This is a genomic window from Crossiella sp. NPDC003009, assembly GCF_053591555.1.
Genome location: NZ_JBSFUA010000053.1, coordinates 1 through 52335, shown reverse-complemented (window position 1 = coordinate 52335; position 52335 = coordinate 1). Strand labels below are relative to the sequence as shown.

General features: G+C 71.5%; 51 protein-coding genes and 1 tRNA gene. 35 read left to right on the top strand and 17 right to left on the bottom strand.

The features are described 5' to 3' along the window. A partial coding sequence (locus ACWDY5_RS35530) for a tetratricopeptide repeat protein (protein ID WP_449726511.1) occupies positions 1-1900 on the top strand: 1900 nt, incomplete at its 5' end. On the opposite strand, the gene ACWDY5_RS35525 is transcribed toward ACWDY5_RS35530, so the two are convergent. Further along, positions 1860-2423: an RNA polymerase sigma factor gene (locus tag ACWDY5_RS35525; RefSeq protein ID WP_449726510.1), complete on the bottom strand. Its 564-nt coding sequence runs from the start codon at positions 2421-2423 to the stop codon at positions 1860-1862. The two genes, ACWDY5_RS35530 and ACWDY5_RS35525, sit on opposite strands and share 41 nt — an antisense overlap. A 253-nt stretch (positions 2424-2676) precedes the next feature. Here ACWDY5_RS35525 and ACWDY5_RS35520 point away from each other — a divergent pair, with 253 nt between their 5' ends. The 3 genes from ACWDY5_RS35520 (at position 2677) to ACWDY5_RS35510 (ending at position 4682) form a co-directional block, all read left to right on the top strand. Then, positions 2677-2847 (top strand): hypothetical protein, encoded by a 171-nt coding sequence (locus ACWDY5_RS35520; RefSeq protein WP_449726509.1) that lies wholly within the window; start codon positions 2677-2679, stop codon positions 2845-2847. A 48-nt stretch (positions 2848-2895) separates the two neighbouring features. Next, positions 2896-3027, top strand: a complete 132-nt coding sequence (locus ACWDY5_RS35515; protein ID WP_449726508.1) for a hypothetical protein — start codon at positions 2896-2898, stop codon at positions 3025-3027. A 101-nt stretch (positions 3028-3128) separates the two neighbouring features. Then, positions 3129-4682 carry a tannase/feruloyl esterase family alpha/beta hydrolase gene (locus ACWDY5_RS35510; RefSeq protein ID WP_449726507.1) on the top strand — a complete coding sequence of 518 codons (1554 nt, stop codon included), beginning with the start codon at positions 3129-3131 and terminating at the stop codon, positions 4680-4682. Here the strand turns inward: ACWDY5_RS35510 and ACWDY5_RS35505 are convergent. From ACWDY5_RS35505 to ACWDY5_RS35485, 5 genes are all read right to left on the bottom strand, one after another. Further along, positions 4661-5749, bottom strand: a complete 1089-nt coding sequence (locus ACWDY5_RS35505; RefSeq protein WP_449726506.1) for a methyltransferase — start codon at positions 5747-5749, stop codon at positions 4661-4663. The two genes, ACWDY5_RS35510 and ACWDY5_RS35505, sit on opposite strands and share 22 nt — an antisense overlap. Before the next feature lie 139 nt (positions 5750-5888). Continuing rightward, entirely contained in the window at positions 5889-6107 is a 219-nt protein-coding gene (locus ACWDY5_RS35500) for a formate dehydrogenase subunit delta (RefSeq protein ID WP_449726505.1), read from the bottom strand. A gap of 3 nt (positions 6108-6110) precedes the next feature. Next, positions 6111-8915 (bottom strand): formate dehydrogenase subunit alpha, encoded by a 2805-nt coding sequence (gene fdhF / locus ACWDY5_RS35495; protein WP_449726504.1) that lies wholly within the window; start codon positions 8913-8915, stop codon positions 6111-6113. Then, on the bottom strand, positions 8912-10465 hold the full coding sequence (locus tag ACWDY5_RS35490; RefSeq protein WP_449726503.1) for a formate dehydrogenase beta subunit: 1554 nt from the start codon (positions 10463-10465) through the stop codon (positions 8912-8914). Before ACWDY5_RS35490 ends, fdhF begins: the two co-directional genes overlap by 4 nt. Continuing rightward, a complete protein-coding gene (locus ACWDY5_RS35485; RefSeq protein WP_449726502.1) occupies positions 10462-10947 on the bottom strand; it encodes a formate dehydrogenase subunit gamma in 486 nt (161 codons plus the stop codon). The genes ACWDY5_RS35490 and ACWDY5_RS35485 overlap by 4 nt, the downstream gene beginning before the upstream one ends. Positions 10948-11109: 162 nt before the next feature. Between ACWDY5_RS35485 and ACWDY5_RS35480 the strand changes: the two genes are divergently transcribed. Beyond that, on the top strand, positions 11110-11484 hold the full coding sequence (locus ACWDY5_RS35480; RefSeq protein WP_449726501.1) for a YciI family protein: 375 nt from the start codon (positions 11110-11112) through the stop codon (positions 11482-11484). Further along, on the top strand, positions 11481-12695 hold the full coding sequence (locus tag ACWDY5_RS35475) for an RNA polymerase sigma factor (protein ID WP_449726500.1): 1215 nt from the start codon (positions 11481-11483) through the stop codon (positions 12693-12695). Before ACWDY5_RS35480 ends, ACWDY5_RS35475 begins: the two co-directional genes overlap by 4 nt. Before the next feature lie 7 nt (positions 12696-12702). Here ACWDY5_RS35475 and ACWDY5_RS35470 read toward each other — a convergent pair whose 3' ends face one another. Beyond that, positions 12703-13077 (bottom strand): PH domain-containing protein, encoded by a 375-nt coding sequence (locus ACWDY5_RS35470; RefSeq protein WP_449726499.1) that lies wholly within the window; start codon positions 13075-13077, stop codon positions 12703-12705. Between the two features lie 228 nt (positions 13078-13305). Here ACWDY5_RS35470 and ACWDY5_RS35465 point away from each other — a divergent pair, with 228 nt between their 5' ends. The 13 genes from ACWDY5_RS35465 (at position 13306) to ACWDY5_RS35405 (ending at position 26270) form a co-directional block, all read left to right on the top strand. Beyond that, the gene (locus ACWDY5_RS35465) at positions 13306-15114 is read left to right on the top strand and encodes a DEAD/DEAH box helicase (protein WP_449726498.1); all 1809 of its coding nucleotides are present in this window, start codon (positions 13306-13308) and stop codon (positions 15112-15114) included. Next, a complete protein-coding gene (locus tag ACWDY5_RS35460) occupies positions 15111-15641 on the top strand; it encodes a hypothetical protein (RefSeq protein WP_449726497.1) in 531 nt (176 codons plus the stop codon). The genes ACWDY5_RS35465 and ACWDY5_RS35460 overlap by 4 nt, the downstream gene beginning before the upstream one ends. Positions 15642-15717: 76 nt before the next feature. Beyond that, positions 15718-17163: a carboxylesterase/lipase family protein gene (locus ACWDY5_RS35455; protein ID WP_449726496.1), complete on the top strand. Its 1446-nt coding sequence runs from the start codon at positions 15718-15720 to the stop codon at positions 17161-17163. A gap of 59 nt (positions 17164-17222) precedes the next feature. Next, the gene (locus tag ACWDY5_RS35450) at positions 17223-19376 is read left to right on the top strand and encodes an MMPL family transporter (protein ID WP_449726495.1); all 2154 of its coding nucleotides are present in this window, start codon (positions 17223-17225) and stop codon (positions 19374-19376) included. 28 nt (positions 19377-19404) lie between these two features. Then, complete coding sequence (locus ACWDY5_RS35445; protein ID WP_449726494.1) at positions 19405-19734, top strand: ArsR/SmtB family transcription factor; 330 nt, start codon at positions 19405-19407, stop codon at positions 19732-19734. A gap of 3 nt (positions 19735-19737) precedes the next feature. Beyond that, positions 19738-20007 carry a hypothetical protein gene (locus ACWDY5_RS35440; RefSeq protein WP_449726493.1) on the top strand — a complete coding sequence of 90 codons (270 nt, stop codon included), beginning with the start codon at positions 19738-19740 and terminating at the stop codon, positions 20005-20007. A 64-nt stretch (positions 20008-20071) separates the two neighbouring features. Further along, on the top strand, positions 20072-21079 hold the full coding sequence (locus ACWDY5_RS35435; protein WP_449726492.1) for an ADP-ribosylglycohydrolase family protein: 1008 nt from the start codon (positions 20072-20074) through the stop codon (positions 21077-21079). Next, positions 21076-22008, top strand: coding sequence for a PfkB family carbohydrate kinase (locus tag ACWDY5_RS35430; RefSeq protein ID WP_449726491.1), 933 nt, complete (start codon positions 21076-21078; stop codon positions 22006-22008). Before ACWDY5_RS35435 ends, ACWDY5_RS35430 begins: the two co-directional genes overlap by 4 nt. Then, on the top strand, positions 22005-23426 hold the full coding sequence (locus ACWDY5_RS35425; protein WP_449726490.1) for a purine-cytosine permease family protein: 1422 nt from the start codon (positions 22005-22007) through the stop codon (positions 23424-23426). The genes ACWDY5_RS35430 and ACWDY5_RS35425 overlap by 4 nt, the downstream gene beginning before the upstream one ends. Before the next feature lie 118 nt (positions 23427-23544). Next, positions 23545-23955 carry an FAD-dependent monooxygenase gene (locus ACWDY5_RS35420; protein ID WP_449726489.1) on the top strand — a complete coding sequence of 137 codons (411 nt, stop codon included), beginning with the start codon at positions 23545-23547 and terminating at the stop codon, positions 23953-23955. A gap of 46 nt (positions 23956-24001) precedes the next feature. Next, on the top strand, positions 24002-24280 hold the full coding sequence (locus ACWDY5_RS35415; protein WP_449726488.1) for a hypothetical protein: 279 nt from the start codon (positions 24002-24004) through the stop codon (positions 24278-24280). Beyond that, entirely contained in the window at positions 24277-25242 is a 966-nt protein-coding gene (locus ACWDY5_RS35410) for an alpha/beta fold hydrolase (RefSeq protein WP_449726487.1), read from the top strand. Before ACWDY5_RS35415 ends, ACWDY5_RS35410 begins: the two co-directional genes overlap by 4 nt. Before the next feature lie 95 nt (positions 25243-25337). Then, complete coding sequence (locus ACWDY5_RS35405; RefSeq protein WP_449726486.1) at positions 25338-26270, top strand: DMT family transporter; 933 nt, start codon at positions 25338-25340, stop codon at positions 26268-26270. Here ACWDY5_RS35405 and ACWDY5_RS35400 read toward each other — a convergent pair. Continuing rightward, the gene (locus ACWDY5_RS35400; protein ID WP_449726485.1) at positions 26218-27027 is read right to left on the bottom strand and encodes a maleylpyruvate isomerase family mycothiol-dependent enzyme; all 810 of its coding nucleotides are present in this window, start codon (positions 27025-27027) and stop codon (positions 26218-26220) included. The two genes, ACWDY5_RS35405 and ACWDY5_RS35400, sit on opposite strands and share 53 nt — an antisense overlap. A 44-nt stretch (positions 27028-27071) precedes the next feature. Between ACWDY5_RS35400 and ACWDY5_RS35395 the strand changes: the two genes are divergently transcribed. The 10 genes from ACWDY5_RS35395 (at position 27072) to ACWDY5_RS35350 (ending at position 35818) form a co-directional block, all read left to right on the top strand. Further along, positions 27072-28013: a helix-turn-helix domain-containing protein gene (locus tag ACWDY5_RS35395; protein WP_449726484.1), complete on the top strand. Its 942-nt coding sequence runs from the start codon at positions 27072-27074 to the stop codon at positions 28011-28013. Positions 28014-28037: 24 nt separating this feature from the next. Continuing rightward, positions 28038-28111 (top strand) — tRNA-Leu (locus tag ACWDY5_RS35390). A 314-nt stretch (positions 28112-28425) separates the two neighbouring features. Further along, on the top strand, positions 28426-28758 hold the full coding sequence (locus tag ACWDY5_RS35385) for a hypothetical protein (RefSeq protein WP_252485336.1): 333 nt from the start codon (positions 28426-28428) through the stop codon (positions 28756-28758). 78 nt (positions 28759-28836) lie between these two features. Next, entirely contained in the window at positions 28837-29682 is an 846-nt protein-coding gene (locus ACWDY5_RS35380) for a bile acid:sodium symporter family protein (RefSeq protein ID WP_449726483.1), read from the top strand. Between the two features lie 178 nt (positions 29683-29860). After that, positions 29861-30472, top strand: a complete 612-nt coding sequence (locus tag ACWDY5_RS35375) for an ANTAR domain-containing response regulator (RefSeq protein ID WP_252485338.1) — start codon at positions 29861-29863, stop codon at positions 30470-30472. A 269-nt stretch (positions 30473-30741) separates the two neighbouring features. Then, on the top strand, positions 30742-31950 hold the full coding sequence (locus ACWDY5_RS35370) for a branched-chain amino acid ABC transporter substrate-binding protein (protein ID WP_449726482.1): 1209 nt from the start codon (positions 30742-30744) through the stop codon (positions 31948-31950). Positions 31951-32048: 98 nt separating this feature from the next. After that, positions 32049-33059, top strand: a complete 1011-nt coding sequence (locus ACWDY5_RS35365; RefSeq protein ID WP_449726481.1) for a branched-chain amino acid ABC transporter permease — start codon at positions 32049-32051, stop codon at positions 33057-33059. Beyond that, the gene (locus ACWDY5_RS35360; RefSeq protein WP_449726480.1) at positions 33056-34198 is read left to right on the top strand and encodes a branched-chain amino acid ABC transporter permease; all 1143 of its coding nucleotides are present in this window, start codon (positions 33056-33058) and stop codon (positions 34196-34198) included. The genes ACWDY5_RS35365 and ACWDY5_RS35360 overlap by 4 nt, the downstream gene beginning before the upstream one ends. Positions 34199-34260: 62 nt before the next feature. Continuing rightward, positions 34261-35118 (top strand): ABC transporter ATP-binding protein, encoded by an 858-nt coding sequence (locus tag ACWDY5_RS35355; protein ID WP_449726513.1) that lies wholly within the window; start codon positions 34261-34263, stop codon positions 35116-35118. Next, positions 35105-35818 carry an ABC transporter ATP-binding protein gene (locus tag ACWDY5_RS35350; RefSeq protein WP_449726479.1) on the top strand — a complete coding sequence of 238 codons (714 nt, stop codon included), beginning with the start codon at positions 35105-35107 and terminating at the stop codon, positions 35816-35818. Before ACWDY5_RS35355 ends, ACWDY5_RS35350 begins: the two co-directional genes overlap by 14 nt. 669 nt (positions 35819-36487) lie before the next feature. On the opposite strand, the gene ACWDY5_RS35345 is transcribed toward ACWDY5_RS35350, so the two are convergent. Further along, positions 36488-36853 (bottom strand): PaaI family thioesterase, encoded by a 366-nt coding sequence (locus ACWDY5_RS35345; protein WP_252485357.1) that lies wholly within the window; start codon positions 36851-36853, stop codon positions 36488-36490. 188 nt (positions 36854-37041) lie between these two features. On the opposite strand from ACWDY5_RS35345, the gene polA reads away from it, so the two are divergent. Beyond that, positions 37042-39684: a DNA polymerase I gene (gene polA / locus ACWDY5_RS35340; protein WP_449726512.1), complete on the top strand. Its 2643-nt coding sequence runs from the start codon at positions 37042-37044 to the stop codon at positions 39682-39684. 21 nt (positions 39685-39705) lie between these two features. Here the strand turns inward: polA and ACWDY5_RS35335 are convergent, their stop codons facing one another. Next, a complete protein-coding gene (locus ACWDY5_RS35335; RefSeq protein WP_449726478.1) occupies positions 39706-39990 on the bottom strand; it encodes a hypothetical protein in 285 nt (94 codons plus the stop codon). Between the two features lie 60 nt (positions 39991-40050). Here ACWDY5_RS35335 and ACWDY5_RS35330 point away from each other — a divergent pair, with 60 nt between their 5' ends. From ACWDY5_RS35330 to ACWDY5_RS35320, 3 genes are all read left to right on the top strand, one after another. Then, positions 40051-40608: an AAA family ATPase gene (locus ACWDY5_RS35330; RefSeq protein WP_449726477.1), complete on the top strand. Its 558-nt coding sequence runs from the start codon at positions 40051-40053 to the stop codon at positions 40606-40608. A gap of 65 nt (positions 40609-40673) precedes the next feature. Beyond that, positions 40674-40916 carry a hypothetical protein gene (locus ACWDY5_RS35325; protein ID WP_449726476.1) on the top strand — a complete coding sequence of 81 codons (243 nt, stop codon included), beginning with the start codon at positions 40674-40676 and terminating at the stop codon, positions 40914-40916. A gap of 6 nt (positions 40917-40922) precedes the next feature. Beyond that, a complete protein-coding gene (locus ACWDY5_RS35320) occupies positions 40923-41525 on the top strand; it encodes a hypothetical protein (RefSeq protein ID WP_449726475.1) in 603 nt (200 codons plus the stop codon). Between the two features lie 7 nt (positions 41526-41532). On the opposite strand, the gene ACWDY5_RS35315 is transcribed toward ACWDY5_RS35320, so the two are convergent. The 5 genes from ACWDY5_RS35315 to ACWDY5_RS35295 all read right to left on the bottom strand — a co-directional run bounded on the left by ACWDY5_RS35315 (position 41533) and on the right by ACWDY5_RS35295 (position 47734). Next, positions 41533-42654 carry a hypothetical protein gene (locus tag ACWDY5_RS35315; RefSeq protein WP_449726474.1) on the bottom strand — a complete coding sequence of 374 codons (1122 nt, stop codon included), beginning with the start codon at positions 42652-42654 and terminating at the stop codon, positions 41533-41535. 110 nt (positions 42655-42764) lie between these two features. Then, positions 42765-44417, bottom strand: a complete 1653-nt coding sequence (locus ACWDY5_RS35310) for a serine/threonine-protein kinase (RefSeq protein ID WP_449726473.1) — start codon at positions 44415-44417, stop codon at positions 42765-42767. Between the two features lie 97 nt (positions 44418-44514). Further along, on the bottom strand, positions 44515-45114 hold the full coding sequence (locus ACWDY5_RS35305) for a TetR/AcrR family transcriptional regulator (RefSeq protein ID WP_283660407.1): 600 nt from the start codon (positions 45112-45114) through the stop codon (positions 44515-44517). After that, positions 45111-47075: a YhgE/Pip family protein gene (locus ACWDY5_RS35300; RefSeq protein WP_449726472.1), complete on the bottom strand. Its 1965-nt coding sequence runs from the start codon at positions 47073-47075 to the stop codon at positions 45111-45113. Before ACWDY5_RS35300 ends, ACWDY5_RS35305 begins: the two co-directional genes overlap by 4 nt. Beyond that, positions 47072-47734, bottom strand: a complete 663-nt coding sequence (locus ACWDY5_RS35295) for an ATP-binding cassette domain-containing protein (RefSeq protein WP_449726471.1) — start codon at positions 47732-47734, stop codon at positions 47072-47074. Before ACWDY5_RS35295 ends, ACWDY5_RS35300 begins: the two co-directional genes overlap by 4 nt. A gap of 173 nt (positions 47735-47907) precedes the next feature. On the opposite strand from ACWDY5_RS35295, the gene ACWDY5_RS35290 reads away from it, so the two are divergent. Next, positions 47908-48687: a hypothetical protein gene (locus ACWDY5_RS35290; RefSeq protein ID WP_449726470.1), complete on the top strand. Its 780-nt coding sequence runs from the start codon at positions 47908-47910 to the stop codon at positions 48685-48687. On the opposite strand, the gene ACWDY5_RS35285 is transcribed toward ACWDY5_RS35290, so the two are convergent. Together ACWDY5_RS35285 and ACWDY5_RS35280 are read right to left on the bottom strand one after the other, a co-directional pair. Further along, entirely contained in the window at positions 48587-49516 is a 930-nt protein-coding gene (locus tag ACWDY5_RS35285) for an N-acetyltransferase family protein (RefSeq protein ID WP_449726469.1), read from the bottom strand. The two genes, ACWDY5_RS35290 and ACWDY5_RS35285, sit on opposite strands and share 101 nt — an antisense overlap. Beyond that, complete coding sequence (locus ACWDY5_RS35280) at positions 49513-50361, bottom strand: class I SAM-dependent methyltransferase (protein WP_449726468.1); 849 nt, start codon at positions 50359-50361, stop codon at positions 49513-49515. Before ACWDY5_RS35280 ends, ACWDY5_RS35285 begins: the two co-directional genes overlap by 4 nt. A 216-nt stretch (positions 50362-50577) precedes the next feature. On the opposite strand from ACWDY5_RS35280, the gene rpsA reads away from it, so the two are divergent. Then, positions 50578-52065, top strand: coding sequence for a 30S ribosomal protein S1 (rpsA, locus tag ACWDY5_RS35275; protein WP_283660402.1), 1488 nt, complete (start codon positions 50578-50580; stop codon positions 52063-52065). Positions 52066-52335 lie beyond the last annotated feature (270 nt).

The window sequence follows — 52335 nt, the reverse complement described above, 5'->3', positions numbered from 1 at the left end:
CGGCTTCGGCGGTGGCCCGCGGGTGGTCCACGGTGCGGGTGAACAGGTCGGCGGCGGCCTCGCGCGGCAGCACGTCCAGGGACAGGGTCTGCGCGCCCGGCCCGCCTGGACCGCCGCGCACCTGGCCACCCGGCTGCGCGACGAACGCAGGCGGCTCACCGAGCTGGCCGCCGGGGACCGCTGTGTCGGCACCGCGTTCAGCCTGTCCTACCGGCAGCTCACGCACACCAAAGCCCGGCTGTTCCGGTTCCTCGGCCTGGTGCCCGGCCCCGACTTCGACGTCCGGGTGGCCGCCGCGCTGGCCGACCTGCCGGTGGCCGAGACCGAGGACCTCCTGGAGGATCTCGTCGACGTGCACCTGGTGCAGCAGCCCACCCCCGGCCGCTACCAGTTCCACGACCTGCTCCGGCACTACGCCCGCCGCGCCGCCCTGGAGGAGGAGTCCGAGCCGGCCCGCGCGGCCGCGCTGGCGCGGATGTACGAGCACTACGTGCGCACCAGCGGCGCGGCCGCGATCATGTTGGACCCCAACCTGGTCTGGCTGCCCAGCGCACCCGAACCGCGGCCCTGGCTGCGCACCCCGGAGCAGGCGCTGAACTGGCAGGACGCCGAGTACCCCAACCTGGCCGCGGCCATCACCCAGGCCCAGGAGGAGGGCAGGCACCAGGTCGCCTGGCAGCTGCCGCACACCCTGGAGACCTACTTCGACACCAGGGGCCGGGCGCCGCTGCGCGCCCTGCACGGCGCGGTGGAGGCCAGCCGCGAGCTCGGCGACCGGCACGCGCAGGCCTGCAGCAGGCTCGGCCTGGCCTCCGCCTGCGCCCGCCTTGGCCGCTACCGGGAAGCCGTGGACAACCTCAAACAGGCCCTGGAGTTGTTCCGGGCAGCCGGTTTCCGCCGCGGCGAGGCCACCGCGCTGCGCCGCTTCGGCGGCATCTACGAGCCCACCGGCCGCTACCCCGAAGCCGTCGCCAGCCTCACCGAGGCGCTGGCCATCTACCGCGAGATCGGCGACCTGATCGGCCAGGGCGAAGCGGAGAACGACCTGGCCAACGTCTTCCTGCACACCAGCCGCTACGCCGACGCCCAGCGGCGGCTGGAGTCCGCGCTGCGCCTGTACCGGCGCGGCGGGTTCCGCGCGGGCGAGGGCATCTCGCTGATCAACCTGGGCTACCTCTACCTGCGCACCAGCCGCTACCCCGAAGCCATCGAGCACTTCCGCTCCGCACTGGAGGTCAACCGTGCCACCGGATCCCGCCTGGGCATCGGCGGCGCGCTGAACAACCTCGGCCACACCTACCTGCGGGTCGGCCGCTACGCCGAAGCCCTCGACCACCTGCGCGGCGCGCTGGCCGTGCACCGGGAAAGCGGCTACCGGCGGCACCAGGCCAACGCGCTGAGCAACCTGGGCCAGGCCCTGCTGCGGGTCGGCAGGCCCGGCGAGGCCACCGAACTGCTGGAGCAGGCGCTGAGCGTGTACCGGGAGATCGGCTGCCCGTCCGGGGAAGGGGCCGCGCTGGGCTACCTCGGCGAAGTGCTGATGTGGACGGGAAAACTGCCCGAGGCGGCGCAGAACCTGTTGCAGGGACTGGAGTTGCAGCGCGAGACCGGGAACCTGTTCAGCGAGTGCATGACCCTCAACCACCTCGGCGACCTGCACCGGTTGCTGGAGGACGCGCCCAACGCGCGGATCTGGTTCGAGCAGGCCCTGCACCGCAGCGACCTCGCGCACAACCGGCACGAACAGGCGCACGCCCACCACGGGCTCGGCGCGGTGCACGAGGTGCCGGACACCGCGGCCGAGCACCGCCGGCGGGCCGAGCAGACCTACCGCGAGCTGGGCCTGCCCGAGCCCGAGCTCATGACCGCCAGCCGTCGAGGGCGAACTGGAGCTGCCTGAGCAGCCGGGCCCTGGTCGGGCCGATCGAGCCGCGCGGGATGCCCAGCCGCGCGCTGATCTCGTCGTAGCTGACCGACTGCGCGCCGAAGAGCAGCACCAGCAGCCGCCGCTGCGCCTCCGGCAGCCTGGCCACCACCGCCAGCGCCGCGTCCAGCTCCGCCTCCAGCACCACGTGCTCCGCCGGACAGGCCTGCTCGTCGGGCATGTCGAAGTAGTCCTGGTCGCCGATGGGCAGCTCGCCGCTGGTCCGCCGGTTCAAGTGCCGCAACGCCTCCCGCCTGGCCACGGTGACGATCCAGGCCCGCACCCGCTCCGGCTCGCGGACCGAGCGGATGCCCTCGTAGACCCGGATCCAGGTCTGCTGGGCGACGTCCTCCACATCGGCCCGGCGCAGGCCGAGCGAGGCGGCGATCGCGCGCACCAGCCGGCCGTAGCGGTGCACCAGCTCGGTCCAGGCGTCCTCCTCCCGGTTCTGACAGCGGTTGACCAGTGAGCCGGACTCGGCGTGCAGGGTGTGCGACATGTTCCGCCCGATCGGTTCGCTCGGCGTGGGGAGCAGCCCGGTGATCGTGCGCGCCCGGGATTGGCGAAACCTGGATGGAAACCTGACGCCAATAAAGGTTCATCATTCAACTTGCTCTGACTTTCCGGTCAATAGGGACATGATTTGCCCAGCCCTTTTCTTTCGCGGTTCGGTGGTTTAGGTTCAGCCTCCGTCAGGTCAGCGCGGAACGTGTGCGAGGGCGGACGTTCCCTTATTGATCAGGGGCTGATTCATGAAACGTGTGCTGGTGATCGTCATGGCTCTTGCCGGTCTCGCCGGTCTGGGCTCCGGACTCGCCGCGGCCTTCAGTGCGCAGGTCAGCACGAGTGTGGACAGTGGCAAGCCGGGCCGTGGCTGCGTCGGCGGCTGCGGCATCGTGCTCGCCGAGTGCGGTGCTTGCTGAATTGGCCGACCGTGGGTAAACAACTGGTTCCCGTTGTGGAGTGATTACATGAAGCGCGTGCTTCTCGTTTCGCTGGCGTTGTCCGGCGTCCTGGCGGCTGGTGTGCTGACCACCGCCCAGGCCGCGCCGGTCCCGCCGCTGACCGTGCTGGCCGGCACCTGCGGCCACTGCGGTTGGTGAAAATGGTCTGGACCGCCGGACGGCGCCCTGCGGGCCGTCCGGCGGTTCACCCGCAGCGGAACTCGGGTGTGCGGACCCGGCCACCCGGCTAGGTTCGGCGCATGTCTGCCAGACCGGTCCACCATCGACTCCGGCGCGCGCTCGCGCCGCTGACCGCAGCGGCCCTGCTGCTGCCCCTCTTCCCGGCGCTCGCCACGGCCGCCCCCTCTTCCACCGCGGCCGAGTGCGTGCCGCCCGCCGCTCCGGTTGTGCCCGGCGCCCGCGTCCTGTCGGTGACCGCCGAGGCCAAGCCCGCCGGGGTGATCGAGGAACCCTGGTTCCCGCCGCTGGCCTACCCGGCGGCCTGCGAGATCAAGGTGACGCTCACCCACCCTGGCGTGAACGACAAGGTCCTGGTGCAGGCCTGGCTGCCGAAGGCGGGCTGGAACGGCCGCTTCCAGGGCGTCGGCGGTGGCGGCTACGCCATGGGCAACTTCACCTTCGGCCTGGCCTCCGCGCTGGCCCAGGGCTATGCCGCGGCGACCACCGACGGCGGGGTCGGCGATGACGGCCTCAACCCGTCCTCCTGGGCGCTGGGCCCGGACGGCCGGGTGAACAAGGAGCTGCTGACCAACTTCGCCTCCCGCTCGCTGCACGACCTGGCGGTGGCGGGCAAGGCGGTCACCGCCGCGCACTTCGGCCGCCCCGCTGACTTCAGCTACTGGAACGGCTGCTCCACCGGCGGCCGCCAGGGCCTGATGAACGCCCAGCGCTACCCGGCCGACTACGACGGCATCCTGGCCGCCGCCCCGGCGATCAGCATGCCGCGGTTCCTGGTCGCCGACCTGTGGGGCCAGGTGGTGATGAACCAGGAGAAGACCCGGCCCAGCCTCTGTGAGCTCGAGGCGTTCCAGCGGGCCGCGGTGCAGGCCTGCGACACCCAGGACGGTGTCGCCGACGGAGTCCTGGAGCAGCCGCTGCGCTGTGGCTTCGACCCGGCGAAGCTGATCGGGACGAAGATCCAGTGTGACGGCAAGGAGATCACCATCAGCCGGGCTGCCGCCGAGGTGGTGCGCAAGATCTGGACCGGGCACCCCGCCTGGTTCGGGCTGCCCAAGGGCGCGCCGTTCTCCGTGGTCGGCGATGCCGAGCCGAACCCGATCGCGGACAACTGGGTGCGCTACTTCGTCGAGCAGGACCCGAAGTTCACCATCGACTCGGTGGACTACCGCGAGTTCAACCGGATCGCGGCCAAGTCCCCGGCGCTGATGGACCGGTTCATCGCCACCGACAACCCCGACCTGTCCGGCTTCCGCCGCGCGGGCGGCAAGATGATCACCTGGCACGGCTGGTCGGACGCGATCATCTTCGCCCAGGGCACCACCGACTACCGCGACCGGGTGGAGCGCCGGATGGGCGGCGCGGCTCGCGTGGACGAGTTCTACCGCGTGTTCATGGCCCCCGGCGTGGACCACTGCGGCGGCGGCACCGGCCCGGCTCCGGTGGACCCGCTGGGCGCGCTGGTGAGCTGGGTGGAACAGGGCAAGGCCCCGGACACCCTGCCCGCCGCGCTCGACGACACCACCCGGAACCTGTGCCGGTACCCGCTGGTGTCGCAGTACGACGGGAAGGGTGACCCGAAGCAGGCGAGCAGCTACCGCTGTGCCCGCGCCTGAGCAACGCCCAACCGCCACAGGGTGACCACCTCGGCGGCCCGCGCCGCGTGCAGCGGCCCGGCCGCCGAGGTGGCCCTGGGGTGCCGGGGCCGGACCGAGCTGGTGCCCAGCACCCGGAGCCCGCTGGCCGTGATCGCGGCGGGCAGCGCGCCGGGTTCGCGCAGGCCCAGTAGTTCGGCCAGGTCGGAGAGCACCAGCCAGCCCTCACCGCCGGGCCGCAGGTGCCGGGGCAGGCGGTCCAGGAACGCGGTCAGCATCCGGCCGCCGGGGTCGAACACGCCGCGGTCCAGGCCGCCGCGCACCCGGCCCGGCAGCCAGGGTGGGTTGCACACCACCAGGTCCGCGCGTTCCGGCGGGAAGAGGTCGGTCTGGCGGATCTCCGCCCGCAGTCCCAGGCGGTGCAGGTTGTCCCTGGCGCAGTCCACCGCCCTGGGGTCGAGATCCGTTGCCACCACCTGGAAACCGCGCTGGGCGAGCACCGCGGCGAGCACTCCGGTGCCGGTGCCGAGGTCGAAGGCCAGCGTGCCCTTCGGCAGTGGCGCTTCGGCCACCAGGTCGACGTACTCGTGGCGGGTCGGCGGGAAGACGCCGTAGTGCGGGTGGATCCGCGCGCCCAGCCCCGGCACCAGAATTCCCTTCCGCCGCCACTCGTACGCACTGAGCACACCCAGCAACTCGCGCGCCGACACCACTGCCGGACCGTTGACCTCGCCGTAGACCTGGGCGCAGGCCGCCGCGAACCGGCCGTGCTCCAGCCCGCGCATCGCCGGGCGCGGGCCAGGTTCCAGCGGCACCAGCACCCGCCCGAGCACCGCCGCCCGCGCCGCCCGGTGCTGCCGCCACCGCCCGAAGTCCCCGCCGCGCCACGGCATCCGGCGGTCCATCACCCGCAGCAACCGCCGCGCGCCAGTCCAATCCCCTTGCCAGAGCAGGGAAGTCCCGCCCCGGCACCACCGCAACGCCTCGGCCGCGGCGATCCGGTCGTCTACCTCAACAATGTTCTCTGGGCGCGGTGCGTCCCGCGCGGACAGCCAGATCCGGCCGTCGTCGAAGAAACCCGTGTTCATGGTCCTGTTCCGCTGGTTCGGCTGAGGGCTCCGGAAACGGAGCGGGCTCAGCGAACGACCGCGGCGAACACAGGACAGGTCATGCCGCCAGCCTAACCCCTCGCGCCCGTCCCGATGGACTGGGACGGGCGCGAGGGGTTCAGCCGCGCAACAGGGTGGCCGCCGCCAGCGCCAGCGGGGTCAGCGCCCCGGGGTTGTCAGCGAGCTGGCGGTTGAGGTCCGCGCGCATGCGCGGGTCCCAGAAGGCGCGGACGTGCTCGGCGATGGCCGCCGAGGCCCGCTCCACCGGCTGGCCCTCGAACTGGGCCGCGATCTCGTTGATCAGCCGCACCTGGGGTGACTGGGACGTGGTCGACATGCGTTACTCCACCAGCGCTTCGGCCGCTTCGGCCTGGGACGGGGCAACCGGGCTGCGCAGTCCGACCTGGACCGCGGTGACCTTGTACTCGGGGCAGTTGGTGGCCCAGTCGGAGTTCTCCGTGGTGACCACGTTCGCCCCGGTGACCGGGTGGTGGAAGGTGGTGTAGACGACGCCGACCGGCATCCGGTCCGAGAGCACCGCGCGCAGCGTGGTCTCGCCGACCCGGCTGGCCAGTGAGACCTCGTCGCCGTCGTTGATGCCGCGCACCTCCGCGTCGTGCGGGTGGATCTCCAGCAGGTCCTCCGGGTGCCAGGCCACGTTCTTGGTGCGCCTGGTCTGCGCGCCCACGTTGTACTGGCTGAGGATCCGGCCGGTGGTCAGGATCAGCGGGAACTTGCGGGTGCTGCGTTCCTGGGTGGGCACGTAGGTGGTCGGCACGAAGTGGCCCTTGCCGCGGACGAACCCGTCCACGTGCATGATCGGCGTGCCCTCCGGCGCATTGGCGTTGCACGGCCACTGGATGCTGCCCAGCTTGTCCAGCCGCTCGAAGCTGACCCCGGCGAAGGTGGGGGTGGTCGCGGCGATCTCGTCCATGATCTCGCTGGTGTCGTGCCAGGACATCGGGTAGTCCATGGCCTGGGCGATCTCGGCCACGATCTGCCACTCGTGCTTGCCGGTCTTGGGCGCCATCACCGGGCGGACCCGGTTGATCCGGCGCTCGGCGTTGGTGAAGGTGCCGTCCTTCTCCAGGAACGAGGTGCCCGGCAGGAAGACGTGCGCGAACTTCGCGGTCTCGTTGAGGAACAGGTCCTGCACCACCACCAGGTCCATCGCGCGCAGCGCGCTGAAGACGTGGTTGGTGTTGGGGTCGGACTGGGCGATGTCCTCACCATGCACGAACAGCGCCCGGAAGCTGCCGTCGATGGCGGCGTCGAACATGTTGGGGATGCGCAGGCCCGGCTCGGCCATGATCGGCCGCTGCCACAGGGTCTCGAAGACCTCCCGGACCGCCTCGTCGGAGACGTGCCGGTAGCCGGGCAGCTCGTGCGGGAAGGAGCCCATGTCGCAGGAGCCCTGCACGTTGTTCTGCCCGCGCAACGGGTTCACGCCCACACCGTCGCGGCCGATGTTGCCGGTGGCCATGGCCAGGTTCGCCATGCCCATCACCATGGTGGAGCCCTGACTGTGCTCGGTGACGCCGAGGCCGTAGTAGATGGCCGCGTTGCCGCCGGTGGCGTAGAGCCGGGCCGCCGCGCGCAGCTCGGCCGCCGGGACCCCGCTGAGCTCCTCGGTGGCCTCCGGGCTGTTCTCCGGCCTGGCGATGAACTCCGCCCACTCCTCGAAGCCCTCACAGCGTTCGTCCACAAAGGACTGGTCCACCAGGCCCTCGGTGACGATCACGTGCGCCATCGCGTTCACCACGGCCACGTTCGCGCCCGGCTTGAGCTGGAGGTGGTGCTGGGCCTCGATGTGCGGGGAGCGGACCAGGTCGATCCGGCGCGGGTCGATCACCACCAGCTTGGCGCCCTCGCGCAGCCGCTTCTTCATCCTGGAGGCGAACACCGGGTGGCCGTCGGTCGGGTTGGCCCCGATCACCACGATCACATCGGCCTGCGCCACCGACTTGAAGTCCTGGGTGCCCGCGCTGGTGCCGAAGGTCTGCTTGAGGCCGTAGCCGGTGGGGGAGTGGCAGACCCGCGCGCAGGTGTCCACGTTGTTGTTGCCGAAGGCCGCGCGGACCATCTTCTGCACCGCGTAGACCTCCTCGTTGGTGCACCGGGAGGAGGTGATGCCGCCGATGGAGGCCGGACCGTAGCGGGCCTGGATCTCGCGCATCCTGGTGGCCACGGTGGTGATCGCGGTCGCCCAGTCCACCACCCGCCACGGCTCGTCGATGCTGTCCCGCACCATCGGTTCGAGCTGGCGGTCCGGGTGGGTGGCGTAGCCGAAGGCGAAGCGGCCCTTGACGCAGGAGTGGCCCTCGTTCGCGCCGCCGTCCTTGTACGGCACCATCCGCACCAGCTCGGTGCCGCGCAGCTCGGCCTTGAACGAGCAGCCGACCCCGCAGTACGCGCAGGTGGTGATCACGCTGCGGGTGGGCATGCCCAGCTCGATGACCGACTTCTCCTGCAGCGTCGCGGTCGGGCAGGCCTGCACGCAGGCGCCGCAGGAGACGCACTCGGAGTCCATGAACAGCTCGCCCGCGCCGGCGGAGACCTTGGAGTCGAAGCCCCGGCCCTCGATGGTCAGCGCGAAGGTGCCCTGCACCTCGCCGCAGGCCCGCACGCAGCGGGAGCAGGCGATGCACTTGGACGGGGTGAAGTCGAAGTAGGGGTTGCTGCTGTCGGTCTCCAGGTCGAGGTGGTTCTCGCCCTCGTAGCCATAGCGCACCTGCCGCAGCCCGACCACGCCGGACATGTCCTGCAGCTCGCAGTCCCCGTTGGCCGAACAGGTCAGGCAGTCCAGCGGGTGGTCGGAGATGTAGAGCTCCATCACGCCCTGCCGCAGCTTCTCCAGCTTCGGCGACTGCGTGCTGACCCGCATGCCCTCGGCCACCGGTGTGGTGCAGGAGGCCGGGGTGCCGCGGCGGCCGTCGATCTCGACCAGGCACAGCCGGCAGGAACCGAAGGCCTCCAACGAGTCGGTGGCGCACAGCTTGGGGATGTCGATGCCGGTCTCGGCCGCGGCGCGCATCACCGAGGTGCCCTCGGGCACCCGCACCGGCATGCCGTCGACCTCGATGCTGACGGTGGCCTCGCCCGGTTTGGCCGGGGTGCCGAGGTCGTGTTCCTTGAACAGAGTCATGATGCCGTCCCCTCGTGACGGGCGGTGAAGTCATCCGGGAAGTGCCGCAACGCGGACAGGACCGGGTTCGGCGTCAACCCGCCCATCGCGCACAGCGAACCTTCGGTCATCAGCTCGCACAGATCGCCCAGCAGCGCGAGGTTGGTGTCCGGGTCGACGCCCGCGACGATCCGGTCGATGGTCTCCACCCCGCGCACCGAGCCCACCCGGCACGGGGTGCACTTGCCGCAGGACTCCTCGGCGCAGAACTCCATGGCGAAGCGGGCCATGGCCGCCATGTCCACGGTGTCGTCGAAGACCACGATGCCGCCGTGCCCGAGCATCGCCTGTGCCGCGGTGAACGCCTCGTAGTCCAAAGGAATGTCCATTGTGGACGCCGGGAGGTACGCGCCCAGTGGCCCGCCGACCTGCACCGCGCGCACCGGCCGACCGGACCGGGTGCCGCCGCCGTAGTCGTTGACCAGCTCGGCCAGCGACATGCCGAAGGCGGTCTCGAACACCCCGCCGTGCTTGATGTTGCCGGCCAGCTGGAAGACCTGGGTGCCCAGCGAGCGGCCGACACCCAGCGCGGCGTAGGCCGCCGCACCGTGGGCCAGGATGCTGGGCACCGAGGCCAGGGTGAGCACGTTGTTCACCACGGTCGGCTTGCCGAACAGGCCGGTGATCGCCGGGATGGGCGGTTTCGCCCGCACCATCCCGCGTTTTCCCTCCAGGCTCTCCAGCATCGAGGTCTCTTCACCGCAGATGTAGGCGCCCGCGCCTACCCGCACGAACAGGTCGAAGCGCTGCCCCGAGCCGAGGTAGTCCTGGCCGAGCCAGCCGCGCGCGTAGGCCACCTCGATGGCCTGGCGCAGGGTGGCCACCGCGTCCGGGTACTCCGAGCGCAGGTACACGTACCCCTCGGTGGCCCCGGTGGCATACGCCGCGATGGCCATGCCCTCGATCAGGCAGAACGGGTCGCCCTCGATCAGCATCCGGTCGGCGAAGGTGCCCGAGTCGCCCTCGTCGGCGTTGCAGCACACGAACTTCAGCTCGCCGTCGGCCTTGAGCACGGTGTTCCACTTGATCCCGGCCGGGAAGCCCGCGCCGCCGCGGCCGCGCAGCCCGGAGTCGGTGACCTCCTTGACCACCTCGGCCGGGTCCATGGCCAGCGCCCGCCGCAGGCCGGCCATGCCGCCGTTGGCCAGGTAGTCCTCGGCGGAGACCGGGTCGGTGACGCCGACCCTGGCGAAGCACAGCCGCTGCTGCGCGACCATCCAGGGCAGCTGCTCGACCAGGCCGAGGCGCTTGTCGTGCGCCCCGCCGGTGAACAGCCCGGCCTTGACCAGCTCGGGCACCTCGCCCGCGGAGACCGGCCCGTAGCCGATCCGGCCCGCGTCGGTGGCCACCTCCACCAGCGGCTCCAGCCACAGCATGCCGCGGGATCCGTTGCGCACCAGGCGCACCTGGATCCCGGCGGCCGCGGCCTCCCGGCTGATCGCGCTCGCCACCGCGTCCGCGCCCACCGAACAGGCGGCGGAGTCGCGGGGCACGTAAACCGTGATCGTCATGCGCGTTCCGCCTCCGCGTCGAGGATGCCATCGAGTTTCGCCGGGTCCAGTCGTCCGTACAAGCGCCCGTTCACCTGACCCGCCGGTCCCAGCGCGCAGTTGCCCAGGCAGAACACCTGCTCCAGGGTCACCCGGCCGTCCGGGGTGGTCGAGCCGAGCTTGCTGCCCAGCCTGGCCTCGGCGTGCGCGATGAGGTCCTCCGCGCCCACGGACTGGCAGGCCTCGGCGCGGCACAGCTTGACCACGGTCCGGCCCGCGGGTTCGGCGCGGAAGTCGTGGTAGAAGGTCACCACGCCGTGCACCTCGGCCCTGGACAGGTTCAGCTCGGCGGCCAGCACCGGGACCATCGCCTGATCGATGTAGCCGAACTCGGCCTGCAGGCTGTGCAGGATCGGCAGCAGCGCGCCCCGATCACCGCGATGCCGGTCGACCACCGAGCGCACCCGGTCCATCATCGAAGGCTCGCCCGTGTTTGTCGGCATGCCCGTGTCTCCCATCGTGCATACGGTATACACAACGTTAGTCCGATCCTGCGCCGAAAAAAAGAGCGACTTGTGCCGGGGGCGTGTCGAGATCGGCGAACCGGCTCCGATCAGGGTGTGTACGGTGCCCAACGGGGGCGTCGTGGACACGAGGAGCACGTCGTGAAGTTCTTGCTGATCATGCAGGTCAACCCGGCCATCCTGGACGCGCTGACCGAAGAGGAGCGCGCCGCGATCGGGGAGGGCCACGGCGAGTTCATCCGCACCATCCAGGCCTCCGGCGAGCTGATCCTGACCCAGGCCCTGGCCGACCCGGCCGCCAGCGCGGTGGTGCGCGCGGCCGAGGGCCAGCCGGTGGTCACCGATGGCCCCTTCCTGGAGGCCAAGGAGTTCATGGGCGGCTTCTACCTGGTCGAATGCGAGAACAAGGAACGGGCGCTGGAGCTGGCCAAGCTGATCCCGGACACCAAGATCCCGGGACTCGCGGTTGAGGTCCGGCCGGTGATGTTCTCCGGCGGCATGGAGCTGGAGATGTGAGCACCTCAGACGTCGAGGACCTGATCCGCGAGCTCGCGCCCCAGGTCCTCGGCGTCCTCGTCCGGCGGCACGGCCAGTTCGACGCCTGCGAGGACGCCGTGCAGGAAGCCCTCCTGGACGCCAGCACCCAGTGGGCGGCCGGGCCGCCGGAGAACCCGCGCGGCTGGCTGCTGACCGTGGCCACCCGGCGGCTCACCGACGCCTGGCGCAGCGACTCGGCCCGCCGCCGCCGCGAACAGGCCTTCGCGCTCGACCCGGAGGCCCCGGCCCCGGACGGACCGCCGGCCGAGGACGACTCGCTCACCCTGCTGTTCCTGTGCTGCCACCCCGAGCTGAGCGCGCCGTCCCAGCTCGCGCTGACCCTGCGCGCGGTCGGCGGCCTGAGCACCGCGCAGATCGCCAGCGCCTTCCTGGTGCCCGAGGCGACCATGGCGCAGCGGATCAGCCGGGCCAAGGCGCGGATCAAGGCCACCGGGTCCGCCTTCGGCCCGCCGCCCGCCCGGGAGCGGGACGAGCGGCTCCGGGTGGTGCTGCACGTGCTGTACCTGATCTTCAACGAGGGCTACACCGCCTCCAGCGGCGAAGAGCTGCAACGCCTCGAGCTGGCCGCGGAGGCGATCCGGCTGGCCCGCCTGGTGCACCGGCTGGCCCCGGCCGACAGCGAGACCGGCGCGCTGCTGGCGCTGATGCTGCTCACCCACGCCCGCCGCGCCGCCCGCACCGGCCCCGGCGGCGCGCTCATCCCGCTCAACGAACAGGACCGCACCCGCTGGGACCAGGCCGCCATCACCGAGGGCCTGACCCTGCTCCGGCACACCCTGTCCACCGGCGCGCTCGGCCCCTACCTGGTGCAGGCCGCGATCGCGGGCACGCACGCCGAGGCCGCCCGCCCCGAGGACACCGACTGGCCGCAGATCCTGGTGCTCTACGGCATCCTGGAGCGGATCGCGCCCAACCCGGTGGTCACCCTCAACCGCGCCATCGCCCTGGCCATGGTCAACGGCGCCAAGGCAGGCCTCGACCTGCTCGACGAGCTCGCCGCCGACGACCGCCTGCGCGCCAGCCACCGCCTGGACGCCGTCCGCGCCCACCTGCTGGAGCTCGACGACCAGCCCGAGGCCGCCGCCGAGGCCTACCACCGCGCCGCCCGCCGCACCGCCAGCCAGCCGGAACAGCGCTACCTGCTGGCCAAGGCGGCGAAGCTGAGCTGACCCGGCGTCAGAGGGTGTGCTGGGCGATGAGCTGGCCGATGGCGCGCACGTCGGAGTCGCCGCGGAACTCCAGCCGGACCTTGCCCAGACCGCTGAACCACAGCTCCAGCTCAGCGTCCAGGTCGAAGGTGCCCGCGGTCTCGATGGAGAACGCCTGCACCTTGTTGTAGGGCAGCGAGGTGAAGTCCTTCTTCTTGCCGAGCATGCCCTGCACGTTCACCGCGATCAGCCGCTTGTTGGTGAACACCACGTAGTCCCGCACGGACTTGAACGCGGCGATCAGCTGTTCCCCGGGGATGATGATCGGCGCGATGGATCCGGCGATGTCCTCGGGACGGCACGGCGAGAGCTTGAATACGGAAGCCTTCTCGAAGTCGATCACGTTTTCCACTGTACCGACGCGGCGAGGTCCGTGCCGTCAGCTTCCAGGACCCCGTGCAGGTCAGCCGTGGGTATGACAACCCTGATTTGTCAAGGACGGATTTCCGGGGATACACGGATTCGGATTTGTCAAATGCCGGATTCATTAGCGCGAGCGCAATCCGCGAGGTAGTCTCGATTGCCCATCGAGATTCCGTCCCGGCCACCGCCATGCCCCGAAAGGGAGGTCATGCCGACCTCGCACGTCCAGCTCCAGGCCACGTTCCTGCCAGCCGAGGGCGCGTTCGCCTGGTGGGGCCCGCCCGACCCGGCCGCCGCGCTGGCCGCGGCCGGGCTGCCGGTGGGCCGGGCCGCCGAATGCCGGCTGGCCCGCCCGGTGGGCGGCCGGATCACCGTGCTGCCCACCCCGGTGCGCCTGGTGGACCTGGACCTCGCGCTGCCCGCGCTGCTGAGCACCACCGCCGAGCTCAGCCCCGCCGCCCGCGCCTGGCGGCAGGCGGCCCAGCACCCGGACGCCGACCTCCCGCTGCCCCCGGCCGCGCACGCGGTGCCCAACGCCGAGGGCACCGCGATCAGCTCGCCCGCCGCGCTGCTGCGCCAGTTCCGGCAGGCCGCCCGCACCCGCGACGAGCTGCGCGCGGCCGAGGTGCGTGCGGAGCTGCGGCCATACCAGGTCACCGGGGTGGCCTGGCTGCGCTCGGTGCCTGGCGGCGGCATCCTGGCCGACGAGATGGGCCTGGGCAAGACGCTCCAGGCGATCAGCCTGCTGGCCACCCGCCCCGGGCCGCACCTGGTGGTCTGCCCGACCTCGCTGGTCGGCAACTGGCGGCGCGAGCTGGACCGCTTCGCCCCCAGCCTGCCGGTGCGCGCCCACCACGGCCCCCGGCGCACCCTGGCCGGCCTGGCCGCCGAGGTCGTGGTGACCAGCTACGGCGCGCTGCGCGCCGACGCCGACCAGCTGGCCGGGACCAGCTGGGACACGGTGATCTTCGACGAGGCGCAGCAGATCAAGAACCCGGACTCGCTGGCCGCCAAGGCCGCCACCCGGCTGACCGCGCGGCTACGGATCGCGCTCACCGGCACCCCGGTGGAGAACCGCCTCGACGACCTGTGGGCCATCCTCAACGTCACCCGCCCCGGCCTGCTCGGCACCAGGGGCCGGTTCCGGCAGCGGTTCGCCGCGCCCATCCAGCAGCGCCGCTCGGTCACCGCGGCCCAGCGCCTGCACGCGCTGATCGACCCGCACCTGTTGCGCCGCACCAAGTCCGAGGTGGCCACCGACCTGCCGCCCAAGCTGTACACGACCGTGGCCTGCACGCTCACCGATGAGCAGATCCGGCTGTACCGGGACGCGGTGGACCGCGCCTTCACCGACGGCCTCGGCTCCGGCATCGAGCGCCGCGGCCGGGTGCTGGCCCTGCTGACCGCGCTGAAGCAGGTCTGCAACCACCCGGCCCAGCTGCTCGGCCAGGACGGCCCGCTGCCCGGCCGCTCCGGCAAGTTCGACCGGGCCAGCGAGATGCTCGCCGAGATCGTCGAGGACGGCGACCGCGCGCTGGTGTTCACCCAGTACCGCGCCATGGGCGAGCTGCTCTCCCGCCACCTCACCGAGACCCTGGGCGGTCCGGAGATCCCGTTCCTGCACGGCGGGCTGACCGCCGACCGCAGGGACAAGCTGGTGCAGGCCTTCCAACACGACGAGGACGCGCCGCCGATCCTGTTGCTGAGCCTGCGCGCCGCCGGGTTCGGCCTCAACCTGACCAGGGCGGGTCACGTGCTGCACTACGACCGCTGGTGGAACCCGGCGGTGGAGGAACAGGCCACCGACCGCGCGCACCGCATCGGCCAGCACCGGGTGCTCACCGTGCACACGCTGGTCACCGGCGGCACCGTGGAGGAGCACATCGCCCGGATGCACGAGACCAAACGGGCGCTGGCCGACCTGGTCTCCGGCGACACCGACACCGCGCTGGCCAACCTGCCCGATGAGGACCTGCACCGCGTGCTCGACCTGAACCTGGAGGGGATCGGCCGATGATCGCCGAGTACGGCGCCACCGCCTGGGGGCACGCCTGGCTGCGCATCGCCGAGCCCACCAGGGTCACCCGCCCCAACCCGTTGCTGCCCAGGGCCCGCAACCTGGTCCGCGACAACGGCATCACCGACCTGACCGTGGCCCCCGGCCTGCTCACCGCCGGCTCCGGCCAGTACCGGGTGAGCATCGAGATCCCGCTCTGGCCAGCCGAGTCCGCCGCCTTGGTGGCCAAGCTGCTCGCCGGCCTTCCGCCCAGCCTGGTGCCCGGCGACCTGCCCGACTCGCTGGCCGCCGAGCTGCGCGCCCACGACATCGCCATCGCCCCGCCTCCGGAGGAGCTCACCCCGCACTGCGACTGCCGCGACCGCCGACCGCACTGCCTGCACGTGCTGGCCGCCCTCTACACCCTGGTCCAGCTGGTCGACGAACGCCCGGCGCTGGCGGTGGAACTGCGCGGCGTCACCGCCACCACCGCCGACCCGGACTGGATCCCGCTCAGCGAGCTCAGCGTGGCCGGGTTCTACGGCTGACTACGCCGATCCACGTAGGCCGGATACGGCGGCGCGGGGACGCCCCGGCAGTCCCCGCGCTGCCACCGTGTCCGCCATGCGAAAAGCGATACTCACCACCCTGACCCTCGCGCTGCTGGGACTGCCGGGCGTCGCGGCCGCCGACCCCGGCGAGCTCGCCGCCACCGGCTCGGGCTGGGTGCGTGGCCGGGTCACCGCCGAACACCGCGTGTACCAAGGCATTCCGTACGCCGAAGCGGCCCGCTGGCAGCCTCCAGGTCCGCCCCGGCCCTGGACCGGTGTCCGCGAGGCCACCCAGCCCGGCCCGGCCTGCGCCCAGCCCGGCAGGCCCGGCGAGGTGCGCGGCAGCGAGGACTGCCTGTCCCTGAACATCCACCGTCCACAAGGGACAGACAGGCTGCCGGTGCTGGTGTTCGTGCCCGGCGGCGGTTTCACCACCGGCGCGGGCGGCGACTACGACCCCAGCCGGCTCGCCGCCCGCGGCAAGGTCCTGGTGGTCACCCTCAACTACCGCCTGGGCGCACTGGGTTTCCTGGCCCACCCCGACCTCGGACCGGATGCCGGGAACCTGGGCATCCAGGACCAGCAGGCCGCGCTGCGCTGGGTCAGGGCCAACATCGCCTCCTTCGGCGGCGACCCGGCCAAGGTCACGCTGTGGGGCCAGTCCGCCGGTGGCTACAGCGTCTGCGCGCACCTGGCCAGCCCGGCCTCCCGCGGCCTGTTCCAGCGGGCCATCGTGCACAGCGCCCCGTGCGCCAACCCGATGGTCGAGCGCGCCGAGGCCGAGCGCCGCGCCCGCGCCACCGCCGGCACCCTCGGCTGCCCCGACGCGGCCTGCCTGCGCGGCCTGCCGCTGACCTCCCTGGTAGGCCTGCACCAGGACCAGGTTTCCGTGCTGCGCCGCGACTTCAACGGCCGCCCCTGGCTGCCGGTGGCCGGCACCCCAACCCTGCCAGCCCAACCGCTGACCACACAGGTCCCGCTGCTGCTGGGCGGCACCGCCGACGAGATGCGCCCGTTCGTCGCCCCGCACCGCGCCCTCACCGCCGAGGACTACCCCAACCTGGTCACCAGCCTGTTCGGCACGGACGCCCCGGCGGTCCTCGCCCAGTACCCCGCCACCACCGAACCCACGCCCGCGCTCACCCTGGCCCGCCTGCTCACCGACCACGGCGGCGCGCTCGGCGCCTGCACCCAGCTGCCGGTCGTCGCGGCCGCCAGGAAACCCGTGCACACCTTCGAGTTCGCCGAACCCACCGGCCACGTGCTGGGCGAGTTCCCCTACGGCGCGGCCCACGGCGCCGAACTCCGCTACCTGCTCGACCTCAGCTGGCCGCAGCCGCCGCTGACCCCGGCCCAGCAGGCCCTGGCCGACCGCATGATCGAGCACTGGGCGGCCTACGCGCACACCGGCGACCCCGGCTGGTCCCGGCACGGCACCCGCCGGTTCACCGCCGAGCGCACCACCCGGATCGACCTGGCCGCCGAGCACAACTGCGGGTTCTGGTCCCAGCTCAGGTGACAACCCGGGATGGCACCTGCTAACTTTCGTTTGCAGGTGACTGACTGGGGGAGAACGTGATGACACTGACCGATCGGATCGCGGCCTGGGCCACCCGGCACCGCCGGGCCGCGATCCTGGGCTGGCTGGGCCTGGTGCTGCTCGCGTTCCTGGCCAGCGTGCTGGTAACCGGACCCAACGCGCGCAACGTGGACCCCGGCGACACCGGGCGAGCGCAGTCCACATTGGACAAGCAGGACGGCTACCTGCCGGTGGAGGAGAAGGTCCTCATCCAAGCCCACGCGCCGAGCGGGCACTTCGGCAACAGCCCGGAGCTGCGCAGGGTCACCGAGGACCTGGTAGCTGAGCTGACTCGACGGCCCGACGCGGTCACCGACGTCCGCTCACCGCTGGAAACCCGTTGGCAGGACCACATCTCCGCAGACGGCCGCTCGGGCCTGGTCACCTTCAAGCTGGCCTGGCCGGTGGAGAAACTGTCCGAGCACTTCGCCTTCGCCACCGGCGCGGTCCAGGCGGTCGCCGCCCGGCATCCCGCGGTCCGGCTGGCCCAGGCGGGGGACCGCAGCCTGGCCAGCGCGGTCGACGAGTCCATCAAGGCCGACCTGGAACGCTCGCACCTGCTGTCCCTGCCGCTGGTGCTGATCATCCTGCTCATCGTGTTCGGCTCGCTGGTCGCCGCCGGCATCCCGGTGCTGCTCACCGTCAGCGGACTGGCGGCCACCTTCACCCTGCTGTCGGTGATCGGCAAGGTGGTCGCCGTCAACAGCGCGGTCTCGGCGCTGATCCTGCTGGTCGGCGTGGCCGTGGGCATCGACTACTCGCTGTTCTACCTGCGCCGCTATCGCGAGGAACGACAGTCCGGAGTGGACGATGAGACCGCGTTGCGCACCACCGCCCGCACCTCGGGGCACGTGGTGCTGGTCTCCGGCCTGACCGTGATTCTGTGCCTGAGCGGCCTGGCGCTGACCGGGCTCGGCGTGCTCACCGGCGGTGCGATCGGCATGGCCGTGGTGGTCGGACTGGCCATGGTCGCCTCGGTGACCGTGCTGCCCGCCATCCTGGCCGCGCTGCGGCACCGGGTGGACAGCGGCCGCATTCCCTGGCTGGGCAAGGACCGGACCGCGGCGCGCGAGTCCCGGATCTGGTCCGGCGTGGCCACCAGGGTGGCGCGGCGGCCGGTGCTGTGGGGCGGGGCCGCGGTGCTCGCGCTGCTGGCCATGGCCGTGCCCGCGCTGGACATGAAGCTCCAGGACGCCGCCCCGGTCAACAGCCTGCCGCGCAGCGTGCCCCAGGTGGACGCGGCGCTGCGCATGCAGGAAGCCTTCCCCGGCGCGCCCACCCCGGCCAGGGTGGTGATCTGGCAGCGCGATGAGTCCACAGTGGACGGAATGCTGGCCGCGGCGCTGGTGGACCGGCTGCGCGGTCAGGTCAAGGACAGCGGTGGCCTGCTGGCCGGTCCGCTGACCGTGGACCGGGTGGGCAAGGCGCTGGTGGTCCGGATGCCGCTGGCCGGCTCCGGCACCGACGACACCTCAGTGCGGGCGCTGGAGCACCTGCGGCACAAGGTGATCCCCGAGGCCCTCGGCGTGCTCGGGCAGCTGGACGTCGCGGTGTCCGGGCGGACCGCGCAGACCACCGACTTCACCGCCCAGCTGCGCGAACGCACCCCGCTGGTGTTCGGCTTCGTGCTGCTGCTGTCGTTCCTGTTGCTGGTGCTCGTCTTCCGCTCGCTCACCGTGCCGCTGGTCTCCATCGCGCTGAACCTGCTCGCCATCGGCGCGGCCTACGGCGTGATCACCTGGATCTTCCAGTACGGCAACCTCAGCGGCCTGCTCGGCTTCACCCCCTACGGCGGGGTGATGGGCTGGCTGCCGCTGTTCATGTTCGTGGTCCTTTTTGGACTGAGCATGGACTACCACATCTTCATCCTCAGCCGGATCCGCGAACGCTGGCGCGCGGGCCTGCCGGCCAAGGAGGCGGTGGTCAGCGGACTCGGCGCCAGCGCGGGCGTGGTCACCAGCGCCGCGGTGATCATGACCGTGGTGTTCGCCGTGTTCGTCACGCTCACCTCGATCGAGAACAAGATGCTCGGCGTCGGCCTCGCGGTCGCCGTGCTGCTGGACGCCACCCTGGTCCGCGGCGTCCTGGTACCGGCCGCGCTGGCCCTGCTCGGCGAGCGAGCCTGGCGCTTCCCAGGACGGCGAGCGCACTAACCTTGCTGCTCATGTGCTGGATACCGCGATGACCGGGAAGCCGCCGACGGGGGACGACCTCCTGCGGGTGCTGGCCACCCTGGCCAACCCGCACCGGCTCCGGGTGGTCGCGGCCCTGGCCGCCGAGCGTCAGTACGTCAGCGCGCTGGCCCGCGATCTCGGCATCAGCCGGGCGCTGCTCCAGGTGCACCTGCGCAAGCTGGAGGCGGCCGGGCTGGTGAGTGCTCAGCTGGAGCTGTCCGCGGACGGCAAGGCGATGAAGTTCTACGAGGTGACCCCGTTCGCGATCGAGCTGACCCCGGCCAGCGTCGCGACCGCCGCCCGCACCCTCAGCACACCGGAAGAACAGGAAAACTGACCCATGGGCGTCCGTGCCTGGCAGGAACTCGTCGGCGTGTTCGGCGTCTTCACGCTGATCACCGTGGTACTGACCGTGATCATCTGGCAGAGCTTCATCTCGGTGCGCGCCAAGGCCAGCGCCGCCCGCGAACAGGCCTACCAGGAGCTGGCCGCCCGCGCGGTGGCCGCGCAGGAGCAGACCGCCCGGGAGCTGACCGAGGCCAGGACCCAGCTCACCGAGGTGCAGACCAGGCTGACCTCGGTGGAGCGGATCCTGCGCGAGGTCGAGTGATCACCGCAGGCTGAGCCCGGCCGGTCCGGACCGATTGCCGGGGCCGACCCGCGGGTGTAGTGCTATGCACATGCATTCATGGGTCGGCCGGGCGCGTGGGGCCCTCGCCGGGCTCGCGCTGGGCGACGCCCTGGGCATGCCGACCCAGTCGATGTCGCCCGCCGCCATCGCCGGATGCTACGGCCGGATCACCGGACTGGTGGATGCCGTTGCCGCCCAACCGATCGCGCCCGGCATGCCGGCCGGATCGGTCACCGACGACACCGAACAGGCGCTGCTGCTCGCCCGGCTGCTGATCGAGGGCCAAGGGCAGGTCGAACCGAGGGAGTTCGGCGAGGCGCTGCTGGCCTGGGAGGCGGTGATGATCCGCCGTGGCTCGGCGGATCTGCTTGGCCCGTCCACAAAACTGGCCCTGGAACGGCTCGCGCGGGGTGAGCCGCCCACCGAGACCGGGCGGGACGGCACGACCAACGGCGCGGCCATGCGGGTCGCCCCGGTCGGCATCGCGGTCCCACCGGATGACCTCGATCGGCTGGCCGACGCGGTCGCGGAGACCGCCATGGTCACCCACGGCACCAGCACCGGCCTGGCCGCGGCGGTCGCGGTGGCCGCCACGGTGTCCGCCGGAGTCGCCGGTTCCAGCCTGTCCGAGGCCCTTGACCTGGGCGAACAGGGTGCGCAACGCGGTGCCCGGCGCGGGCGCTGGGTCGCCGGCGGGGAGATCGCCGCCCGGATCCGCTGGGCGAGGGGCTGGGTGCGCGGGATCGCGCGGGAGGACCTGGCCGCCGCCATCGGCACGGTGATCGGCACCTCGGTGGCCGCGCAGGAGTCCGTGGTGGCCGCGTTCGCGCTGGCCGAGGCGCTCGGCGAGCGGCCGCTGGAGGCGTTGCTGCTGGCCGCGAACCTGGGCGGGGACACCGACACGGTGGCCGCGATCTGCGGCGCGCTGCTCGGCGCCTGCCACGGCAGCGAGGCCCTGCCCGCCGACCTGCTCGCCAGGGTCCTGCGTGTGAACGCTCTCACGCTGGATCCCCTGGTGCACGGGTTGCTCGCGCTCCGGGGCCGGGCGTGAGCGGGCAGCTCGTGTTCACCGGCCAGGTGGTGGTCGACCTGGTGCTCACCGTCTCCGGCCTGCCACCGCTGGGCGGCGACGTGCTGGCCTCGGCGGTGAAACTGACCCCCGGCGGCGGCTTCAACGTGATGTCCGCGGCCACCCGCTCCGGCGCGGAGGTGCTCTACGCGGGCAGCCACGGCAGCGGCAGCTTCGGCGACCTGGCCAGGGCGGCGATGCTGGCCGAGGGCATCACCGTGGTCAACCCGCCCACCCCCGGCGCGGACACCGGCATCGTGGTGGTGCTGGTGGACGAGGAGACCGGCGAGCGCACCTTCGTCACCGGCGTGGGCGCGGAGGGCGTGCTGGATCCCGGTCAGCTGGACCTGGTGCACCCCAGCGCGGCGGACATGGTCTATGTCAGCGGGTACAGCCTGCTGCACGCGGCCAACCGGGACGCGCTGCTGGACTGGCTGGGCAGGCTGCCCAGTCCGACCGTGCTGTTCGACCCCGGCCCGCTGGTGGAGCAGGTCGTCTGGTCCGACCTGACCGCGGTGCTGTCCAGAGTGGACATACTGAGCTGCAACGCCCGTGAGGCCAAACAACTTTCCCGCACCAACACCACCCGCGCCGCCGCGGCCGCGCTGGCCACCCTGGTGCCCAGCTTCGCCACCGTGATCGTCCGGGACGGCCCGGCCGGCTGCCTGCTGCAGCGGGACGGGCGGATCACCACGGTCGCCGGGTTCAACGTGGACGCGGTGGACACCAACGGCGCCGGGGACGCGCACTGCGGCGCGCTGCTGGCGGAGTTGTTGCGCGGCAACGGAATGTTCGAGGCGACCAGGTACGCCAACGCCGCGGCCGCGATCGCGGTCACCCGGGAGGGACCGGCCACCGCGCCGGTGCGGGCGGAGATCGAGCAGCTGATCGGAACGGGGTTCTGGGCATGAGCGAACCGCTGAAGGTGGAGACGCACGGCATCAACGTGATCGGCGACGCCGACCGGCACGGCACGCCCCGGCAGCTGTTCTGGCCCTGGTTCGGCGCGAACGTCTCGGTGCTCGGCCTCAGCTACGGCTCCTTCGTGCTCGGCTTCGGCCTGTCCTTCTGGCAGGCCGTCTCCGTCGCCGTGCTGGGCATCGTGTTCTCCTTCCTGCTCTGCGGATTCGTCGCGGTGGCCGGCAAACGCGGCTCCGCGCCCACCATGCTGCTCAGCCGCGCGGCCTTCGGCGTGCGCGGCAACCGCCTGCCCTCGGCCATCTCCTGGCTGCTCACCGTCGGCTGGGAAACCGTGCTGGCCACCCTGGCGACGCTGGCCACCGCGACGGTGTTCGAGCGCCTCGGCTGGGGCGGCGGCGTGACCACGAAGGTGTTGGCGCTGCTGGTGGTCACCGTGCTGGTGGTCGGGGCGGGAGTGCTCGGCTTCGCCACCATCATGCGGCTGCAAACGGTGATCACCGTGGTCACCGGCGCGCTCACCCTGGTCTACCTCGGCCTGGTCGCCGACCACATCGACTGGGCCGCGGTCACCGCGCTGCCCGCCGGGACCGCGAGCCAGTTCCTCGGCGCGCTGGTGTTCCTGATGACCGGCTTCGGCCTCGGCTGGGTCAACGCCGCCGCCGACTACTCCCGTTACCTGCCAAGGCAAACCCGCAGCCGCGCGGTGGTCGGCTGGACCACCTTCGGCGCCAGCCTGGCCCCCGTGGTGCTGCTGCTGTCCGGCCTGCTGCTCGCCGGCTCCGCGCCCCAGCTCAACGCCGCCATCGCCACCGACCCCATCGGCGCGCTGACCACCCTGCTCCCGGTGTGGTTCCTGGTGCCCTTCGCCCTGGTCGCGGTGCTGGGCCTGGTCGGCGGCGCGGTGCTGGACATCTATTCCTCCGGCCTGGCCCTGCTCGCCGCCGGCGCCAAGATCTCCCGGCCGACGGCGGCGTTCATCGACGGCGTGCTGATGGTGCTGGGCACGGTCTACCTGGTCTTCCTCGGCGGCGCCTTCCTCGGCCAGTTCCAGGGTTTCCTCACCACTCTCGGCGTCCCGGTGGCCGCCTGGTGCGGCATCATGCTCGCCGACCTGGCCCGCCGCCGCCGTGACTACGCCGAACCCGACCTGCACGACCCGGCAGGCCGCTACGGCGATGTGCGCTGGGGCCCGGTCCTGCTGATCGTGGCCGCCACCGCGCTGGGCTGGGGCCTGGTCACCAACACCGCCGCGGGCTGGCTCGGCTGGCAGGGCTACCTGCTCGCCCCACTGGGCCTGGCCCAGGACTTCTCCGGAGCCAACCTCGGCGTCCTGCTCGCCCTGGGCCTGGGCTTCGTGATCACCCTGCTGACCAACCGGCGAGTGGTCGCCGCACAGGAGGCGGCATGACCGTTCACTCGGCGAAGACCACCCTCCGGCGGCGCGGTGACGTGGAGCAGGCCGCCTTCGCCGCGCCGCCTTCGGCCCCGGCCCCACCGGCCGCGCGCTCGGCGAGGCGCTGCGGGCCATGGAGAACGCCGAGGAGCTGCTGTTCGACTCGGTCGAGCAGGTCAAGATGGACCGCTGGCCCCAGGGCCGGGTGGTGCTGGTCGGTGACTCGGCCTGGTGCGTGACGCCGTGCGCGGGCATGGGCGTCTCCGCCGGACTGGCCGCGGCCGGCCTGCTCGGCACCATGCTGGAGCGGCACCCGCGCGCGCTGGCCGCCTGGGAGGCCAAGCTGCGGCCCAGCATCGAGTACTACCAGCAGATCGGACTGGAACAGCAGGCGTTCTCCACCCCCACCAGCCGGTTCCAGATCGGGCTGCGCAAGATGCTGACGCGCTGGCAGAAGTGGCCGCTGGCCGGGCGCTGGCTGCGGGCGATGTGGGAGGACGGCAAGACGAGCCGCATGGAGGAGCAGGACATCGCGCGGGCATGATGGAGACGCGCCGCCGGCACCCGGCGCGCGGAACGGGAGATCGGCGATGGCTCAGCTGGTGGAGCAGGACTCGGGGAAGGCCGCGCGCATCCTCGCCGCCGCCAGGGAGTCCCTGGCCGCGGTGGACGAGATGATCGAGCTGTTCAGCACCGACCCGGACGCCGCCCGCCCGCACCGGTTCTGCCCGGTGCTGGTGCGCACCGCGCTGCTGGGGGAGCCGACCGCCGGTGCGGCCGAAGTCAGGGCCACCGCTGAGGAAGGGCTGCGCCTGCCGCACGCGCGGCGCGCGGACGTGCTGGCCAGCATCACCACCACCAAGGAATGAGGCGAACAGCGTTGCCACAGCACCGCGAAGTCTCCGTCAACGGCATCACCATGCACATCGCCGAACAGGGCGAGGGCCCACTTGTCCTGCTGCTGCACGGTTTCCCGGAGAGCTGGTACTCCTGGCGGCACCAGTTCCAGCCGCTGGCCGAGGCCGGCTACCACGTGGTCGCGCCGGACCAGCGCGGCTACGGCGGCACCGACCAACCGTCCGATGTGGACGACTACTCGATCTTCCACCTGGTCGGCGACGTGGTCGGGCTGATCCACGCGCTGGGGGAGCGGCAGGCCGTGGTCATCGGCCACGACTGGGGCGCCCCGGTGGCCTGGAACACCGCGATGATGCGGCCCGACCTGGTCCGCGGCGTGGGCGGGCTCAGCGTGGCGCCCGCCCCGCGTGGCCCGGTCCCGCCGCTGGTGGCCGCCCGGCAGCGCTTCGGTGACGGCTTCTACCAGATCTACTTCCAGGAACCCGGTGTCGCCGACGCCGAGCTCAACCAGGACATCCGCAGCACCTTCCGCAAGACCCTGGCCGCCACCTCCGGCGAGAGCGACAGCTCGGCCGCCACCCCGACCGCCCCGGCAGGCGGCGGCTTCCTCTCCGCCATGCCCGAGCCGAAGACCCTGCCCAGCTGGCTCACCGAGGCCGACATCGATGCCTACACCGAGCAGTACCAGCGCAACGGCTTCACCGGCGGCCTGAACTGGTACCGCAACATCGACCGCAACTGGGCGCTGACCGCCCCGTGGCAGGGCGCGCCGATCACCGCGCCCGCGCTGCACATCACCGGCGAACGGGACCTGGTCCGCGGCTTCTACCCGCCGGACTACCTGGAGCGGCTGCCCGAGCAGCTGCCCGGCCTGCGCACCGTGCTGGACCTGCCCGGCTGCGGGCACTGGACCCAGCAGGAACGCCCGGACGAGGTCAACAAGGCGCTGCTGGAGTTCCTGGCCGGTCTGTAGCTCAAGGTCTGATTCCCGCCAGCCACGCGCTGGCCCCGGCGGGTTGACTCCCTCCCGGACACCCGGTGTCAGCCGGCGGTCCGGGAGGGAACGTCGTGCCGGGAACCCGCGTCAGCACCCCGATCCAGTTCAGCCTGCTCGCGCTCACCTGGGGCGCCAGCTTCCTGTTCGTCAAGATCGCGCTCACCGGCCTGACCCCACCGCAGATCGTCTGGGGCCGCCTGGTCCTGGGCGCCCTCACCCTCGCGGCGATCATGCTGCTCACCCGGCGCTCGCTGCCCCGCGAACCGGCTCTGTGGGGCCACCTGACCGTGGTCTCGGTGCTGCTCTGCGTGCTCCCGTTCCTGCTGTTCGCCTGGGCGCAGAGCCACATCTCGGCCAGCCTGGCCAGCATCTACAACGCCACCACGCCCCTGTTCGCCACCGCCTTCGCCGCCGCCCTGCTCCGCACCGAACGCCTCACCCCGCACCGCCGCACCGGTTTGCTGCTTGGCTTCGCCGGCGTCCTGGTCATCATCAACCCGTTCGCCGCCACCCTCACCGGCAGCCTGCCGGCGCAACTGGCCTGCCTGGGCGCCACCACCAGCTACGGCCTGGCTTTCGCCTACCTGCGCCGCTTCCTCAGCCACCGGGACGTTCCCGCCATCACCCTGGCTTTCATCCAGGTGGCAGCGGGCGCGACCCTCATGCTGCTCACCACACCATTCCTGGGCACCCCAACGGATCTGTCCCTGCCCGTGCTGCTGAGCATGCTCGCCCTCGGCGCGCTGAGCACCGGCCTGGCCTACGTCTGGAACACCGCGGTGGTCCGCGACTGGGGCGCCGCCAACGCCGCCGCGGTCACCTACGTGACCCCCGTGGTCGGCGTCCTGCTCGGCGTGCTCGTCCTCGGCGAACCCCTTGCCTGGCACCAGCCCCTGGGCGCGGCCCTGGTGCTGCTGGGCATCCTGGCCGCCCACGGCAGACTGCGCCGGATCAGTAGGCGACGTGCGCCAGCCAGTCAGCCAGCAACGCCCGGTCCCCGGTGACGCTGACCCGGCCATCACCCGGATCCAGCCGCCGGGTCAGCACCAGCAGCACATCCCGGGTCCGCCCGGCCAGCACCACCTGGGCCCCCGCCAAGCCGTGCACCGCCGCCGCCCCCGCCGACTGTGCCCCCACCGCCCCCACTGGCTCCGCCGACTCCCGCTCCCACCGCGCCCCACCCGGCTCCCGAGTGATCAACCACCCCGCCTGCCCGTCCGTCGGCCGCACCGCCAGTCGCTGCCCGTCCCCGCGCAACCCGGCCAGCCCCGGCACCCAGGCCACCGCCTCCGGCGCGGTGATCAGCTCCAGCCCCTCGCAGATGGTGTCCGCGGCCAGCTCCGGCGCCACCGCGTAGTCCCGCCCGGCGACGTTGGCCGCGTCGAAGTGGTGCACCACCAGGTCGTGCAGCAGCCGCCGCAGCCAGAACCGCGGCGCCGCGGGCCCGAGGAAGGTCCACACCGGCTCCTCGCCCCGCAACTCCACCGCCTCGATCAGCTCGCGCACCCCGTCCACCAGCCAGCCACGCCAGGCCGAGGGCCGCCCGGGATCGGCCTCCTTCGGGTCCGGCACCGGCACCGCACTCCCGCCACGCACCAGCTCGCCAGCCCAACGGAACCCCTGCCCGATGTGCCCCACCAGGTCCCTGACCTGCCATTCCGGACAGGTCGGCACCCGGGCGGCCGGGTCAAGTCCATCCACCACGGAGGCGAAGGCCGCGATCTGGCCACGCGCCCACGCACTGAGTTGATCGGTCGTCATGTCGGTACCGTAGGAACTCCACTGGGGTGGAGGTTCGAGCGAAGGTGACCGAGGACACAGTCGGTATCGGCGAGCTGGCGCGGCTGACCGGGGTGCCGGTGCGCACCATCCGCTTCTACTGCGACGAGGGCGTGCTGGAGCCCGTGCGCACCACCGGCGGCCACCGCCGCTTCAGCCCCGCCACCGCCGACCGCCTCACCCTGGTCCGCAACCTCCGCGCCCTCGGCCTGGGCCTGCCCGCCATCACCACCGTCCTCAATGGACAAACCTCCCTGGCCGAAGCCATCACCGCCGAACGCGCCACCCTGGACGCCGAGCTGGCCGCCCTGTCCTGGCGCCAAGCCAGCCTCGCGGCCCTGGAACAAGCGGACCCCACCGCCCGCGCCGCCCGCCTGGCCCTGCTCGCCGCCGCCCAGGACGGCCCCACCGCCCACGCCGCGCTCGTCACCTTCTGGCGCCGGATCTTCGTCGCCCCAGCCCGCCCCGAAACCATCGAGATGTTCCTGCACGCCAGCGCCCCCGCCCCACCGGCGAACCCCACCCCGGCCCAGGTCACCGCCTACGCCGAAATGCTCACCCTGCTCGCCAGCCCCGCCCTACGCCACGGCCTGCTCCGCCAAGCCCACCGCAACCACGCCGACATCCCCGACGAGGACGCCCTGCACTGGTCCATCGGCCCCGCCTGCGACCAAGCCCGCGACCTCATCCTCACCCACCACCACCCCCGCCCCAGCCCCGCCCTGGACGCCTTCGTCACCGCCCACGCCCAAGCCCGCCACACCACCGACACCCCTGCCTTCCGCCGCACCCTCGCCGCCACCACCACCATCAACCGCCATCCCCACCTCCGCCGCTACTGGCACCTCACCGCCACCATCACCGGCGAACAGGTCAGCCCCGGCCAGGCGTACACGTGGCTGCTCGACGGGCTTGCCGCCACCGCTGAACCCCAGGCAGGTGACCCCGTGGGCGCTGGGGCGGAGTGATCGCGTATGGTTTCCGTGCCGAACGCCCCGGTAGCCCAACCGGCAGAGGCAGCGGACTCAAAATCCGTCCAGTGTGGGTTCGACTCCCACCCGGGGCACATCGTTCAAGCAGCGCAAATCAGCCTCTGACCACGCATTATCTGGTCAGGGGCTGATCTTGTGCTAGTCCCCGGAGGGTGCGGCAGGCCGAGCGGTGCGCCGGGGCATCGCCCGGGTGGCCGTGTTCTTCACATGCCGGCCACGAAATAGCAATGCACGGTCAGCTGTGTGCCGACCGGAACCTGAATACCCGCACAGTTGCCCGTGTATTTGTGGATTGCCGCGCCGCCTCGGATGACCACTCCTGACAGGTCCTGGGCTCGCGGATTGTCCGGCGCGCTGAATTGTCGGTACCGGGTGTCACCATCGGGACATGACCGCTGTTCGGAAGCTCTTGCCAGCCGAGCTGGACCCGCTGACCGCTGTGCTCCAGGCGGTCGCCACCCGCACCTGCGCCCAGTTCGCCGACCGCAACCTCACCATCCGCCGCTCCCGGGTCGTGCACGGCGTGGCCCCGACGAAGTGGATGGCCGGCGTCGAGCTGCCCGGCCCCGCCTGCCACGTGGGTGTGGCCGGTTGGGCCGTGGAGGACCTGCACCCCACCACCAGGCCGGTGACCTGTCGCCGTTGCCTGCGCGGCGCGGGCAGCCGGACCGTGCCGCGGTTGCGGCTGGTCGACCAGCTCGCGTTGCCGTTGGAGGACTGACGGGGGAGCGGGCTCGCGGGGTGGCGTACGGTCGGGCGGTTTGATCACGCCGATCGTGTTGTCAGCCAAGGAGTTCCCGTGTCCTTCTCGATGTTCCTGCCGGTGGCGCTGGCGCTGGTGATGTTCGGGCTGGGGTTGACGCTCACCGGGGCGGATCTGCGGCGGGTGGCTCGTTCGCCCAAGGCGGCGGCGATCACGTTGGCGTGCCAGATGCTGGTGTTGCCGGTGGTGGGGTTTGGGCTGGTGTTGCTGTTCGACCTGCCCGCGGAGCTGGCGGTGGGGGCGATGTTGCTGGCGGCCTCGCCAGGGGGTAGCTCGGCGAGTCTGTTCAGTCATCTGGCCGGTGGGGATGTGGCGCTGAACATCGCGGTGACCGCGGTGAACTCGGTGCTGGCGCTTTTCACGCTGCCGATCGTGGTGGACCTGTCGATGACCTACTTCCTCGGCGCCGGCAAGGAGATCGGCATCCAGGCGGACAAGCTGGCGCAGGTGTTCGCGGGGGTGCTGGTGCCGGTGGGGCTGGGCATGTGGGTGCGGCACCGGTACAGCGAGTGGGCGCGGCGGATGGCCGGGCCGGTGAAGGTCGCGGCGATCGTGGTGTTGTTCGTGGTGGTCACGACCGCCGTGGTGACGCAGTGGACGGTGTTCGTGGCGCACCTGGGCGGGGTGGGGCTGCTGGCGCTGCTGTTCTGCGTGTGCTGCCTGGTGATCGGCTATCTGGTGCCCAGGGCGTTCCGGGTGGCGCGGGAGCAGGCGATCGCCTCGGCCATGGAGATCGGCATCCACAACGGGGTGCTGGCCATCGCGGTCGCGGTGTCGGTGCTGGGCAGTCCGACCATGGCGATCCCGGCCGCGGTGTACGGGATCGTGATGAACTTCCCGACCGCGGTGGCGGCCTGGCTGTTCGGGCGCGGGCGGCGCTGAGCCGCCGGGCGGGGGTGTCCGGGACCGGACCGTCCGGATCCGGACGCGGCCGTTCGCGGACCGCGCTCGCCGGGAATGTCGCGCCGATCACCCACCGCGTTAACCGGGACGTCTCAGCGGCCCGGGTAAGCTGCGGTTTCGCGATCAGTTGCCGCCCAGAGACCGCAGGAGGACCCCGGTGACCCAGCCGGCTGCCGAGGCCCAGGAGCAGGCCACCCCCGTTCAGCGTCGTGTGCTCGTCGCCGAGGACGAGGCGCTCATCCGTCTCGACCTGGTGGAGATGCTCCGCGAGGAGGGCTACGAGGTCGTCGGCGAGGCCGGTGACGGCGAGCGTGCCGTCGAGCTGGCCGGTGAGCTGCGGCCCGACCTGGTCATCATGGACGTCAAGATGCCCAAGAAGGACGGGATCGAGGCCGCCGCGGACATCGCGCGGGAGCGGATCGCGCCGGTGGTCATCCTGACCGCCTTCAGCCAGCGTGAGCTGGTCGAACGCGCCCGCGACGCCGGTGCGATGGCCTACCTGGTCAAGCCGTTCGCCAAGCGGGACCTGGTGCCCGCGATCGAGCTGGCCGTCTCCCGGTTCGCCGAGCTGGCGGCGCTGGAGAACGAGGTCGCCGGGCTCACCGAGCGGCTGGAGACGCGCAAGGCCATCGAGCGCGCCAAGGGTCTGCTGATGAGCAAGCAGGGGCTCTCCGAGCCGGAGGCCTTCCGCTGGATCCAGCGCACCGCCATGGACCGCCGCACCACCATGAAGGCGGTCGCGGACGCGGTGCTGGAGAACCTCAACTGACCCCGTTCTGAACACCCGCGGACACCCTCTGTTGTCCTGCTGCGGAGTGTGATGTAAACGGTGGGTTACCACCCGTTTGGATCTTGTTTCAGATTGACCGGGTCTGCTTCGTGTTCGGTGCGTTACCACCGTCACGATGTGGACACGCTCCTGTAGCGGCCCTGGGCTTCGACGAAACGGACAGCTACTTTCCGGTCCAACCACGTCCCGGAGTGGTACGGGACACCACGGCCGTTCAGCGGCGGTGGATTGGGCAAGTGGAGGTACGGGTGTCTGGAGCACGACTCGTGCGGACCCTGGCGGTCGCGAGCGTCATCGCGCTCACCGTCGCAGGGTGCGGAGGCGGCAGCGGTACATCGGGCGACGGGGGGCAGACCTCCGGCGGACAGGCGGCGCCGGGCAAGCCGGGCGACGCGGCTGACCCGCGTGGTGACGGCAACGCCAAGTGCAGCAATGTCTCGCTCGCCTACATCGGCACCATCAACGGCGGCAACGCCGCGCTGGGCCAGGCCATCCTCAACGGCGCGCAGCTGGCGATCAACCAGCACAACAGCGCGAACGCCGGATGCCAGGTGAACCTGAAGAAGTTCGACTCCGAGGGCAGCCCGGACAAGGCGCCGGGTGTGGTCACCCAGGCGATCACCGACTCGACCATCGTCGGCGTGATCGGCATGCCGTTCTCCGGTGAGTCCAAGGCCGTCGGCGGCACCTTCAACGAGGCCGGCCTGGTCACCATCACGCCTTCGGCGACCAACCCCGGCCTGACCAAGAACGGCTGGAAGACCTTCTTCCGCGGTCTGGGCAACGACGCGGTGCAGGGCCCGGCCGCGGCGAAGTTCCTCACCGACGAGCTGAAGGCGCAGAAGGTCTGCGTGATCAGGGACGACTCGGAGTACGGCACCGGCCTGGCCGACGCGATCAAGGGCGCGCTGGGCGCCAAGGTCGCCTGCGAGGACCAGATCAAGACCAACCAGCGCGAGTTCTCCGCCACCGCGAGCAAGCTGAAGTCCGCCAACGTGGACGCCATCTTCTTCGCCGGCTACTACGCCGAGGGCGGCCCGCTGGCCTCCAAGCTGTTCGACGAGGGCATCAAGGCGAAGTTCGTGGCGCCGGACGGCACCAAGGACGATGAGTTCATCAAGGGCGGCGCGGACGGCGCCGAGGGCGCCTACCTGACCTGCCCGTGCGTGCCGGCGGACGCCTTCACCGATTTCTCCACCGCCTACAAGCAGCTCTCCGGCAAGGAGCCGTCGACCTACTCGGCCGAGGGCTACGACGCCGCGACGATCCTGCTCAAGGGCATCGACAAGGGCCTGAAGGACCGTCCGGGCATGCTGGACTTCGTCAAGAACTACGAGGGCCAGGGCCTGACCAAGAAGTTCAAGTGGGACGCCACCGGTGAGCTCACCGACACGCCCGTCTGGTCGTACAAGGTCGAGGGCGGCAAGATCGTCAAGTACAAGCCGATCACCAAGTAACCCGACCTGACAGTTCACCGCACTGGGGCACGGATGCACGCATTCGCCTGCGTATATCCGTGCCCCAGGCGTATGCACCGCAAGAAACGGGCGGATCTGTGATTCAGCAACTAGGCACAGTTCTCGCGCAGGACTCGGGAAGCGGAATCGGCTTCAACGTTGACCTGCTGCTGGAGAACTTCTGGGCCAACACCGTGGACGGCTTGTCCTACGGCAGTATCTACGCGCTCATGGCGCTGGGCTACACCCTCGTCTACGGCGTGCTGCGGCTCATCAACTTCGCGCACTCCGAGGTGTTCATCGCGGGCGCCTTCGGCATCTGGTTCACCTTCGACGCGCTCGGCTTCAAGCCGGGACCGACTCCCTCGCTGGGCACGGGGGAGATCATCGGCACGCTGGCATTGGCCATCGGGGTCGGCATGCTCGTCTCCGGCGCGGTGGCGGTGATCCTGGAACGCGTCGCCTATCGACCGCTGCGCAAGCGGAACGCGCCCTCGCTGGTCTTCCTGATCACCGCGATCGGCGCCTCCTTCGTGCTGCAGCAGATCTTCTTCGTCTGGCGTGGCGGCAACGCCGAGGGCGCGATCCGCATCATCCGGCCCACCACCCAGTTCGAGATCTTCGGCGCGCGGGTCACCAACGTGCAGATCATCGTCTTCCTCGCCGCGCTGGTGCTGATGTTCGTCGCGGACGCCTTCATCAGGCGCAGCAGGCTCGGCCGCGGCATCCGGGCGGTGGCGCAGGACCCGACCACCGCGACGCTGATGGGCGTCAACCGGGAGCGGGTCATCATGGTGACCTTCCTCATCGGCGGCCTGCTGGCCGGCGCCGCCGCGTTGTTCTACGTCATGCAGATCCCATCGGGTGTCATCTACACCGGTGGATTCCTGTTGGGGCTCAAGGCCTTCACCGCCGCGGTCCTCGGCGGGATCGGTAACCTGCGGGGGGCGGTGCTCGGCGGCCTGCTGCTGGGTGTGGTGGAGAACTACGGACAGTCGCTCTTCGGTGGCCAGTGGCGCGACGTGGTCGCCTTCGTGCTGCTGATCGTGGTCCTGATGTTCCGGCCCACCGGCATCCTCGGCGAGTCCCTCGGGAAGGCACGGGTATGAACGCACAACACGAGAAGACCGCGGCCGTGCCCTTCGGCCAGCGCGTGCGTGACTGGTGGAACGGCCTGAGCCGCTTCCAGCAGTGGGGTGTGCTCATCCCGCTGGTGGCATTCCTGTACCTGCTGCCGCTGCTCAACCCGCCGCTGCTGACCACAGAGCCGGGCACCGACTTCCAGATCGCGCTGTTCAACGCGGCCCGCTTCGCGCTGATCGCGATCGGGCTCAACGTGGTGGTCGGCCAGGCCGGTCTGCTCGATCTCGGCTACGTCGGCTTCTTCGCCGTCGGCGCCTACGTCGCGGCGCTGCTGACCTCGCCGGAGTCCCCGCTGCGCTGGGACTACCCGTGGATCGCGGTGATCCCGGTGGCGATGCTGGTGACCATGGTCTCCGGCGTGCTGCTGGGGACACCGACACTGCGGCTGCGCGGGGACTACCTGGCCATCGTCACCCTCGGCTTCGGCGAGATCGTCCGGTTGCTGGCCGACAACGTGCCGGGGCTGCGCGGCAACCGCGGCTTCCAGGACGTCGGCAGGCCGGAGCTGGAGAACGCCGCGGGCGCCTCGGTCTTCAACTCCACCAACGGCACCCCGTGGTACTGGCTGACCATCTCGATCATCATCGTGGTGCTGGTGCTGGTCGGGAACCTGGAGCGCAGCCGGGTCGGCAGGGCCTGGATCGCGATCAGGGAGGACGAGGACGCCGCGGAGATCATGGGCGTGCCCACGTTCAAGTTCAAGCTGTGGGCCTTCGCCATCGGCGCCGCGATCGGCGGCCTGTCCGGGGTGTTGTACGCGGGCCAGATCGGGTTCGTGAACAACCAGAAGTTCGACGTGGTCACCTCGGTGCTGTTCCTGTCCGCGGTGGTGCTCGGCGGGTCGGGCAACAAGGTCGGCGTCATCCTGGGCGCCTTCGTGATCTCCTATCTGCCGGACCGGTTCCAGGAGATCGCCGAGTACAAGTACCTGATCTTCGGTATCGCGCTGATCGTGCTGATGCTGTTCCGCCCGCAGGGTCTGCTGGGCGCGCGGCAGCGGCTGCTGGCCAGGGGCAGGCAGGCTTACCAGAAGCTGCTGGGCAAACCGGAGCAGATCGCCACGGAGAGCTCGATGCTCGACTCGAAGAAGGGGGTGCAGGGGTGAGCGCGGACAAGCGCGACGACGAACCGGTCGTCGAGGGCGGTCTGGTCGCCGAGGTCGAGCGGATGAGCCCGGAAGAGCGGGCCGCGCACGAGGCCGAGGTGGCCGAGGCGGTCGCCGCCGACCGGGACATCGCGGTCGAGGTCGGGGACACCCTGCTCAAGCTGGACGAGGTCACCATGCGCTTCGGCGGCCTGGTGGCACTGGACGGGGTGAACTTCGAGATCCGCCGCGGCGAGATCCTCGGGCTCATCGGCCCCAACGGCGCGGGCAAGACCACCTGCTTCAACGCGATGACCGGGGTCTACCGGCCCACCAGCGGCCAGGTGCTGCTGGAGGGCAAGCCGATCGGCAAGCGCAAGCGCTTCCAGATCACCCGGCTCGGCATCGCCCGCACCTTCCAGAACATCCGGCTCTTCGGCGAGATGACCGCGCTGGAGAACGTGGTCGTGGGCACCGACGCGCGGCACAAGACCAGCGTGCTCGGCGCCCTGCTCCGGCTGCCCCGGCACCACGCCGAGGAGAAGTCCGCGGTGGAGAAGGCCATGGCGCTGCTGGAGTTCGTCGGCATCGCCGACCGCGCCGCGGAGAAGGCGAAGAACCTGCCCTACGGCTACCAGCGCAGGCTGGAGATCGCCAGGGCGCTGGCCACCGAGCCGAAGCTGCTGTGCCTGGACGAGCCGGCGGCGGGGTTCAACCCGGCGGAGAAGGTAGAGCTGATGGGGCTCATCCGCAAGATCCGCGACGACGGGTACACCGTGCTGCTCATCGAGCACGACATGAAGCTGGTCATGGGCGTCACGGACCGGATCGTGGTGCTGGAGTTCGGCAAGAAGATCGCCGAGGGCCTGCCAGCCGAGATCCGGGACAACCCGGCCGTGATCGCTGCCTACTTGGGGGTGCCCGACGATGGCGCTGCTTGAGCTGAACAACGTCTCCGTGCACTACGGCCGGATCCAGGCGCTGACCGGGATCAGCCTGCGCGTCGAACCAGGTGAGATCGTCAGCCTGATCGGCGCCAACGGCGCGGGCAAGTCCACCACCATGCGCGCGATCAGCGGTGTCCGGCCGCTCTCCGGCGGCACGATCACCTTCGACGGCCAGGACATCTCCAAGCTGCGCGCCGACCTGCGCGTCGTCCGCGGCATCTGCCAGTCGCCGGAAGGCCGGGGCGTCTTCCCTGGCATGACGGTGCTGGAGAACCTGGGCATGGGCTGCTACACCCGCAAGGACAAGGCGGCCATCGCCGAGGACTACGAGCGGGTCTTCGAGCTGTTCCCGCGCCTGGCCGAACGCAAGAACCAGGTCGGCGGCACCATGTCCGGCGGCGAGCAGCAGATGGTCGCCATCGGCCGCGCGCTGATGGCCAGGCCGAGGCTGCTGCTGCTCGACGAGCCGTCGATGGGCCTGGCCCCGCAGTTCATCCAGCAGATCTTCCGGATCATCCGGGAGATCAACCAGCAGGGCACCACGGTGCTGCTGGTGGAGCAGAACGCGCAGCAGGCGCTGAGCCGGGCGCACCGGGGTTATGTGCTGGAGACCGGGCGGATCGTGAAGGAGGGCACGGGGGCGGAGCTGCTGGCCGACCCGTCGATCAAGGAGGCTTATCTCGGGGTGGCTTAGGCCGCCGGAGTACGCCAGTTGTGGTGACGGCTGGTCGCGATCGCGGCCAGCCGTTGCCATTGACGCGGCCGGGCTGGCTTTTCGAAAACCTGTCCGAAGTCTTGAGGTTCCCCATGCCCGTCAACCTGGAGACATCACACCACATCCCAGCGAGCAGACGCTCACAGCAACCGCCGCCAAACCCTCGCAGCGTGACGGCGGCTGCTCGCTGGGATGTGGTTTGCTTTCGGAAGGTTGACGGGCATGGGGAACCTCAAGACCCGCCTGCGTCTCTGCCTTTGATTTTCCCCCCATGCTTTGATCTCTGCCCGTCCGGCGAGGACGCTCTTGACTTTGATCTTCGCCTGAAAACCTAAGACCAAGATCAAAAGAATGTCCTCGCCGGACGGGCAGACCACCGGAGGGGTGGGGCAGATCAACACCCGGTTGAGCAGGTTGCGGGGCCGCGATTGGGCTGCCGGGGCCGATTCCAGCGTGCTCGCGGTCCTCTCGTCTTCTCCGCACGACCTTCCGACAGCGAACCACATCCCGCCGAGCAGCCGCCGTCACGTTGCGAGGGTTCGGCGGCGGTTGCTGTGAGCGTCTGCTCGGCGGGATGCGGTTAGCAGTCTCCAGGCCGTACGGAGAAGACGAGAGGCCCACTTTGTGGGTTTCACCCCGTGCCGAAGGTCAGTTCTTCGGATCCCCGGGCGGGCGCTCCCGCAAAATGCAGGTCAGCTTCGCCGTGCACAGCCGGTGCCCGTCCTCGTCGCTGATCACGATCTCGAACGTCGCCGTCGTCTTCCCCCGGTGCAGCGGCGTGCACACCCCGGTGACGATCCCTTCCCGGCCGGCCCGGTGGTGCGTGCAGGCCAGTTCCAGCCCCAGCGCGATCCGCTCCGGCGCCGCGTGCAGGGCCGCCGCCACCGAGCCCAGGGTCTCCGCCAGCACCGCGCTCGCGCCGCCGTGCAGCAGGCCGTAGGGCTGCCGGTTGCCTTCGATCGGCATCGTGCCGACCAGCTTCTCCGCGTCCCAGGAGGTGATCTGGATGCCCATTTTCTCGGTGAGCTGTCCGGCGGGGAAGTTGCTCAGGTCGACCAGGCTCACCAGGCTCACCATCACCTTTCAGGGGTGTCCGCGCGCGGGGGGCGCGGGGAACGTCGTACCGTCACCTTAGACTCGCCGCCGTGACCCAACCCGACCGCCATGACGCGCGCCGACTGTTGCTGATCGATGGGCACTCGATGGCCTACCGGGCCTTCTTCGCCCTGCCCAAGGAGAACTTCCAGACCGCGACGGGGCAGACCACCAACGCGGTGTACGGGTTCACCTCGATGCTCATCAACCTCCTGCGGGATGAGCAGCCGTCGCACATCGCGGTCGCCTTCGACGTCTCCCGGGTCACCTTCCGCACCGAGGCCTACGCCGAGTACAAGGCCACTCGCAGCGCCACGCCGGATGAGTTCCGCGGGCAGGTCAGCCTCATCCAGGAAGTGCTCAACGCGCTGGCCATCCCGTTCCTGAGCAAGGACAACTACGAGGCCGACGACCTGATCGCCACGCTGACCACCCAGGCGGAGGCGGACGGGTTCGACGTGCTCATCTGTACCGGGGACCGGGACGCCCTCCAGCTTGTCACCGACAAGACGACCGTGTTGTACCCGGTCAAGGGCGTCTCCGAGCTGACCAGGTACACCCCGGAGGCGGTGCAGGCCAAGTACGGGCTCTCGCCCAACCAGTACCCGGACTTCGCGGCGCTGCGTGGCGACCCCTCGGACAACCTGCCCAAGATCCCCGGGGTGGGGGAGAAGACCGTCACCAAGTGGATCCAGGAGTTCGGTTCGCTCAACGGCCTGGTCGACCGGGTGGACGAGGTCAAGGGCAAGGCGGGGGAGAACCTGCGGGCGAACCTGGACGCGGTGCTGCTCAACCGGCGGCTCACCGAGCTGGTCCGCGATGTGGAGCTGCCGGTCGGGGTGGCCGACCTGGCCGCGCGGTCCTGGGACCGGGACGCGGTGCACCGGCTGTTCGACGAGCTGGAGTTCCGGGTGCTGCGCGAGCGCCTGTTCGCCACCCTGTCCACCGCCGAACCCGAGGCGGAGGAAGGCTTCGAGGTCACCGGCGAGACCCTGGCGCCCGGCGCGCTCGGCGCCTGGCTGGCCGAGCACGGGCGCGGCGGGCGGCTCGGACTGTCCTTTGTGGGCGCCTGGGCCCGCGGCGCCGGCGACCTCACCGGCATCGCGCTGTCCACTGTGGACGGGCAGGGCGCGTTCGTGGACGTGACCGCGCTGACCCCCGAGGACGACGAGGCGCTCACCGCCTGGCTCGCCGACGCCGGCGCGCCCAAGGCCGCGCACGACGTCAAGGGGCCGCTGTACGCCTTGCGCGCCCGTGGCTGGACGCTCAACGGGCTCACCTCCGACACCGCGCTGGCCGCCTACCTGGTCCGGCCCGGCCAGCGCTCCTTCGACCTCGGCGACCTGGTGCTGCGCTACCTGCAGCGCGAGCTCCGGGTGGACGACGCGGGCGAGGACGGCCAGCTGTCCCTGCTGGAGGACGAGAGCGAGACCGCGGCCAAGGCCGCCACCAAGGAGATCCTGCGCGCCCGCGCGGTGGCCGAGCTGGCCGGCGCGCTGGATGAGGAGCTGGAGCGCACCGGCGGGTCCCGGCTGCTCGCCGAGCTGGAGCTGCCGCTGCTGGGCGTGCTGGCCGAGCTGGAGATGGTCGGCATCGCGGTGGACGACGACCTGCTCACCGAGCTGGAGGCGCACTTCGCCGGCCGGGTCAAGCAGGCGGCCCAGGACGCCTACGGGGTGATCGGCAAGGAGATCAACCTCGGCTCGCCCAAGCAGCTGCAGGTGGTGCTCTTCGACGAGCTGAACATGCCCAAGACCAAGCGCACCAAGACCGGCTACACCACCGACGCCGAGGCGCTGCAGAAGCTCTACGAGGACACCCAGCACCCGTTCATGGCGCACCTGCTCGAGCACCGGGACGCCACCCGGCTCAAGACCACGGTGGACGGGCTGCTCAAGTCGGTCTCCGACGACGGCCGCATCCACACCACGTTCAACCAGATGATCGCCGCCACCGGCCGGCTGTCCTCCACCGAGCCGAACCTGCAGAACATCCCGATCCGCACCGAGGAGGGCCGCACCATCCGGCGGGCCTTCGTGGTCGGCGGCGGCTACGCCGAGCTGATGACCGCCGACTACAGCCAGATCGAGATGCGCATCATGGCCCACCTGTCCAAGGACGAGGGCCTGATCGCGGCGTTCAACTCCGGCGAGGACCTGCACACCTACGTCGCCGCCCAGGCCTTCGACGTGCCCACCGAGGAGGTCACCGGCGAGCAGCGCCGCCGGGTCAAGGCCATGTCCTACGGCCTGGCCTACGGCCTGTCGGTCTACGGCCTTGCCCAGCAGCTGCGGATCTCCGCCGAGGAGTCCCGCGCCCAGATGGACGCCTACTTCGCCCGCTTCGGCGGCGTCCGCGACTACCTCAACGAGATCGTGGAGAAGGCCCGCAGGGACGGCTACACCGAGACCATCCTCGGCCGCCGCCGCTACCTGCCCGACCTCAACAGCGACAACCGGCAGCGCCGCGAGATGGCCGAGCGGATGGCCCTCAACGCGCCCATCCAGGGCAGCGCCGCCGACATCATCAAGGTGGCCATGCTGGGCGTGCACCAGGCCATCTCCGCCTCCGACCTGCGCTCCCGGATGCTGCTGCAGGTGCACGACGAGCTCGTGCTGGAGATCGCCGACGGCGAGCGGGCGGCGGTGGAGGCGCTGGTCCGCGAGCACATGGGCAACGCCTACCAGCTGGACGTGCCGCTGGACGTCTCGGTCGGCGTCGGCCACTCCTGGGACGAGGCCGCGCACTGACCCCGGGGGTCGCCCCGCGGGTCAGCGCTGCTGGTCCTCGGGGCGGCCCAGGGTGATCCCGCCGGTCACCGTGTCGGCCTGGACCACCGAGCCGTGCACCGTGCCGGTGATCGTGTTGTGCGTGCCGCCGCGCGCCTCGGGCTCGCCGCGCTGCGCCCAGACCGCCACCCCGGCCGCGAGCAGGGTCAGCACACCCAGCGCCACCCACGCCCAGACGTTCGTGCCCAGGTCGGTGGCGACGTTGACGGTGACGCCGATACCGGAGGCGACCAGCGCTGACAGCAGGGCGACCAACCAGCGGCGCATTCGGGCAGCCTCCTCGTACCAGGGCGTGTGACCGCAGGGTACGGCAGTAGGCTGCCCGCCGTGTTGCTCCAGTGGAACGAGCCACTTCACCTGAAACCCCAACGCATCCTCGTCGCCGGGGCCTCCGGCGCGGGCAAGACGACCATGGTCGGCGAGCTGGGCCGGATCTTCGCCTTGCCGACCGTGGAGCTGGACGCGCTCTACCACGGTCCACAGTGGATTCCCCGGCCCACCTTCCTTGCCGAGGTCACCGAGTTCGCCACCAGCGATGAGTGGGTCTGCGAGTGGCAGTACGACTCGGTGCGGCCGCTGCTGGCCGACCGCGCCGAGCTGATGGTCTGGCTGGACCACCCCCGGCACACCGTGATCCAGCGGGTCGTCTGGCGCACCTACCAGCGCCGCCGCCGGGGCGAGAAGCTGTGGAACGGGGAGCAGGAACCGCCGCTGCGCACCATCCTCACCGACCCCGAGCACGTGGTGCGCTGGGCTTGGTCCACCTACCCGAAGGTACGGGCCAGGGTGCTGGAGCTGCTGCCGACCGAGCTGCCCGTGGTGCGGCTGCGCGGCCAGCGCCAGGTCGACGCCTGGCTGCGCGCCATCGCCGGCTGGACTTGGTGACACCACGGGCGGAAGCCGCTTACCGTCGCCTTCTGTAAACGCTTTCATTCCGGACTGGTGGAAGGATGAGGGGGCAGCATGCGGCAGCGCGCCTGGCCCTGTTCGAGACCCCGCGCTGGGTTGGCCTGGACAACTACGTCGAGCTGTTCACCCAGGACGACCGCTACCGCACCGACCAGACCTCTGCCTCCGCCTACGGCGCCATGTTCGCCATGTCAGTCCTGTCCCTGGTGCCGATACTCCTGTTCTTTCTTGCCTTCCAACGCTTCCTGGTTCAAGGTGTAGCGACCTCGGGCCTGAAGGGGTGAGCGCCGATGGCGGATCGGACGCCTGCCGGCCACCTGCGCGGCTCCGCCGTGTGGTGGGACCGCCTGTCCACGCTGTCCGACACCGTGCTGCTCGGCCTGCTCGTCGCGGCCTGCGCGGTGCCGGTGCTGACCCTGCCCGCGGGGTTCGCCGCCGCCTGCGCGGTCACCGCCCGCTGGCGCCACGGCGAGGCCCCGGCGCTGCTGCCGGTCTTCCGCGCCACCCTCGGCAACGGCCTGCGCCGCCACCTGCTCGCCGGGACCGGTTTCGTCGCGGTGACCGCGCTGCTCACCCTGAACCTGATGTTGCTGGCGGACCTGGAACTGCCTGGCGGCTGGGTGCTGCACTGGCTGGTGCGCCTGGTCACCCTGTGCGCCTTCGCGCTGCTCCTGCTGACCGCGGCCATCGTCGGCGCCACCGGCCGCGGCTGGCTGGCCGCCGCCCGCGTGGCCTACGACAAGGCGGTGCTCGACCCCGGCGGCTTCCTGGTGGTGGCCTTCGCGCTCGCCGCGGCCGGGGTGCTGGTGTGGGCGCTGCCGCCGCTGCTGCTGGTGGTCGCCGGACCGCTCGCGGTGGCCGCCACCGCGGTCAGCCTGCGCGAGGAGCCCTAGTCGGACACTAGCCGTTGTGCAGCGGCGTCCAGCCCACCCCGTCCACGGTGTGCCGGTACGTGCTGCCCTCCACCAGCAGGTAGCCGGTGCGGATCCGCTGGACCCAGGAGTTGGCAGGCAGCTTCTCCTCGCGGCCCGCCTGCCGGAAGGACCGCGCGCCCTCGTCGAGCACCCAGCTCCGGCCCTCGAGGTCGAGCGTGACCAGCTGCCCGCCCGGCCGGGGCAGCAGGCTCGTCATCGAGCGCGGGTGCTCGTCCCGCTTGCCGTCCTGCCAGACCAGCTCCCAGCGCTCGCCGCGCTGGCGGTACAGGGTGTTCCGGAGATCCGTGCCGGACTCGGCCCGCTCGTCCTGGGTCGACACCTGGATGAAGGTGACCTCGCCGGACTCCGCCACCGTGACGTGCGTGGCCGTGCCGGCGCCACCCGGTGGCAGCTCGGCCAGCTGCCAGCCGCGGCCCTCATCGGCGCTGGTGGCCACCACCGGCCGCCCGTCCCGCTTGCCGACCACCCGCCAGCGGCCCTTGCCGTCCGGGAACGGCAGCGGGTGCGCCTCGGCCAGCGGCGGCAGGGTGCGCAGCTCGGCCCGCCGCCCTGACTCCGGCAGCAGCACCATGATCTTCGGCAGGCAGGCCGTTCTCGGCGGGCAGTACCGCTCCAGCTGGGCGCCCGCCGGGATCGAGTCCACCGGCGCGGCGTCCTCGGTCACCTTGCTCCAGGTGCGCCCCCGGTCCGCGCTGAACCAGTGCGCACCGTCGTTGGCCCGCACGACCAGCCGCTGCTGCCCCAGCGCCGTCACCCCGACCCACCGCCGCGAACGCTCGCCGCGCAGCTCCTCCGGCAGGTCGGCGAAGGTGATCCCACCCTCCTCGGACTCCATCAGCGTGTGCGCGCACCGGGGTTCGGTCTGCCCCCGGCAGTGCCCGAGCACACCGAAGAAGTGCCGCCCGGCGACCACGTCCACCGAGCGCAGCTGCGGCACCGCGGGCTCCTCGGCCACCGTGGTGGCCGGTCCCGGTGGCGGCGCGGGCGGCTCGGTGTCCTCGCGCAGCACGATCACCGTGGCCACCAGCACCGCCGTGATCGTCGCCCCGGTCAGCAGCGCCCGCCGCCGCGCGGACAGCTCGGTCACCGGCGACCACCCCCTCGTCCCCCGGCGTCCCCGATCGGTCAAGGCTACCGGCGCTCAGCCCGGCACGGGGGTCCAGCCGAGGCCGTCCGCGGACTCCTCCGGCGGGGCGGCTAGCGCGGCCCCGCCACCTCCGCCGCCTTCCGCGCCGCCGCCGTCACCCAGGGCAGCTCCACCGAGCCCCGGCTCAGGTTCACGTAGAGGGCGCGCGCATGTGTCACGTACCGGTGCTGCCGCACCAGATATCCGTACTGCGTCGCCCGGTTGTAGTCGCCTTGGCACACCGTCGAACCCGCGCCCTGCCGGGGGCACCAGATGCCCCAGTCCGCGGTGTTCGTGCCGCCGAGCTCACCGAAGGCGGTGTTCGCGGTGGCCGCGTCGGGCAGCGGGAGCACCACCACCGAGACCAGGACCTGGTTGGAGTGGTCCACGTAGGTCGCGGCGAGCATGGTGGTGCACCTGGCCCTGCGCAGCGCGTCCCGCACCGGCGCCCGCTCGGAGTTGCCCAGGCAGCTCTGCTGGCCGCCGCTGCGCAGGGTGTACTCCACGTTCTTGCTGTCCCGGAAGGACTTCGGCAGCAGCGCCTCGGTGGTCAGCGGGGTGCGGTCGGTATCCTGCCGGTCCAGGCTCTTCGGGTCGACGGCGGTGCTAGCCGGGGCGGCGGTGCTGGTGGGGGCCGCGGTGACACGCTGCGCGGTGGTGGCCGGGGTGGCGCGCCCGGTGGTGGCGGGGGTGGTGCGTTCGGTGGTGGCCGTGGTCGTGCGCGCCGTGGTGCCCGTGCTCAGGCCGAGGCCGCCGTTGACGAAGTTGGCGAACGGCGGGTGCTGGGAGTACGCCAGCACCAGCACCGCGATGGTGCCCAGCACCGCGGCCACCACCCGGCCGGACCGCGCGGGCGGAGTCACTACCACCGGCGGCGGGATGTCGTCGGTCAGCGTGGTCGAGGCCGGGTCGAGCAGTTGCCGCGCCTCGGTCGCGCTGGGCCGCTGCACCGGGTCCTTGGCCAGCAACCGGGTGATCAGCGGCGCCAGCTCGCCCGCGTGCTTCATCGGCGGCGGCTCGTCGAACCGGATCGCGTCCAGGGTCGAGCGCGGCGGCTCCCGCCGGAACGGCGAGACGCCCTCCACCGCCCGGTAGAGCGTCACCCCCAGCGAGAACAGGTCGCTCGGCGCCGCACCGGCCTCCCCGGCGGCCCGCTCCGGCGACAGGTACTCCAGGGTGCCGATGATCATCCCGGACTCGGTGACCTGCGGGTCGGCCTCGTGCACCGCGATGCCGAAGTCGGTGAGCAGCACCTCGCCGCCCTCGGCCAGCATCACGTTGGCGGGCTTGACATCCCGGTGCGTGATCCGCGCCGCGTGCACCGCCTCCAGCGCCGCCAGCAGCGCCGCCGCGACCTCTCTGACCTCGGCCACGGGCAGCCTGCGCCGCTCCTTGATCCGCTCACCCAGCGATCGCCCGGCCACCAGCCGCATCACCAGCCACGGCTTGTCGTCCTCGATCACGATGTCGTGCACCGGCACGATGTTCGGGTGCTCCCGCAGCGCGGCGGCGTTGCGCGCCTCCCGCTCCGCGCGCGCCAGCCGCTCGGCGTGCTGTTCCTGCGACAGCGCGGGCGGCAGCCACACTTCTTTGACCGCCACCGGCACCCGCAGCGTCTCGTCGTAGGCCCGCCACACCCGCCCGAACCCACCGGCCGCCAGCCGTTCCGCCAGCCGGTAGCGCCCGCCGACCAGCCGCCCGGTCCGCGCTTCCTCCTGTGCCATGAACCCCCACCAGGCATCCGGCTCCGCAGTGAGCCACCCACTCTGCCGGGCGCGGCGGTGGGAAAGATATCGGTAGGAGTACCGATTCCGGCACAGCTCAGCGCTTGCCCCGCCCCATGCCCCTGACCAACAGCATCACCGACTCGCGGACCTCCTCGCGGGTCCGCTGCCGCTGGAAGGTCTGCCAGTCCAGCGCCACCACCAGCAGCGTGCCGAACAGCGCCGCCGAGGCGGTGCCCACCTCCACCCCGCACAGCCGCCCCGCGTCCGCGTGCCGCTGCAGCACCCGCTTGACGATGGCCACGATGTCATCGCGCAGTAAGGAGAGCGTGCCGTGGAACTGGCCCGGCGTCCGCCACATCTCACTCACCAGCAGCTGCGCGAACTCCGGGTACTCGCCGAAGAACAGCAGCGCCCCGTCCACCAGGGTCTCCACCGAGGACTCGGTGTCCGGCACCTCCTCGGCCCGGCGCAGCTGCCCGGCCAGCAGGTCCACCCCGTGCCGCAGCAACGCCTCGACCAGGCCGTCCTTGCTGCCGAAGTTGTAGTAGACGGTGCCCTTGGCCACCCCGGCGCTGGCCGCGATCTCGTCCACGGTGACCCCGGCCGCGCCGCGCTCGCCGATCAGGCGCAGCGCGGCGTCGAACAGCTTCTGCTTGCTGGTGGTCTTCCGCACCGCCTTCGCCGCGGTGTTCACAGCACCAGCTCCGGCTTGAGCTTCGTCGGCGTCCACACCCGTTGTTTGTAGGCGGCCAGGCAGGACAGCGCCAGCCCCAGCACCAGGTACATCGAGAGCACCGTGACGTCCTCCCACACCGGGCCGAGGCCGCCGCCGTAGAGCAGGTGCCGGTTGCCGTCGACCACGTAGGACAGCGGCAGGATCAGGTGCAGCGGCTTGAGCGGATCGGGCACGGTCTGCCACGGGAAGGTGCCGCCCGCGGTGGTCAGCTGCAGCACCAGCAGCACCAGGCCGACGAACTTGCCCGCCGGGCCCAGCAGCGCGTTCAACCCGTGCAGCACCGCGGTGAAGGCCAGCGAGGTCAGCAGCATGAAGCCCAGCGCGCCCCACGGCCGGGCCGGGGTGATGCCCAGCGCCAGCGTCACCACGCCGAAGAGCATCGCGGTCTGCACCGCGCCGAGCACCGCGGCGGGCAGCCAGCCGCCCAGTGCCACCCTGACCGGGTTGGCGCCGGAGGCCAGCGCGCGCCGGGACAGCGGGCGCAGCAACAGGAACAGCACGAACGCGCCGATCCACAGCGCCAGGCCGAGGAAGAACGGGGCCAGGCCGGAACCGTAGTTGGGCGCCTGGTTCTCCCCGACCGCGCGGACCGCCACCGGGTCGCCGATGGTGCGCGCGGTGGCCTTGCGGGTCTCGTCATCCGGGTTCGGGATCTGGCCCGCGCCCTCGGCCAGCTTGCCGTGCAGCTCGCCGTTGCCGTCGCTGACCTTCTTCGCGCCGTCCTGCAGCTCCGCGGTGCCCGCGTAGAGCTTGCCGGAGCCGTCGTCGGCCTTGCGCACGCCGTCCCGCAACGTCTTCGCGCCATCGGCCAGCTTCTTCGCCCCGTCCGCGGCCTCGCCGATCTTGCCGGTCAGCTCGGCGCTGCTGGCGGCCAGGGTCTTCGCGCCGTCGGCGACCTGCTTGGACCCGTCGGCGAGCTGCTTGACCTGGCCGACCGCGCCCTGGATCTTGTCGTTGGTCTCCCGCACCGGTTTCCCGGCCTCGGTGACCGCGGCCAGCACCCGCTGCACCTGCTCCTCGGCCAGGCCCAGCTCGCGCAGCCGCTTGGCCAGGTCCTCCTTCTTGCCGCTGAGGAAGTCCACCAGGTGCTGGGAGCCCTCGGCGACCGTGCCCGCCTTCTGCGCCAGCTGCGCGTTGCCGTCGGCGACCTTGGCCGCGCCGTCGGCCAGCTGCTTGGTCTTGCCGGGCAGCGGCGCGGTCTTCTCCTTCATGGTGGCCATGCCCGTGGCCAGCTCACCGTTCTTGGCCGCCAGGGTGTCCGCGCCGTCGGCCAGCTTGTCCAGGCCGGCGTGCAGCTCGTTGATCTTTTCCCGGGCGGTGCCCACCCCGTCGGAGACCTTCTTCGAACCGTCGGCCAGCTTCCCGGCGCCGTCGGCGGCCTCCAAGGTCTTGTCCCGCAACGTGGAGAAGCCCATTAGCAGCCGGTCCGCGGCCTCGGTGCCGGCGTCCGCCGCGACCGCCCGCCGCACCTCGCTGACCACCTTGTCCGCGATGGTGCGCACGATGTAGTTGTTGGCGTCGTTGGTGGTCAGGATCAGCGTGCCCTGCCTCGGCTCGAACTTGCCCGGCGAGGCCAGCGCGGCGGAGAAGTCGGCGGGCAGGGTCAGCGAGAAGGTGTACTTGCCGTCCCGCACCCCGGTCTCGGCCTCCTGGGCGTCCACCCGGTGCCAGTCGAAGGCCTCGGAGTTGGCCAGCTTGTCCGCGACCTTCTCCCCGGCGCGCAGGTCCCCGCTGCCGGTGTCGGCCACCACCAGCGCGGCAGGCACGTCCTTGAGCTTGCCGTAGGGATCCCAGTTCGCGTACAGGTACAGCGCGCCGTAGAGCAGCGGCACCAGGGCCAGCGCGACCACGGCGAGCTTGGGCAGCTTGCCCGCGGTGATCCGTTGGAACTCGCCCTTGGCCAGGCGGAAGGCAGTCATCGGGTCTCGTCCTCAGTGTTGCTCACGGTGAAGGCGGGCGGCTGAACCTGGCGGCCCAAGCGGGCCGCGGGCAGGTCCAGCAGGCGCGCCGAAGTCTCGGTGCACAGCACCACCACCGCCCGGTCGCGGGTGGCGTGCGCCCGGGCGACGGTCCACCAGGTGTGCGGGTCGTCGCAGTGCCGGTCCGGGCAGTCCAGCACCAGCAGCCGCACCTCGGGCCGCTCGGCGGCCAGCTCGGTCAGCAGCCGGGTGCGCACGGTCGGCGGAATCCGGTCGAAGCGGGTGCTCGCGTGCTGCTCGGCGTCGTGCCGCCGCAGCCAGTCCCGCACCGCGGCCCGCCCGGCCGGCTGGCCCGCGAAGGAGAGCTCCTCGCCGACCACGGTGCGCAGCGGCAGCGCGTCCTCCGGCTCGGTCACCCCCGGCGCGTCGACCACCGCGACCCGCTTGCGCAGCGCCGCGTCGTCGCGCCGCCCGTCCACGGTGACCTCACCGGCCGAGGGCGCCATCCGCCCGGCCAGCATCAGCGCCAGCGGGGTGTGCCCGGTGCCGGGCTCCCCGGCGACCAGGGCAACCTGTCCCGCGCGCACCCGCAGCGTGGTCGGCCGCAGCAACGGGCCGTGCGCGCCGTTCACGCCGACTTCCCTGGCCAGAATCTCCACCGGGTGCTCTCCTCGCGGACTCTTTACCAACTCTTTGAACTGACCGGTCAGTTCAAATTGTCCCCGTGCGAGGCCGCCCGCGCAACCCGGACAGACCGCGCAGAGCACTCTTACCGGCCGTCCGGCCGGGAAAACCCCTGGAACCGGGCCCGCCGACCGGCAAAGCTGCCGGTGTGCGGGTCACTGTGATCTCCCACCCCGTCCAGCGGCACGGTCCACTGCACCGGATCCTCATCCCGGCCGCCGTGCTGCGCCACACGTGGCTGCGCTCGCCGTTCCTGACCGGCTATGGCACGATCACCGGCTCCCGCGCCGACCTGCTGCGCCTGGCCGCGCTGTGCCGCCTGGCCGCCATCAGCCCGCACAGCGCCGTGCACGTCCCGGCGCGGGCCAACGAGATCCTCGGGGACCTCGAGCACTGGTTCACCGGCCACCGCCCGCTCGACCTGCTCATCGCCCGCCGGGACGCCGGCCTGCGCGCCTCCGCCTGGCCCGGGCTGCGCGCCAGCGCCCGCCGCCGTGCCGGCACGGCCCGCAGGCACACCGCGGACACCCCCGCCCCCCGGCCGCCGGTCGACCTGTGGTCCAGGGAGTGGACCCCGCCGAGGCGGCTGACCCTGGCCGAGCACGCCGAGACGCTGGTGGTCACCGCCGCTTCCTGGAGCCTGCACCAGGTCGGCGACCAGCTCACCGTGGCCGGCGAGGCCATCGCCACGAACAAGGACGTCCACCGGCTCGGCCAGGCGCTGCTGGCCACCTTCACCCCGGTGCTGCACGGTGGTGGCGGCGCCGCTGACAAGCTGGAGCTCGACGTCTACGCGCGCGAGCCGATCTTCCACAAGGCCCGCTGGGCTAGCGGAGCGCCCCCGCGGGCCGGATCTCCCACATCGTCCACAGCGGCCGGTAGCCCTGCCGCGCCCAGAACACCGAGGACAGCGGGTTCGGCGGGTTGAAGTACAGGTAGCTGCCGGCCACCCCGGCCGCGGCGAACTCCGCGTGCGCGGCCGCCATCAGCAGCTGCCCCACCCCGGACCCGCGCGCCCCCGGCAGCACCGACACGCAGTTCACATACCCCCAGCGCCCGTACGGCAGCCGGGCCGCCGCCGCGGTCCTGGGGCCGGAGTCGGTCCAGCCGCACTCGGCCAGCCCCACCGGCACCCCGTCGTGCTCGGCCAGCCACACCGGGTCGCCCGCGCGCAGCCGGTTGGCCAGCGCCTCCCGCTTCAGCGCCGCCGCGTCCGGCCGGATCACCGCCGAGCCGACCAGCGCCGAGTACGCCAGCTCCAGCATGGACAGCTCCACCGCGGCGTCCAGGTCGGCTTGCCTGGCCCTGCGCACGGTCAGCGGGCCGGGGGAGGGGGCGGCGGACTCGCGCCGCTCGCGCACCGCCAGCACGGACAGCGGGACCAGGCCGTGGTCCAGCAGCGCGCGGGTGGCGGCCACGTCCCGGCTGGGCCAGTTCAGCACGCAGGCGGAGTCCGGGTCGAAGTCGGCCTGCCCGGCCATCCGGTGCTGCCAGGCGCGCAGCAGCGCGTCCATGCCGGCCCGGCCGCTGGCGCCCAGCACCGGCACCAGCTCCCACACCCTGGCCGCCGACCACAACCGGTTCGCCGAGCCGGGCGGGTACTCGGTGAACTCCACCATCCCGGCCACCCGGCCACCGTCGGGCAGCGCGGCGCTGACCGCGTCCCCGCGCACCGGTCCCGCGGCCGGCGGCAGCAGCGGGTCGAGACCGGCGAAGTGCGCGGTCTGCGCGGCCAGCAGGTCACCGACCAGCGTCATGGACCGGCCTTGTGGCAGCGGAAGATCGCGGTGCCGGGGAAGAGCTCACCGCGCAGCGGGCTCCACTGGCCCCACTCGCGGGTGTGGCCCTCCGGCCACTCCGGCTCCAGCAGTTCGTCCAGCAGCAGCCCGGCCCGGTTCAGCTCGCGCAGGTAGTCGCCCATGGTCCGGTGGTGCTCGACGTAGGTCGGCGTGCCGTCCTCGTCGACCTCCAGGTACGGGGTGCGGTCGAAGTAGGACTGCATGGCGACCAGCCCGGCCTCGCCCGGGTCGTCCGGGAAAATCCACCGCATCGGGTGAGTCACGGCGAAGACCCACCGCCCGCCCGGCTTGAGCACGCGATGGACCTCCGACAGCAACATGCCGAGGTCGGCTACGAACGGCACCGCGCCGAACGCGCTGCACACGGTGTCGAAGGCCTCGTCGGCGAAGGGCAGCTGGTCCCCGCTGGCCTGCACCAGCGGCACCCGCACCCCGACGTCCACGCCGGCCTGCTGGGCGTGCCGCAGCATCCCGGCCGAGACGTCCAGGCCGACCGCGTGCGCGCCCTGGGTGGCCAGCCAGCGCGCGCAGGCCGCCATCCCGCAGCCCATCTCCAGAATCCGCCGCCCAGCGAGCTCGCCCAGCAGGCCGAGATCGCGCTCCAGCAGCCCCTCCGGGCACCAGACGAACTCCGCCTCGCCCAGGAACTCCGCGTGTTCTGCTTGGTAGTCGTCGGCGTCGGCGTCCCACCAGACCCGGCTGGCCAGCCGCGACTCCTCGGCGTCCACCCGGCGTTTGACCACCTTGGACGTGCCGAGGACCCGCTCGGCGGTGGCGTGGCGGTCCTCCGCTGGCGCGGCCACGGCTGCTCCTTCTGGCTAAAGACACCCCACCGGGTTTGCCCGGCGATCGAGAGGGTGCGTACGATACTGAACGCGCTATAGGTGCGCTCTGCCCGGAACCGGCACTGTTGTGGATCTCCTCGTCGGCTGCGGTGGCTGGAGCCGCGCCGCCCGGCGAGCTACACCCACAACTTCAGTCCGTATCGACACCCAATCCGTACCGGAGCAACCCACCTAATGTCCACCGACACCACCACCGTTCCCGCCGCGGCCGCGCAGGTCGCCATCAACGACATCGGGACGGCGGAGGACTTCCTCGCCGCCATCGATTTGACCATCAAGTACTTCAACGATGGCGACATCGTCGAAGGCACCATCGTCAAGGTCGACCGTGACGAGGTGCTTCTCGATATCGGCTACAAGACCGAGGGCGTCATCCCCTCGCGCGAGTTGTCGATCAAGCACGACGTCGACCCCGCCGAGGTAGTCACTGTCGGTGATCACGTCGAGGCCCTCGTTCTCCAGAAGGAGGACAAGGAAGGCCGTCTGATCCTCTCCAAGAAGCGTGCTCAGTACGAGCGCGCCTGGGGCACCATCGAGGCGCTCAAGGAGAAGGACGAGCCGGTCAAGGGCACCGTCATCGAGGTGGTCAAGGGTGGGCTCATCCTCGACATCGGGCTGCGCGGCTTCCTGCCCGCGTCCCTGGTCGAGATGCGCCGCGTGCGCGACCTCCAGCCGTACGTCGGCCGCGAGCTCGAAGCCAAGATCATCGAGCTGGACAAGAACCGCAACAACGTGGTCCTGTCCCGCCGCGCGTGGCTCGAGCAGACCCAGTCCGAGGTCCGCAGCGAGTTCCTCAACCAGCTGCAGAAGGGCCAGGTCCGCAAGGGCGTTGTGTCCTCCATCGTCAACTTCGGCGCCTTCGTCGACCTTGGCGGTGTGGACGGCCTCGTGCACGTCTCCGAGCTGTCCTGGAAGCACATCGACCACCCCTCCGAGGTGGTTGAGGTCGGCCAGGAGGTCACCGTCGAGGTGCTCGACGTCGACATGGAGCGCGAGCGCGTCTCCCTGTCGCTGAAGGCCACCCAGGAAGACCCGTGGCGCCAGTTCGCCCGGACCCACGCGATCGGCCAGATCGTGCCGGGCAAGGTCACCAAGCTGGTTCCGTTCGGCGCGTTCGTCCGGGTGGACGAGGGCATCGAGGGCCTGGTCCACATCTCCGAGCTGGCCGAGCGCCACGTGGAGATCCCGGAGCAGGTCGTCCAGGTCGGCGACGACGTCATGGTCAAGGTCATCGACATCGACCTGGACCGCCGCCGGATCTCGCTGTCCCTGAAGCAGGCGAACGAGGGCTTCACCGCGGACTCCGAGTTCGACCCGACCCAGTACGGCATGGCCGCCGAGTACGACGCCGAGGGCAACTACATCTACCCCGAAGGCTTCGACCCGGAGACCCAGGACTGGCTCGAGGGCTTCGACAAGCAGCGCGAGGAGTGGGAGAAGCAGTACGCCGAGGCGCGTGCCCGCTACGACGCCCACATCAAGCAGGTTGTCAAGGCCTCCGAGGCCGACGCCGAGGCCGCGGCCGCTGGCACCACCGGCGAGGGTGGCGCCCCCGCCAGCACCGGCGGCGGCAACTACAGCTCCGGCAGCGACAGCAGCGGCACCCTGGCCAGCGACGAGCAGCTGGCCGCCCTCCGCGAAAAGCTCTCCGGCGGCGCCTGATCCCAGGCCGCTAGCGAGCTAGCAAGCTAACCCCTCGGCCCCGCACCCCCCACAGGGTGCGGGGCCGAGCCATATCCACCCCACCCCCGCGCCCCGCCGCGCCCCCCACCTCCGGCCACTCGCACCCCCCCGGCCACCCCCACCCCGTCAGACTCCAGCCCCGCCCCCGCTCCCGCCAGCACCTCCGCCCCGCCCCGCTCCCACCCCGGCTCAGTCCACCCCGGCGCAGCCCGGCCCGCCCCGGCCCGCCCCGGCCCGGCCCGGCTCGGC

What these genes read in the sequence shown, in the direction of transcription:
- ACWDY5_RS35420 (WP_449726489.1), top strand. Translation starts at nt 23,545, where the DNA reads ATGGAGAACGCCGAGGAGCTGCTGTTCGACTCGGTCGAGCAGGTCAAG.
- ACWDY5_RS35460 (WP_449726497.1), top strand. Translation starts at nt 15,111, where the DNA reads ATGATCGCCGAGTACGGCGCCACCGCCTGGGGGCACGCCTGGCTGCGC.
- ACWDY5_RS35300 (WP_449726472.1), bottom strand. Translation starts at nt 47,075, where the DNA reads ATGACTGCCTTCCGCCTGGCCAAGGGCGAGTTCCAACGGATCACCGCG.
- ACWDY5_RS35440 (WP_449726493.1), top strand. Translation starts at nt 19,738, where the DNA reads ATGGGCGTCCGTGCCTGGCAGGAACTCGTCGGCGTGTTCGGCGTCTTC.
- ACWDY5_RS35335 (WP_449726478.1), bottom strand. Translation starts at nt 39,990, where the DNA reads ATGCGCCGCTGGTTGGTCGCCCTGCTGTCAGCGCTGGTCGCCTCCGGT.
- ACWDY5_RS35425 (WP_449726490.1), top strand. Translation starts at nt 22,005, where the DNA reads ATGAGCGAACCGCTGAAGGTGGAGACGCACGGCATCAACGTGATCGGC.
- polA (WP_449726512.1), top strand. Translation starts at nt 37,042, where the DNA reads ATGGCCTACCGGGCCTTCTTCGCCCTGCCCAAGGAGAACTTCCAGACC.
- ACWDY5_RS35350 (WP_449726479.1), top strand. Translation starts at nt 35,105, where the DNA reads ATGGCGCTGCTTGAGCTGAACAACGTCTCCGTGCACTACGGCCGGATC.
- ACWDY5_RS35500 (WP_449726505.1), bottom strand. Translation starts at nt 6,107, where the DNA reads ATGTCGACCACGTCCCAGTCACCCCAGGTGCGGCTGATCAACGAGATC.
- ACWDY5_RS35325 (WP_449726476.1), top strand. Translation starts at nt 40,674, where the DNA reads ATGAGGGGGCAGCATGCGGCAGCGCGCCTGGCCCTGTTCGAGACCCCG.
- ACWDY5_RS35455 (WP_449726496.1), top strand. Translation starts at nt 15,718, where the DNA reads ATGCGAAAAGCGATACTCACCACCCTGACCCTCGCGCTGCTGGGACTG.
- ACWDY5_RS35520 (WP_449726509.1), top strand. Translation starts at nt 2,677, where the DNA reads ATGAAACGTGTGCTGGTGATCGTCATGGCTCTTGCCGGTCTCGCCGGT.
- fdhF (WP_449726504.1), bottom strand. Translation starts at nt 8,915, where the DNA reads ATGACTCTGTTCAAGGAACACGACCTCGGCACCCCGGCCAAACCGGGC.
- ACWDY5_RS35285 (WP_449726469.1), bottom strand. Translation starts at nt 49,516, where the DNA reads ATGACGCTGGTCGGTGACCTGCTGGCCGCGCAGACCGCGCACTTCGCC.
- ACWDY5_RS35515 (WP_449726508.1), top strand. Translation starts at nt 2,896, where the DNA reads ATGAAGCGCGTGCTTCTCGTTTCGCTGGCGTTGTCCGGCGTCCTGGCG.
- ACWDY5_RS35525 (WP_449726510.1), bottom strand. Translation starts at nt 2,423, where the DNA reads ATGTCGCACACCCTGCACGCCGAGTCCGGCTCACTGGTCAACCGCTGT.
- ACWDY5_RS35445 (WP_449726494.1), top strand. Translation starts at nt 19,405, where the DNA reads ATGACCGGGAAGCCGCCGACGGGGGACGACCTCCTGCGGGTGCTGGCC.
- ACWDY5_RS35465 (WP_449726498.1), top strand. Translation starts at nt 13,306, where the DNA reads ATGCCGACCTCGCACGTCCAGCTCCAGGCCACGTTCCTGCCAGCCGAG.
- ACWDY5_RS35490 (WP_449726503.1), bottom strand. Translation starts at nt 10,465, where the DNA reads ATGACGATCACGGTTTACGTGCCCCGCGACTCCGCCGCCTGTTCGGTG.
- ACWDY5_RS35505 (WP_449726506.1), bottom strand. Translation starts at nt 5,749, where the DNA reads ATGAACACGGGTTTCTTCGACGACGGCCGGATCTGGCTGTCCGCGCGG.
- ACWDY5_RS35415 (WP_449726488.1), top strand. Translation starts at nt 24,002, where the DNA reads ATGGCTCAGCTGGTGGAGCAGGACTCGGGGAAGGCCGCGCGCATCCTC.
- ACWDY5_RS35320 (WP_449726475.1), top strand. Translation starts at nt 40,923, where the DNA reads ATGGCGGATCGGACGCCTGCCGGCCACCTGCGCGGCTCCGCCGTGTGG.
- ACWDY5_RS35450 (WP_449726495.1), top strand. Translation starts at nt 17,223, where the DNA reads ATGACACTGACCGATCGGATCGCGGCCTGGGCCACCCGGCACCGCCGG.
- ACWDY5_RS35410 (WP_449726487.1), top strand. Translation starts at nt 24,277, where the DNA reads ATGAGGCGAACAGCGTTGCCACAGCACCGCGAAGTCTCCGTCAACGGC.
- ACWDY5_RS35510 (WP_449726507.1), top strand. Translation starts at nt 3,129, where the DNA reads ATGTCTGCCAGACCGGTCCACCATCGACTCCGGCGCGCGCTCGCGCCG.
- ACWDY5_RS35400 (WP_449726485.1), bottom strand. Translation starts at nt 27,027, where the DNA reads ATGACGACCGATCAACTCAGTGCGTGGGCGCGTGGCCAGATCGCGGCC.
- ACWDY5_RS35385 (WP_252485336.1), top strand. Translation starts at nt 28,426, where the DNA reads ATGACCGCTGTTCGGAAGCTCTTGCCAGCCGAGCTGGACCCGCTGACC.
- ACWDY5_RS35345 (WP_252485357.1), bottom strand. Translation starts at nt 36,853, where the DNA reads ATGGGCATCCAGATCACCTCCTGGGACGCGGAGAAGCTGGTCGGCACG.
- ACWDY5_RS35435 (WP_449726492.1), top strand. Translation starts at nt 20,072, where the DNA reads ATGCACATGCATTCATGGGTCGGCCGGGCGCGTGGGGCCCTCGCCGGG.
- ACWDY5_RS35310 (WP_449726473.1), bottom strand. Translation starts at nt 44,417, where the DNA reads ATGGCACAGGAGGAAGCGCGGACCGGGCGGCTGGTCGGCGGGCGCTAC.
- ACWDY5_RS35485 (WP_449726502.1), bottom strand. Translation starts at nt 10,947, where the DNA reads ATGCCGACAAACACGGGCGAGCCTTCGATGATGGACCGGGTGCGCTCG.
- ACWDY5_RS35360 (WP_449726480.1), top strand. Translation starts at nt 33,056, where the DNA reads ATGAACGCACAACACGAGAAGACCGCGGCCGTGCCCTTCGGCCAGCGC.
- ACWDY5_RS35355 (WP_449726513.1), top strand. Translation starts at nt 34,261, where the DNA reads ATGAGCCCGGAAGAGCGGGCCGCGCACGAGGCCGAGGTGGCCGAGGCG.
- rpsA (WP_283660402.1), top strand. Translation starts at nt 50,578, where the DNA reads ATGTCCACCGACACCACCACCGTTCCCGCCGCGGCCGCGCAGGTCGCC.